Consider the following 55119-nt stretch of genomic DNA (forward strand, 5'->3'; position numbering starts at 1 on the left):
GCTCCGCGCGGCGCGCCTCAGGCGGGCGGACGGCGCGCGCGGGCGGCGGCGCTGTCGGACCCGGGGCCGCGGAGGCTGCGGGCCGTCCGGGGTCGGCGACCGGGGCAAAGCTGTTCAGGCTGAACAGCGCCGCCAGTTGTTCCGGATAATAGGCGTAGGAGCGCGTTTCGCCTTCGCCATGGGCCAAGGGCGCGGCCGGCGTGGCTGTCGGTTCCGGAGCGGGCGCGGGCGACGGCGCGAAGGAAAGGAGAAGGGGCGCGGCGAGCGCGGCGGCGCCCGCCAGCAGCAGCGTCCGAAGGGCAAAAGGATGAGCGCGGAGAAACATGGCGGCTCCGTGACGAAAGCGCCGAGATCAAGCACGAGCATTGCGGCGAAAGCGCGTCGGAAATAGGCTCTTCCCGAGAACGGGGGTTCATGCGTCGAGGACGGGGGGTTCACACGCCGTTCAGAGTTGCATGGCCAATGTGAGGCATGGGCGGAAAAGCGGCGTTAATTTGCGGATTTCTGCTCGGCGGCTTGCTTGCGCTGGCGGCCGGGCCCGCTTGCGCGCAGGGCGCCCGTTTTGGCGGCGGCGGTTTTCCCGGCTTCCATTTCGGCGGGCCGCGATTCGACGGGCCCCGCTTCGACGGCCCGCGCCTGCATGAACCGATCAACCGCGACGATCTTGCGCCGTTGACGCATCAACCGGATGGTCCGCCGCCGCCCCATGAGCCCGCGCCGCTCCATGAGCCCGCGCCGCGCCGCGAGCCGGCGTCGCCCATTGAACCGGCCGGTCCGCCGCCCGAACTCGCCAAGGCGCGCAAATGTTTCAGCCCGGCGGAATCCCGCGCGCGGGTCGCGCAGCTCAGCCTGCGTCCGCCCTTTGAAATGATGCGCCGCGCGGCGACCCTGGCCGAAGCCCAGGCGCTGGGGGGCAAACTCTGCCGCTGGGCGGACCTCGACATCTACGACATCAGTCTGTTGCGCCCCGACGGACGGGTGGTCCATGTGTTTCTCGACGCATCGACCGGCCGCGAGGTCAGCGCGCCGAAAATGCAGTGAAGGGATGCGACTTTGCGCCTGCTCGTGATCGAAGACGACAAGGATCTCAACCGGCAGATCGTCGCGGCGCTCGAAGCCGCCGGCTATGCCGTCGACGCCGCCCGCGATGGCGAGGAAGGCCATTTTCTCGGCGACACCGAGCCTTATGACGCCATCGTGCTCGACCTCGGCCTGCCCAAGCTCGACGGCATATCCGTCCTGTCGCGATGGCGCGGGGCCGGGCGCGCCATGCCGGTGCTGATCCTCACCGCCCGCGACGGCTGGACCGAAAAGGTCCAGGGTTTTGACGCCGGCGCCGACGATTACGTCGCCAAGCCGTTCCACATGGAGGAGCTTTTGGCGCGACTCCGAGCCCTTTTGAGGCGCTCGGCCGGCCACGCCACCAACGAGCTGGTGTGCGGCCCGGTGCGTCTCGACACCCGCGCCAGCCGCGTGCTGGTCGATGGCGCGCCCATAAAGCTGACCTCGCACGAATTCCGGCTGTTGTCCTATCTGATGCACCACACCGGCCGCGTCGTCTCGCGCACCGAGATCGTCGAGCATCTTTACGACCAGGATTTCGATCGCGACTCCAACACGATCGAGGTTTTCGTCGGCCGGCTCAGGAAAAAACTCGGCGCCGAAGTGCTGCACACGGTGCGCGGCCTCGGCTATGTGATGAACGCCCCCGGCGAGTCCGGCGGGCGCTGAGACAGGAGCGGCCTTGCGCGCGTTTTCCCGCTCCATCGCCGCCCGGCTGTTCTGGTCGGCGGTGATCGCCTGCGTGTTCGTCCTCACCCTCGCCGGCCTGGCGCTGACGGCGCTCTACCGGCAGACGGCGCAGGTCGCGCTCGACGAGCAGCTCAACATCTATCTGAGCGCGCTGGTCTCCGACCTTGTCAATCCGCGCGAGGACAACAACGAGCCCGGACAGCTCGGCGCGCCGCAATTCGAGCTCGCCCTGTCCGGCTGGTACTGGCAGATCACCAAGGTCGGAACCATGCCGCCGGAGATTCGCACCTCGCGGTCGCTGTTCGCCTCCTATCTCCCCCGTCTGCCCGATTCGGTCGAGCCGGATTCGGCGGGGCGGCGGCGGGGCGAGATCGCCGGACCGGAGAACAAGCCGCTGCGCATGCTGGAGCGCCAGATCGACGCCGGCGACCAGGGGCGCTATGTCGTGCAGGTCGCCGCGACCACGGCGAGCGTCGAGCGGCAGGTCAGCCAGTTCGACTGGGCGCTGGGCGTCACCTTCTTCACCCTCGCCCTGCTGCTGGTCGCGGCCATGGCGGCGCAGGCGCGCTATGGCCTGCGTCCGCTGCTGGCGCTGCGCAGCGACGTGATGGCGGTGCGGCGCGGACAGGCCGACCGGATCACCGGGGAATTCCCCACCGAAATCGCGCCGCTCGCCGCGGAGCTGAACCTGCTGATCGCCACCAACCGCGAGATCGTCGAGCGCGCCCGCACCCAGGTCGGCAATCTCGCCCATGCGCTCAAGACCCCGCTGTCGGTGATCGTCAACGAGGCCGAGGCGGAGACCAACCCCCTGGCGGAAAAAGTGGTCGAGCAGGCCCAGGTGATGCGCCATCAGGTCGCCTTCTACCTCGACCGCGCCCGGGCGGCGGCGCGCGCCGGGGCCATCGGCGTCGCCACGCCGGTCGCGCCGGCGCTCGCCGCCATGGCGCGCGCCTTCGCCAAGATCTACGCGCGCATCGACCTGTCGGTGGACTGCCCGCAGGATCTGCGCTTTCTCGGGGAAAAGCAGGATTTCGACGACATGCTCGGCAATCTCGTCGACAACGGCTGCAAATGGGCGTGCGGCGAAGTGCGGGTCGTGGTCGAGCCGCCCGTGGACGCGGGCGCGGAGCGGCTGTTCCTGCGGGCCATCATCGACGACGACGGACCGGGGCTCGCGCCTGACCGCCGCGCCGAGGCCTTGCGGCGGGGCGGCCGGCTCGACGAGAGCAAGCCCGGCTTTGGCCTCGGCCTGTCGATCGTCAAGGAGCTGGCCGAAGCCTACGGCGGCCGGCTGGAGCTGACGGACTCGCCGCTTGGCGGATTGCGGGCGGTGCTGCTGCTGCCGGCGGCGGCATGATCGCCAGCCATTTCGCGCCTCCAGGCTGGCGCGGGCGCCACGTCAGGGATTTTTCAATGCCTTTGGGGCAGACTTTTGCTTTCGCGGCGCGGCGCCCCTGTCTATATTGCGGCGCCGAAGCCGGGTTTGCCGGTTTTCAGGAGGTTCTATCGTGCATCGTCTGGCGCGCGCGGGTTTCGCGCTGACCGCTCTCATCTCGCTTGCCGCCTGCAATTCGGGGTCGTCCGAAGGGCCGGCGGTCGCCGCCGCTCCTCCTCCCGTTGCGCCCGCCGCGCCGCCGGCGCCGCCCCCCTATGTGGGCCTCGCCGACGGGTCGCTTGGGCAAAAGCTGGACGCCGCCAGCAGGTCCGCCGCGAACAAGGCGGAGGTCGCCGCGCTGTCCTCCGGCGAGCGCAAGACCTGGCGCGGCGAGAACGGCGCCTACGGCTATGTCGCGCCGGGCGCCGCCAATGGCGATTGTCGCGAGCTGACGCACACGATCTATGTCAACGGCCGGCCCAATGTCGCCAAGGGCACGGCCTGCAAGAGCGGCGAGGGCTGGAAGTTCAACGGCTGAATCCTGATGTGCGCCGCCGCTCGACGCGGCGGCGCGCGTCTGATCACCAGCCGGAGTAATAGTTGCTCGGGCAGGTGCAGCCGCCGCCGTAATAGCCGCTATAGGCGGCGGGCGCGTAGCCCCAGCCCCAATCCGAGGCCGCGGCCGCGGCCCCAAGTCCGACGCCCAGACCAGCCAATCCCAAGCCGACGCCGGGACCCCAGCCGCCGCCGCGCCAGCCCGCGCCGCGCCAGCCGCCATTCCAGCCGGGGCGGTTCCATCCGCCGCGGTTCCATCCGCCGCCGCCCCAGCCCGCGGTGCGGAACCCGCCGCCGTGGCCCCATCCGCCGCCGCGGAACCCGCCGCCATGGAAACCCGCGCCGCGGAAACCGCCGCCGCCGCCAAAGCCGCCGCCGTGGAAACCGCCTCCGTGGAACCCGCCGCCCCGGAAAGCGAGGGCCGGCTCATTGGCGACGAACGCGCCAGCGCCGGTCAGCGCCGCCGCGAACGCCAAGACTTTGATCGATGATTTTCCGCGCATGATTGTTCTCCCGAGGTTTATGCCTCGGGGCCGCAACGCGACGCCCGCCATGATGGTTCCTGATTCAGGCAGGCCGATCTACTGGAGTTGCGCACGAATCCTCAGCAACTCGGCCTTGCGCTGCTCGCTCACCTGCGGCCAGGACAGTTTGAGTTTTTCCATCGCGTCCAGGATGACTTGTGAAACGATCAGCCGCGCATTGAGCTTGTCGTCGGCGGGCACGATGAACCAGGGCGCGGCTTTCGTGCTGGTTTCGCTCAAAGCCCGTTCGTAGGCGCGGCGGTAGTCGCTCCAAAAACCACGTTCGACGAGGTCGGCCTGGGAGAATTTCCAGTTTTTCTCCGGCTCGTCGATGCGGGCGAGAAAGCGTTTGCGCTGCTCCTCCTTGGACAGGTGGAGGAAAAATTTCAGCACATGGATTTTGTTGGCGCCCAGGTGGCGCTCGAAGCCGCGGATCGAGCGGTAGCGCTCCTCCCAAAAGTCGTCGTCGGCCTTCGCGGGGTCGAACCCCTCGGCGGCGAGCAGTTCGGGGTGCACGCGGACGATGAGGACGTCCTCGTAATGCGAGCGGTTGAAAATGCCGATGCGGCCGCGCTCGGGCAGGGCGCGGCAGGCCCGCCACAAGAAGTCGTGTTCAAGTTCAGCGCCACCCGGGTGCTTGAAACTGGTGACCTCGCAGCCCTGCGGATTGACGCCCGACATCACGTTCTTGATGACCCCGTCCTTGCCGGCGGCGTCCATCGCCTGGAAGATGATGAGCAGGGCGTGGCGGTCGTCGGCGTAGAGTTTTTGCTGGTGGTCGCTCATTTGGGAAATGTGACGGGCGAGCTGCTCCTGATAATCCTCCTTCGACGCGTAATAATCGTCGACGCGCGTCGGCCATTTTTTCAGGTCGACGGCGTGGTCCGGTTTGACGCGAAAATCGTCGGAGTCGATGTCTTTCATGAAAGCCTCCAAAGCGGTTCAAGCGAAGCGGACGCCGGTTCGCGCGACGACAACGCGTCATGATGGAAATCCCTGAAGCGCGTCGGCGCGCTTCAGGGAATCAACACAGCGGCGCCCTCGAAGGCGCCGGCGCGTAAATCGGCGAGCGCGCGATTGGCGTCGCGAAGAGGGTAACGCGTGACCTGCGTTTGCAAGCCCAGTTCCGGCGCGAGGCGCAAAAATTCGACGCCGTCGCGGCGGGTGAGATTGGCCACGGAGACGAGCTGGCGCTCCTCCCACAGCAGAGCGTAGGGAAAACGCGGGATGTCGCTCATGTGGATGCCGGCGCAGACCACGGCGCCGGCTTTTCGAACCGTTTTGAGCGCCAGCGGGACCAGCGCGCCCACGGGAGCAAAAATGATGGCGGCGTCGAGTTTTTCGGGCGGCGTCTCGGACGCGCCGCCCGCCCAGACGGCGCCCAAGCTTTTGGCAAAATTTTGGGCGCGCGCATCGCCGTCCCGGGTGAAGGCGAACACGGCATGGCCCTGTTTCGTCGCCGCTTGCGCCAAAATATGGGCGGCGGCGCCGAAGCCGAAAAGGCCCAGATTTTGGACACGGCCGGCGCTGCGCACGGCGATCTTGAACGCCCGCCAGCCGATCAGCCCAGCGCAGAGCAATGGCGCCAGTTCCGCCGACTCCCCTTTTTCGCCGAGCGGGAAGGAAAAGCGCGCGTCGGCGACGCAATGGCTGGCGTAGCCGCCGTCGCGGGTGTGGCCGGTGAATTCGGGGGCGTCGCAGAGGTTTTCGTGGCCGGACAGGCAGGGGCCGCAGGCCTGGCAGGAATGGCCGAGCCAGGGGACGCCGACACGGTCGCCGATCGAGAGGCCGGAGACGCCGGGGCCCAAAAGATCGACGCGGCCGACGATTTCATGGCCGGGGATGATCGGCAGATGCGGATCGGGCAGTTCGCCGTCGTGGACGTGCAGGTCGGTGCGACAGACGCCGCAGGCCTCGACCTTCATTCGGATCTGGCCGGGGCCGGGCAGGGGATCGGGCCGCTGCTCTCCCTCCAGCGGTCCGCCAATCTTGTTGAGGACCATTGCGAACATGGTCGGTTTCCAAAAGAATTCCGGATTTCACTCCCGTCGCTTCAAACTGTCAAACCCGGCCGATGCGTCAGGCGAGGATCCAGCCGAACACGGCGCTGGCGGCGAGACCGATCACGACCAGGCCCCACTCCAGCCAGCCCCAGTCGCGCACCAGTTCGCGAGAGTCCGCCTGCGGCTGCGCCTGCGCCAGCAGGCGATTGTTGATGGGAACGACGATGAAATAGAAATATGGCCAGCTGGTCGCCGCGATCAGCGCGCCGACCAGCCAGCGGATGTCGCTGGCCTGGCCGAACGCCGCCAGGGCCGCCACCGCCGCCGCAAGCGCGAGGCCGCCGAGCAGGGCGAAGCCGCGCCGGTCGCTCGGCGCCCATTCCCGCATCATGGAGGTATCGTCCAGCGCCAGCCGCGCGGGCTGTTCGACCAGGGCGATGTAGAGGGCGGCGCCGGTGAAGGCGGCGGCGAAAGCGAAAGCGAGCAGTCCGGCGAGCATTTTGGGCTCCAGTGGGGCGTCGTTGGCGGCGGCGATGAACCTCTCCCGAGCGCGATGCGTTTCCGCGGAAACGCATCGCGCTCGGGAGTTTTTATGTGCGCATGATCTTTTCCGAAAACCGGCATCCAGTTTTCGGGATCATGCTCTAGCTCATAGCCCTTTTGCGCCGAAGACGAAAGCCTCGCGCATATCTCGCGCGGTATTAAGGAATCGTTAGCACTAACGCTGGCATGATTGGTGCTTGGAAGAAGCACCACATCCGCTGGTCCAGCCGGGCTGCGGAACAGCTGTCCGGCCGGCGCGTTCAACGTAACTGCAAGGAGTTGACGATGCCGCTTACCCGTTGTGTCTACTGCGCTCTGCCGACACGCATCCATTTCGCCTGGTGTCAGGAGAGCGGCGCCAGGGGCAACATGCCGCCCGAGGCCCTGCGTCCCGGCGCCATCGTCGTCGAGGCCCGGGAACTGCGATTCTGCAAGCCGGTGGCGTCGAGCAAGGGGCGGCGCTAGAGCCGACATTCTGCGAAGGCGCGCCTCGATGGGCCGCGCCTTGCTGGCGGTTCAGTTTTCGAAAAACGTCACGCCATTGTATGTGCAGCGGATGGAAATCCCCGGCTTTGTCCGCACGTTCCAGGCGCAATTCTCTTCAGCCTGCCGCCGCGTGTAACCGGGCGCGTCCGGTCCGGAGACTTTGCGGCCGTCGAAATAGAGCCGGTAGCCGGAATGGCCGCCGTAGCCGGGGGTGTAGCGGCTTTCGCCTCGGCACGCGCCGGGATGCAGGAATTCTCCAGTGTGCTGATCGAAGCAATCGACACGCGCTTCGCGGATCATGGCGCGATCAGGGGAATGACCCGGCGACGCCGGCAAGACGCCCGCTTGAGCGAAAGACGGTGTGAACACCATCGCGGCCCCCATCACCTGCTTCCACATTTCAGCCTCCCTAGAGCATGATCCCGAAAAGTGGAAACCGGTTTTCGGAAAAGATCATGCTTAAACAAGAACTTTAGAGCGTGATGCGTTTCCGTGGAATCGCATCACGCTCTAGGTCGAAAAACGCAGTATAATCTTGAACACGCCACCTGAAGTTGCGGCGTTCTGTCGCGCAGGGGCTCCGTCGCCAGGGCGTGCGATGTCCGCGCCCGTTGCATTGCGCGTAAAATTCGGCCAGTTAGGACTGCAATCCCCACAAATGGTCGAGCCGATGAAACGCGCCCTTTCCGTCACCCGCGAAGACAATTTCCCCGAATGGTACCAGGCGGTGGTCGATCAGGCCGATCTCGCGGAAACCTCGCCGGTGCGCGGCTGCATGATCATAAAGCCGTGGGGCTGGGGCGTGTGGGAGCTGGTGCAGCAGGCGCTGGACAAGCGCATCAAGGACACCGGACACGAGAATTGCTATTTCCCGCTGTTCATCCCTATGAGTTTCATCGCCCAGGAGGCGAGCCACGTCGAAGGTTTTGCTAAGGAAATGGCGGTGGTCACCCACCATCGCCTGAAGTCTGTCGACGGCAAGCTGGTGGTCGATCCTTCCTCCGAACTGGAGGAGCCGCTGGTGGTGCGCCCGACCTCCGAAACCATCATTGGCGACGCTTTCCGGCGCTGGATCGCCAGCTATCGCGACCTGCCGGTGCTGGTGAACCAGTGGGCGAACGTGGTGCGTTGGGAAATGCGCACCCGCCTGTTCCTGCGCACCGCCGAGTTTCTGTGGCAGGAGGGCCATACGGCGCACGCGAGCCGCGACGATGCGATGGAAGAGACGCTGAAGATGCTCGACATCTATCGCGAGCTGGCCGAAGAGGTTTTGGCCATGCCGGTGGTGGTGGGCGAAAAGCCCGAGAACGAGCGGTTTCCCGGCGCCGACGCCACCTATTCGATCGAAGCCATGATGCAGGACGGCAAGGCGCTTCAGGCCGGAACCTCGCATTACCTCGGCCAGAATTTCGCCAAGGCGCAGAACATCCGCTTCCAGTCCGCGACCGGCGAACTGGAATATGCGCACACCACCTCCTGGGGCGTTTCGACCCGGCTGATCGGCGGCGTGATCATGACGCATGGCGATGATGACGGTCTGCGCCTGCCGCCGCGCATCGCGCCGAAGCAGATCGTGATTGTCCCGATGTTGCGCGAAAAGCCCGAAGATGCGGACCTGCTGGCCTATTGCGAGACGCTGAAGGCTGAACTGGACGGGTTGTCCGCCTTTGGCCTGCCTTTGCGCGCGCATCTCGACAAAAAACCTGTGCGCTCCGCCAACAAGCGCTGGGACTGGCTGCGTCGGGGCGCGCCCATCCTGCTCGAAATCGGCCCCCGCGACATGGCCGGCGACAATGTCACGATGATTCGCCGCGACCGGCTGCGCGACGGCGACAAGGTGATATCCACAGGTCTTTCGCGGACGGATTTTTTGGCGCAGGCGCCGGGCCTGCTGGTCGAAATCCAGCAAAACCTGTTCGCGGAGGCCAAGGCGCGGCTCGACGGCAACATTCGCGCCGATTTGAAAACCTGGGACGAGATCGCCGCCTTTTTCGGTGCGGCTGCGGAAGATGACGCCAAATCAAGCTTCAAAGGCTGGGTGCGCGCGCCCTGGGCGCGGCCGACCGGCGCCGAACTGGAGGCGGTGGAGGCGCGTCTGAAGGCGCTCAAGCTGACCTTGCGCAATGTGCCCATGGGCCAGGGGCAACCCTCCGGCGCCTGCGTGTTCACCGGCAAGCCCGCGATCGAGGAGATCATCATCGCCCGCGCCTACTGAGGGTCATGTTTACAAATTGAACATGGCGTCCTAGGGGTTTGTCACAAAACCTTAATAATTAATCAATCGCGCGGAGGCGCCATGCTGGGCTGGATGAGGGCGCTGATGCCCAAGGAGGATCGATTCTTCGATCTGTTCGAGGCCCATTCCCGAATCGCCGTCGAGGCGGCCGAATGTTTTCGGCGCCTCCTCGACGGCGGCGATGGAGTGCCCGCCCTGTGCGAGCAGGTGACGCGGTTCGAACATGACGCCGACGATGTCGCGCGCGAGGTTTTGCTCGCCCTGCGCCGCAGCTTTATTACGCCGTTCGACCGCGGCGACATCCACGGCCTGATCAACGACCTCGACGACGCCGTCGACCAGATGCGCCAGACCACCAAGGCCATATCCCTGTTCGACATCAAGACGTTCACGCCCGATATGGCGCGCATCGGCGACCTGATCGTCGAGGCCTCGAAAATCGTGCGCGAAACCCTGCCGCTGCTGCGGTCGATGAACGCCAATTCCGCCACGATCAACGCCGCCGCCGAAAAGATCGTGAAGATCGAGGAGGAATCGGACCTGCTCTATCTCAATGGCCTCAAGGTGCTTTACCAGGCCAACAAGGACGGCCGCGCCATGGACTATATCGTCGGCGCGGAAATCTACTCGCATCTCGAAAAAAGCGTCGACTGTTTCGAGGCCGTGGCGCACCGGATGAGCGGCATCCTGCTCGAACATTTGTGAGTTGCCGATGGATGGCGTCTCCCTCGCCCTGATTGCGCTGATCGGCGTCGCCCTGCTGTTCGATTTTCTGAACGGTCTGCACGACGCCGCCAATTCCATCGCCACCATCGTCTCGACGCGGGTGCTGAGCCCGCAATATGCGGTCGCCTGGGCCGCTTTCTTCAATTTCATCGCCTTCTTCTTCTTTGGCCTGCATGTCGCCAACACGGTCGGGGCCGGCATCGTCGACCAGCACATTGTCGACGACCGGCTGATTTTCGCCGCCTTGTCGGGCGCGATCTTCTGGAACGTCCTGACCTGGACGCTCGGCATTCCCTCCTCGTCATCGCACGCTCTGATTGGCGGCCTGGTCGGCGCCGGCGTCGCCAAGGCCGGGACCGGCGCCATCGTCTGGGCCGGGCTGAACAAGACGGTCGCGGCCATTGTGTTGTCGCCGATGACCGGCTTCATCCTCGCGCTTCTGCTTGTGCTGCTGGTGTCGTGGATCTGCGTGCGCCGCACGCCGGTCGCGGTGGATTCGAGCTTTCGCTTGCTGCAATTCGTGTCGGCGTCGCTCTATTCGCTCGGTCACGGCGGCAATGACGCGCAAAAGACCATGGGCGTCATCGCCGTGCTGCTTTACGCCCATGGCCTCAGCGGCCCCACCTTCGCCGTGCCGTTCTGGGTCGTGCTCTCCTGCCAGACGGCGATGGCGCTCGGCACTTTCTTTGGCGGGTGGCGCATCGTCCACACCATGGGCTCGCGGATCACCCGGCTCACGCCCATGCAGGGGTTCTGCGCCGAAACCGGCGGCGCGATCACCCTGTTCGGCGCGACGGCGCTGGGCGTGCCGGTGTCCACCACCCACACCATCACCGGGGCCATTGTCGGCGTCGGCGCGGCGCGGCGCACCTCCGCCGTGCGCTGGAGCGTGGCGCAGAGCATTGTGGTCGCCTGGGTGTTGACCCTGCCGGCGGCGGGGACGACGGCGGCGCTGGTCTATTGGCTTGCGGGGGTGTTCGGATGACGATCGCCAAGCCGGGCAAGCCGAACAAGGCCAAGACGAAGTCCGGCGACGCGGTCGAGGAGAAGGCGCTGGTCCGGCAGGTGGCGGCGCTGCCGTGGCGGATCACGGAGCGGTTGGAGATCATGCTGGTGTCGTCGCGGCAGACGCGGCGCTGGATCATCCCCAAGGGCTGGCCGATGGCGGGCCGCAGCGCTTCGACCGCCGCCGCCATCGAGGCGCTGGAGGAGGCGGGCCTGCTCGGCGCCATTGACGAGGCTCCCTTCGGCCAATTCACCTATGCCAAGAAATTTTCTCGTGGCGAATCCGCGCTTTGCGAGGTGGACGTGTTTCCCCTGCGGGTCAACCGCCAGCGCGCGGATTGGCCGGAGAAGGACCAGCGCGAGACCCGCTGGTTCTCCCCGGAGGAGGCGGCGACATGCGCCTCCGATCCCGAACTCGGCGCGTTGATCGCCCGATTCGCCGCCGCCCGGTGAGGGGATTCGTTTTTGTTTTGACGCATATTCGTTAGAGCGTTTTCCAGCGAAGCGGATGCCGGTTCGCGTGAAGAAAACGCGTAAAAACAAAAAATTAGAGCCCGTATCCGCTTCGCTCGACCATGCGCGAGCAGGCCTGAGCGGTGCCCCCTTTGGTAAGGCAAGCTTAACCACAACGCTCAATTGCCTGGGGTTCTGGTAAGGTCCGGGTAACCATTGCCCCATTAACTGCGCCTCGACAGGCGTGACCTTGCGTTGCGCAGAAATGAATGCAGGCGCTGGTTCGTTTCGATTCCTGGACATGTGTGAGCGTCGAACTGGAGTGGATTCGCGTCGTGGCGCGAAATCCGCAAGCAAGATGAAGTAGAGACCACGATTTTGCAGCTGCATTGCCTCACTTGGCCTTTCGGCCGCCGCAATTCAGCCGCATTCAACCCGGGCGAAGCCCGAACTTGTTGCCGAACAGCCACAAATCCCCATCGAATACCCCAAAGCCTGACTTTTTGAGTTGCGGCAGAGGGAATCAGGGGACATGTTGCCGGCGCGTTTCGCAAAAACAAAACAAAGAGGCATCTATGCGTAATGTTCTGCTTTCCACCGTCGCCCTGATGGCGCTGACCGGCTCGGCCCTCGCCGCCGACCTGCCGTCGCGCAAGGCGGCGGCTCCGGTCTATGTCGCGCCGGTTCCGGCGTTCTCCTGGACCGGCTTCTACGTCGGTGTCGAAGGCGGCGCGAGCTTCCTGTCGACCAATGCTTCGGGCTTCGCCACGAACAACCAGACCGCCGGCCTGATCGGCGGCGTGGTCGGCTACAATTATGAGTTCCCGAACCGCTTCGTGCTCGGCCTCGAAGGCGACGCCGGCGGCGTGATCGGCGCCAAGAAGACCTACGCCAACCCGGTCTTCACCACCGACTCCTCCTACTTCGCCGACATCCGTGGCCGCATCGGCTACGCCATCGCCGACCGCGCGCTGCTCTTCGCCGCGGGCGGCGTCGCTTTCGGCGACACCACCTTCAACAGCGTCTCCCAGGGCCGCGTCGGCTGGACCGTCGGCGGCGGCGTCGACTACGCCTTCACCAACAACCTGATCGGCCGCGTCGAATACCGCTACACCGATCTCGGCCGTCAGACGGTCAACAACGTCAGCGTCCGCCAGGACTCCAACGCTGTGCTCGTCGGCCTGCTCTACAAGTTCGGCGCTCCGGACTATGCTCCGGTCGTCGCCAAGTACTGAGCTTTTTCACACTGAACTGGTCGCGCCGGCTGAATCCGGCGCGACTGCGAAACGCACTGCGCATCTGGGGTACGCCCGGATGCGCTTTTTTTTGCGGTTTTCGAAAACCGGTTTCCCCTTTTCCGGCTCATGCTCTAAACCCCCGGCATGACCGATCCCAAGCGCATTTCCTTCGTCTCGCTGGGCTGCCCGAAGGCCCTCGTCGATTCCGAGCGCATCCTCACGCGGCTGCGCGCCGAGGGCTATGCGATCTCGAAAAACCATCACGGGGCCGACGCCGTGATCGTCAACACCTGCGGCTTCCTCGACAGCGCCAAGGCCGAATCGCTCGCCGCCATCGGCGAGGCCCTGCGCGAGAACGGGCAAGTGATCGTCACGGGATGCATGGGCGCCGATCCCGGCCCGATCATAAAAGCCTATCCCAACATTTCCGCCATCACGGGTCCGCAGGACTATGAAAGCGTCATGGCGGCGGTGCACAAGGTCGCGCCGCCCTTGGCGAATCCGTTTGTCGATCTGCTGCCGGAGCAGGGCGTTAAGCTTACGCCGCGGCATTACGCTTACCTTAAGATTTCCGAGGGTTGCGCCAACTCCTGCACCTTCTGCATCATCCCGAAATTGCGCGGCGATCTGATGTCGCGCCCGGCGGCCGAGGTTTTGGTCGAGGCCGAAAAGCTGGTGAAGGCCGGGGTGAAGGAGCTGCTGGTCGTCTCGCAGGATACCTCCGCCTATGGGCAGGACCTGCGCTATGCCTCAAGCGTGTTTCATGACCGGGAGGTGCGCGCGCGCTTCTTCGATCTCGCCCGCGAACTCGGCGACCTCGGGGTGTGGACGCGGCTGCACTACGTCTATCCCTATCCCCATGTGGACGAGGTGATTCCGCTGATGGCGGAAGGCAAAGTGCTGCCTTATCTCGACATTCCCTTCCAGCACGCCGCGCCCAATGTGCTGCGCGCGATGAAGCGGCCCGGCAATGTCGAGAAGACGCTCGATCGCATCAAAGCGTGGCGCGAGGTTTGTCCTGACCTCGCCCTGCGCTCGACCTTTATCGTCGGTTTTCCCGGCGAGACCGATGCGGATTTCGAGCTTTTGCTCGACTGGCTCGACGAAGCCAAGCTCGACCGCGTCGGCGCCTTCAAATATGAGGCCGTCGCCGGCGCCGCCGCCAATGATTTGGGACTGCCCCCGGTCCCCGAAGAGGTGAAGCAGGTTCGCTGGAAGCGTTTTATGGAGCGGCAACAAAAAATTTCCGCGCGGCGGCAGCAGGCGAAAGTCGGAAAGCGCTTGCCGGTGATTGTGGATCGGATTTTCGCCGGGGGCGGGGAGGGGCGCACCAAGGCCGACGCGCCCGAAATCGACGGGACAGTGTTTTTGGCCTCCCGCCGTCCGCTGCGCGTTGGCGATATCGTCACCGCGAAAATCGAGCGGGCCGAGGCTTACGATCTGCACGGCGCGGTGGTCTGAACCCCTCATCCGTCTCGCCGCCTCTCGGCGGCGATCCACCTTCTCCCGCAAGGGGAGAAGGAGTCGCCGCCGCAGGATTCGTCAGGGAATCAGCACGGTCGCGCCGGTGGTCGCGCGTCCCTCCAGGGCGCGGTGGACCTCCGCCGCCTCCGCCAGCGGTTTTGACGCATGGACCGGGATTTTGACGGCGCCGGACGCGACCACTGCGAACAGCCGCGCCGCCATTTCGCGCAGCCGCGCCTCGTCGGCGATGAAGGCGAACAGCGAAGGGCGCGTGACGAACAGCGCTTTTGGCGAGAGCAGGCCGAGGTTGAACGGCGGCACGGGACCGGAGGCGTTGCCGAAACTGACAAACGTGCCGAAGGGCCGCAGGCAGTCCAGCGACCCCGGGAACGTGTCTTTTCCCACGCCGTCGTAAACCGCGTGGCACAGCGCCCCGCCGGTGATCTCCTTGACTCGCGAGGAAAAATCTTCCTGGCGGTAGAGGATGATGTCGTCCGCGCCGGCTTCGTGGGCGAGTTTTGCTTTGTCCTCGCTCCCCACCGTGCCGATGACCTTGGCCCCCAGCGCTTTCGCCCATTGGCAGAGAATCAGGCCGACGCCGCCGGCCGCCGCGTGCACGAGGATCGTGTCGCCCTTTTGAACCTTGTACGAGCGGAACAGCAGGTATTCGGCGGTCAAACCCTTGAGCATCATCGCCGCGGCGGTCTCGTAGGAAATTTCCGCCGGCAGGGGCGCCAAAAACTTGGTTTCGATGTTGCGCGCCTGGGCATAGGCGCCGATCGTGCCGGCATAGGCGACGCGATCGCCGATGCGAAAATCTTTGACGCCGGGGCCGACGGCCACGATCTCGCCGGCGCCTTCGTTGCCGGGCGTGAACGGCAGGGGCGCGGGATAAAGGCCGGTTCGAAAATAGACGTCGATGAAATTCACGCCCACCGCGTGCTGGCGCACCTGCGCTTCGCCGGGGCCGGGCGCGGGCAGGTCCATGTCTTCATACCTCAAAACCTCGGGGCCGCCGGTTTCGTGAATGCGGATCGCCTTGACCATGTGCATCTCCTTTTCGCGCGAATCTAGAGCATTTTCAAGCGAAGTGGATGCCGGTTCGCGTGAAGAAAATGCGTCGAAAGAAGAATCTAGAGCTTTTTCACGTTTCCATGAAACGTGAAAAAGCTCTAGCGCGGCGGCGGGCGCGGGCAATGCGGGCGCGCTGCAAGCTTGGGTTTGCGCCGGTCTTGGTGTGAGCGGCGTGGCGAAAGGGGATAGACTGGCGCCGCGACTCAAAGGACGATTCATGCCTCGCCACATCTATCTCGCCGGTCCCGAAGTGTTTCTCCCCGACGCCGTGGACGTCGGCCTGCGCAAAAAAGCCTTGTGCGCGGAATTCGGCTTTGTCGGGCTCTATCCGCTCGACAACGCGATCGCCGAAGGGGAAAATCGCGACGCGCGCATCTATGCCGCCAATCTCGCCTTGATCGAACAGGCCGACGCCGCGCTGTTCAACCTGTCGCCGTTTCGCGGCGTCGGGGCCGATCCGGGGACGGTGTTCGAGCTTGGGCTTTGTGTCGCGTTGGGAAAACCGGTTTTTGCCTACACGTGCGATCCCGTCGATTTCTGTGGCCGGGTCAGCGAAGCTCTTGGCGCGCATCACACGCCGGAGGGCGGGATCTGCGACGCACACGGGTTCGAGATCGAGAATTTCGGCAACGCCGACAACCTCATGCTCGATTGCGCGCTCAAAGCCCAGGGCCGCGCCGTGCTGCGCGCCGAAACGAAATTGCCGCTCGCCGACCTCACCCTGTTCACCGCCTGCCTGCGGCAGGTCGTCATGCACTTCGGACTTTGATCATGCGCACCCGCCCGCTCGGCCGCACCGGCCTCAACGTGTCCGAAATTTGTCTGGGCACCATGACTTATGGTCAGCAGACCGACCGCGCCGACGCCTTCGCCCAGATGGATTACGCCGTCGCCCATGGCGTGAATTTTTTCGACACCGCCGAACTCTATTCCATCCCGCCCCGCGCCGAGACCCATGGCGCGACGGAAACCATCATCGGCGAGTGGTTTCGCGCACGGGGAGGGCGCGAAAACATCGTGCTCGCCACCAAAATCGTGGGCCGCACCGCCATGCCCTGGTTTCGCGACGGCGAACTGGCTCGCCTGGATCGCAAGAACATTTTTTATGCCGTCGAGCGCTCGCTGAAGCGGTTGCAAACCGATTATATCGATCTCTATCAGTTGCACTGGCCCGACCGCCCCATGGTGCTGTTCGACGGGCTGTCGAACGCCTATGAGGATCGCGGCGGACCCGATGGCGTGACTTTCGAGGAGACCGCCGGCGCGCTCCAGGAGCTGGTCGCGCAGGGAAAGATTCGGCATTTTGGACTGTCCAACGAAACGCCGTGGGGTCTGTCGCAATTTTTACGCGTCGCGGAGCAGGGCGGTCCGCGCCCGGTGTCCATCCAGAACGCCTACCACCTGCTGAATCGCCAGTTCGAAATCGGCCTCGCCGAATTCGCCTGCCGCGAACAGGTGGGGTTGCTGGCCTATTCGCCGCTCGCCCAGGGGTTTCTCACCGGCAAATATTTGCATGGCGCCCGGCCGCCCGGCGCGCGCAGCACCTTGTTCGACCGGGGCCAGCGTTACGAAAAACCGGGCGTGGACGCCGCCATCGAGGATTATCTGGCTTTGGCGAAGGCATTCGGCCTTCATCCCGTGCATCTGGCGATTGCGTTCGTGACCTCGCGTCCGTTCGTCACCGCCAACATCATCGGCGCGACCAATCTGGAGCAATTGAAAATCATTCTGGATGCGCCGCGCGACCTGCCGCCGGAGGTTTTGCGCGACATCGACGCCATTCACCAGTTGCGCGGCAATCCCTCGCCGTGATCCCGGCGGCTTACGGCTTCAGCGATTCGATATAGGCGACGATATCGGCGATTTCCTGGCGCGTCAGGCTCATGTCGGGCATTTTCGGATGCGGGTCGATGAGAAAGATTTTCAATTGCTCGCCGCTCTTGCGCTGCGCGATGTCGCAAAAGCTCGGGACGTCGGCGCTCGCCTGGGTCTGCTGCTCGGGGGAGATGACATGGCAGGCGGCGCACCAGCGCTTGGCGATCTTCTTGCCTTCGATCATGTCGCTGGCGGCAAAAGCCGGGCTCGCCGCGGCCAGGGTCAACAAAACGGAAATCATCGCGCGAGCCATGTTCGCCTCCTCGAATCGGCGCAGTCCTAGAGCTTTTTCATAGAAACATGAAAAGCTCTAGATTCTTGTTTTGACGCATTTTCTTCACGCGAACCGGCATCCGCTTCGCTTGAAAATGCTCCAGGCGCGGATCATACCGCAATTTTCGTCGTGCGCCCGCAATTCGGCAGCGCCAGGGAGCCGGCTCCTGATACGGTTTCCGCAAGATCGCTTCGCGATCCGCGAAAACGAAATCGCGCGGAAATCCTTCAGGCGAAGGGCGGATTTCCGCGCGAGCGGAATAGGATTTCCGAACTGATCCTTCGGAAATCGTATGAAACGCCGGTCAGCCCCCTCGGGGCCGGTCCGTATGGACATGTCCAAACAAGAGGGCTTTCGCGGAAAGGCTTGCGACGACGTCGGGGATCGAAGAGGTCCAGTCCGGTTCCAGGCGGATCGGCGCGAAGACTATGCGCGCCATTCATCGTTGCCAACAAGGTCTGGATTTCTTGACGCTTGATGAATATCATTGCGATATAAAAATGAGAGTCCATTGAGTTGCCCCAGCGTGAGGGAAAATGGCTAATCCAGACGAGCCAAGTTGTCAGCCAAGAAATTCGTTCGCAATCGAGCTGCCAGAGCCATATTTGTTTGAAATTTATGTCAAAAAAAATTCGGATTTAGCTTCGTTTTCGGAGAGCAGGGCGCTCACGCATTATAAATCCTGCGGTCGCAAGGAGGGCCGCGTTTGCAGTCAAATCGACAGCAAGGCGGCATTTAAGGCTCTTGTGCCAAAATCGATTTCCATCTTGGAAATTGGCCCCTATATCAGGCCTGCGTTTAAAAAGGACGCCTATAACGTTGAATATTTGGATGCGTTTTCAACGAGTGAACTTCGGGAAAAAGCGCGCGCGGCGCCGGGTGAAAACCCTGCAAATGCGCCTGACATTGATTATGTGTGGAAGGGTGAGCCTTACTCTCAATTGGTGAAAAAAACGTTTGGATGTGTGTATTCCAGCCATGCGATCGAGCATCAGCCGTGCCTTGTTTACCATTTGAACCAGGTTTCCTCGGTCCTGGAAGAGAACGGATATTATTTCATCGCTGTGCCGGATAAACGTTATTGCTTTGATCGGTTTTTTCCGGAATCGACACTGGCGGATATTCTGGACGCGTATTTGCTTGATCGCCGTGCGCACTCTCCACGAACGCTCCTGCGAAGCCGCCTTTTGACGACCCATAACGATCCTGCCAGGCATTGGTCGGGCGAAGCCACGGTCGACCCCTTGAAACAACCTGTCACCAAGGCTTACGGGAAGCGCATAAAGGATACATTGGCGTTGTGGCGACAAAGAACCGGCTATGTTGACGGTCACGCTTGGCAATTCACGCCAGATAATTTCGAGCATTTAATTCAGTGTATTTATGAGGCGGAGTTGAGCAGCATGAAATTGGAAGTGGTATATCCAACAATAAAGAACAGGTTCGAATTTTTTGCTGTTTTAAGAAAAGCGTCCCATGGCTAACGCTGGGCGCCGCCCAGCCTTTGACGTTGCCAATTCGCAGGGGGAATGTTACCGTTTTGTGCAGTGCGATATTTGAGGCCACCCATGTTTTCCGGCGCGCCCATCGACATCAAATATCCCTGGGGGCGCCTCGCCTGCTTTTTCGTTCTCTGGTTGATCATTGCGGGCTGGTCGGTCCAGGAGCTGCCCCTGGCCGCCGCCGCTGGCGCGGGGGCGCTCTGGGTCAGCCTTAAAACCCTGCCTCGGGGGAGGCTCCGCGTTTCCGCAGGGCGGATCTTGGTGCTCGTCGGGCGCTTGCTTTATGGCTCGTTCGCCGCTGGCCTCGACGTCGCCCGGCGCGCGCTGGCGCGGCGTCCCGATCTTCGGCCGGGCTTCGTTTCCTGCCCGCTCACCGCGCCCGAGGGCGAGGCGCGCAATCTGTTCTGCCTGCTCCAGAGCCTGATGCCGGGAACGCTGCCGACCGGCGCGGAGGACGGGACGGCCTTCGTTCACGCCCTCGACATATCGCAGCCGATCGCGGAAGAGTTTTCCGCGCAGGAGCGTCTCTATACAAGGGCGATTGGCGATGGATGAATTTCTGCTCTCGGCGGCCGGCGTGATCATCGCGACGGTCGCCGTCGGTCTCGTCCGCATCCTGCGCGGCCCCGACGATGTCGATCGCCTGATGGCCGTTCAACTGCTGGGCACCGGCGGCATCGCTGCGCTGCTGCTCACTGCTTATGCGACACGGGTTCCCGGCGTGGACGATGTCGCGCTCGGCCTCGCCTTGCTGGCCGCCTTCGCCACCATGGCCTTCCTCAATCATCTCGACGCGGGCCAGGGGGATGCGAGCCAAGGGGGCTCGGAGCCATGAGCGCCCTGATCGATCTCTTCAGCGTCGCCGCAATCGGCGCCGGGCTGTTCTTCTTTTTCGCCGGCACGGTCGGACTGTTGCGCTTTCCCGATTCGCTCACCCGCCTTCACGCCTTGTCCAAGGCGGACAATCTCGGGCTTGGGTTGGTCGTCCTGGGGCTCATTCCCCGGGCGGAAAATCCTCTCGCCGCGCTCAAGCTGCTCGTGGTCTGGGCGCTGGTGCTGCTGTCGGGCGCTTCGACCGCCCAGCTCATCGGCCGCGCCCTGCGCCGGGGGCGCAAATGAGCGTCCTGCCGGCGCTCGATGTCGGTCTCGCCCTTCTCGTCGTCGGCGTCGCGGCCTGGACCATCGCGGCGCGCAACCTGTTCGCCTCCGTGGTCGGCTATGTCGCTTACGGGCTTCTGCTGGCGCTGGTCTGGGTCCGGCTTTACGCCCCGGATGTCGCCTTGACCGAGGCCGCGGTCGGCGGCGGCGTCACCGGCGTGTTGCTGGTCACGGCGGGCAAAAGGCTTGACGCGCTCGCGTCGGCGGAAGTCGGCGTCCCGCCCGGACGCGCGTTAAAAATCCTTGCCGGGGCGCTGGCGGCGCTCGTCGCCGGGGCGCTCGCCTGGGTCGTGCTGACCCTGCCTTCGCCCGCGCCCAGTCTGGCGCCGGCCGCCGCCGAAGCGGCGGCGGGTCCCGGCGCGGGCCTCGGCAATCCGATCACCGCCGTGCTCATCTCCTATCGCTCCTTCGACACCATGCTCGAAAAGGTGGTGTTGATTCTCGCCGTGCTCGGCGTCTGGTCGGTCGGCGCCGACGCGGCCTGGGGCGCGGCGCCGGCGCCCTTGCGAAAAGTGCGTCCGGACGGCGCGATGATCCTGCTGGCCCAATTTCTCGCGCCTGTCGGACTGCTGATCGGCGTTCACATTTTTTGGGTGGGGGCCGACGCGCCCGGCGGCGCCTTTCAGGGCGGCGCCCTGCTCGCGGCCATGGGGATGGTCGCCATGATGGCGCGCCTGGCGGAGCCGCCGCGCATCGACTCGCGCAAGCTGCGGCTGGCGCTTGTCGCCGGCCCCGCGGTCTTCCTGATCGTCGGCGTCGCGGGGCTGGCGCTGGCGGACAATCTGTTCGCCTACCCGCAAAATTTCGCCAAGCCGCTCATTCTGTTCATCGAGGCCTTCATGGTTCTGTCGATCGCGGTCGCCCTGCCGATGCTGGTCTGCGGACCGCCGAACGGGAGCCCGAAATGACCCCGCCCATCCTTGCAGGTTTGGTCGGCGCCGCTCTGGTCGGGTTCGGGCTCTACGGCCTGATTTGCGACCCGCATCCGCTGCGAAAACTGCTCGCCTTCAATCTCGTGGGCAGCGGGGTTTTTCTCGTGTTCGGCATTGTCGCGCGGCGCGGCGCGGCGGCGGGCTTCGCCTTCGATCCGGTTCCGCAGGCCATGGTCATCACCGGCATTGTCGTCGCTTTCGCCGCGAGCGCGCTGGCCGTCGCCCTCATCCTGCGCCTTGCCGCCGCCAGCGGCAAGGTCACGCTCGATCCGCGGGCCTGGACCAAGCGGGACGACGGAGGCGCCAGATGACGGCGTCGCCGGGTGGCGCGCTGCTCGTTTTCGCCGTCCTGACGCCGGTCGCGGGTATCCTGCTCTCGTTCGCGCTCGGGGGTCGCGCCGCCGAAAGGATCACGCTCGCCCTGGCGCCGATCGGCCTCGCCCTGGCCGGGTTCATCGCCTTTCTCGTCGCCCGCAGCGGGGCGCCTTTGGTCTATGTGATCGGCGGCCTGCCGCCGCCGCTCGGAATCGCGCTGCGCGCCGACGGCGCTTCGGCGACGATGATGGTGGCGGCGGCCCTGATCGTCCCCGCCGCCGCCTTTTACGCCCGCGCCAAATTCGCCACGCCCGACGGCGTCGCGGAAAGCCGGGGCGCGCTGACCTTCTGGATCATGTTGCAGGCGATCTGGGCGGCGCTGAACCTCATCTTTCTCGGCGCGGATCTGTTTAATCTCTATGTCGCGCTGGAGCTTTTGACCTTCGCCGCCGTGCCGCTGGTTTGCATCGACGGCCGCCCGGAAACGCTGGCCGCCGCCTTGCGCTACCTGTTGTTCGCGCTGTTCGGCTCGATTTCCTATCTGCTCGGCGTGGCGCTGCTCTATGGCGGCTACGGGACGCTCGACATCGTCCTGCTGGGCGAACGAATCGCGGCGACGCCGCTGGTGTGGACGGCCGCCGCCTTGATGACCGCTGGCCTGCTCGCCAAGACGGCCCTGTTCCCGCTGCACATCTGGCTGCCGCCGGCGCACGCCAACGCCCCCGCGGCGGCGAGCGCGGTGCTCTCGGGCCTCGTCGTCAAGGGCTCGTTTTTCCTCACGCTGCGGCTTTGGTTCTATGTCCTGCCGGCGCTGCCGATGGCGGCGCCGGCCGCCATTCTCGGAACGCTCGGCGGCTGCGCCGCGCTGTTCGGCAGCATTTTGGCATTGCGGCAGCCTCGGCTGAAATTGCTGGTCGCTTATTCGACCGTCGCCCAAATCGGTTATTTGTTTCTGGTGTTTCCGCTGGCGTCCGCCCCTGCGGGCGGCGCGCTCGGCTGGAGCGGCGGTTTTGTCCAGGTGCTCGCCCACGCCTTCGCCAAGGCGGCGATGTTTTTGTCCGCCGGCGTGCTCGCGGAGGCGCTCGGCCATGACCGGATCGCGCATTTTTCTGGCGCGGCGCGGGCGCTGCCGCTGACTTTTCTGACGCTGGGGCTCGGCGGATTGTCGCTGATGGGCCTGCCGCCGAGCGGCGGCTTCGAGGCCAAATGGCTGATGCTGCGGGCCTGCGCCGCCTCCGGCCAATGGATCTGGGCCGTGCCGATCCTCGGCGGCGGTCTGCTCGCGGGCGGCTATGTCTATCGCATCCTGGCGCCGGCGCTCGCCGACGGGGTGGTCGAGGTCAAGGCGAGGCCGCAGCTTTCCAGGGAACTGGTCGCGCTCGGCCTCGTGGGGGTTGCGCTGGCGCTGGCCTTCGCGCCCGAGGGTTTCTTCGAATTCATCCAGATTGGCCGCCCCTTGGCGGGGGGAGGGGCGTCGTGAAGGACGTTTTGCTCGTCGCGACCCTCGCCGCGCCGCTGGCGTTTTTGGCGGCCTGTTTCGTCCGGGCGTGGCGGCCGCGTGCGCTTGGCTTGCAATTTCTCGCGCCGGCGCCGGGTCTCGCCGCCGGGCTTCTGGGTCTGAGCGGGACGCCTGTCTCCGTTTCAGGTTTGGGTTTTGCGTTGCGCCTCGATCCGCCGGGGGCGCTGCTGCTCAGCTTTTCGGCTCTGCTGTGGATCGTGGCGAGCGCCGCGCTTTGGCGCGAAAAGGCGCCCGATGCGCGTTTCGGCGTCTGCTGGCTGCTGACCATGATCGGCAGTCTCGGGGTGTTCGTCGCCGGCGATCTCGTCTCGTTCTATCTGCTTTATGCGCTGGTCAGCCTGCCCGCCTATGGGCTGTTCGCCTTTTCCGACGACCCCGAGAAAAAACGCGCCGGGGCGGTCTATCTGGCTTTTGCGCTGGCCGGCGAGGCCGTGTTGCTGGCGGCTTTCGCGCTGCTCGCGGCGGGCGCGCCGCAGGGGGTGGGGATCGCCGAGGTCATGGCCGCGCTGCCCGCGTCGCCGTATCGCGGCGCCGTCCTTGTGCTGGTTGTCGCCGGTTTCGGCATGAAAATGGGCCTCGTTCCCTTCAACGGCTGGATGCCGCTTAATTATCGCGCCGCGCCGATTCCCGTCGCCGCCGTGCTGAGCGGCGCGGGCGTCAAAGCCGGGGTGATCGGGCTGCTGCGCTTCCTGCCACTTGGCGCGTCGATGGCGGAGGCGGGCGAGGCGCTCGCCATTTTGGGGTTTGTCACGGCCTTTTATGGCTTGGCCGTCGGCCTGACACAGCGGGAGTCCAAGAGCATTCTCGCCTATTCCAGCATCAGCCAGATGGGGGTGATCGCCGCAGCGCTCGGGCTCGGGCTGGCGGCGGCCGACAGTGGGGCGGCGGGCGACATGGCGTTTTACGCCGCCAATCATCTGCTGGTGAAAGCGGCTCTGTTCGTGACGATTGGCGCGCTCGCCGCGCGGCAGCCATTGTGGGCGTTGGCGCTGGCGGGCGCGCTGGCCTTGAGCCTCGCCGGCCTGCCGCTGACCGGCGGCGCCCTGGCCAAGCTCGCGTCAAAAGCGCAATTCGATGCGGGCTGGCCGAAAAATCTGGCGACGCTTTCGTCGATCGGCAGCGCCATGCTGATGACCCATTTTTTCACACGGCTTGTGTCGGGAGACGCGGCGAAAGACGCCGCTACGGAAACACCCGCCGCGCTGGCGCGTCTGTGGCCGGCGGTCGCGCTCGGCGCGTTGCTTTTGCCCTGGCTGTTCGCCGACAATCCCGGCGAAGCGCTGAAGCTCGACGCGCTCTGGGACGGTTTGTGGCCGGTTGCGACCGGCGTGGCGCTCGCGCTGGTCTGGCGGCGCTTGTCGGTCCCGCAAATTCCGGCAGGGGACAGCATCGTTCTTTACGAACGCGGTTTTGCGCGGCTGATGGCGCTCGGCCCGGCTTTCGAGCGGGCGGACGCCAACCTGCGGCAATGGCCGGCGGCGGGCGTCTCGTTGCTGCTGATCGTGCTCGCTTTGCTGGCGGCGGGTTTAGAGCAGGCTGCTGAAAAAGTCCCGTTCCGATAGCCATGGTTCGAGACGGCTGCTTCGCAGCCTCCTCACCATGAGGGATTTTCTCTATATAAAATAATCGAGTAGCCCTCACCCTGAGGAGCCCGCCTTGGCGGGCGTCTCGAAGGGCGGGGGCGGCCCACGGGTTTTTCAGCTGCAGCCTGTTCTAAGCTGAAACCGGCTCCTTGACGCGGAAGAAGATCACGTAGAGCGCGGGCAGGACCAGCAGGGTCAGGATCGTGGCCACGAACAGGCCGCCCATGATGGCGAAGGCCATTGGGCCCCAGAAAACCGTCGGCGCGATCGGGATGAAGCCGAGCACGGTCGAGATCGCCGTCAGCATGATCGGCCGGAAGCGCGACATCGCGCCCTCGACGATCGCGTCCCACATCGCCAGACCCTGCTTGCGCTCGGCCTCGATCTGCTCGATCAGGATCACGGCGTTGCGCGCGATCATGCCCATCAGCGCCAATATGCCGAGAATGGCGACAAAACCGAGCGGCCGTCCGGACAGCAGCAGCGCCAGGACGATGCCGATCAGGCCCATCGGCACCAGGCTCAGCACCATGGCGAGTCTGCTAAAGCTGTGAAGCTGCGCCATCAGGAACAGCAGCATCAGGAACAGCATCAACGGGATCATGGCGAAGACCGAGGCTTGCGACTTGGCGCTCTCCTCGACCGTGCCGGCGACCGCTATGTTGTATCCCTTGGGCAGGCTGGCGTTGAGGCTGTCGACCGCCGGCGTCAGCGCGGCCACGACCGCCTCGGGCGTGGCGCCGGCGACGACATCGGCCTGCACCGTCAGCGTCGGCGTGCGGTCGCGCCGCCACACCAGTGGATATTCCTGCTCGAATTCGAACCGCGCGATCTGGCTCAGCGGCGCGGTGCGTCCGCTCGGCAGCGGAATTTGGAGGGATTGCAGCGTGTCCAGCGACACCCGCTGCTCGTCCTGGGCGCGGGCGACCACGTCCACCAGATAGATGTCGTCGCGCACTTGCGTGATCGGCGTCCCGATCATCACCGTGTTGAGATAGGAGGACAGGGCCTGCGAACTTAAGCCCAGCAGCCGCGCCTGATCCTGGTCGATCACCACCCGCGCCTTGCGTGCGGGCGCCATCCAGTCGTAGTTCACGCGGCGCAGATCGGTGTTGGCGCCGAGCACCGCGCCGAGACGCAGGGCGATGTCGCGGGTCTGGCTCAGGTCCGGGCCGCTGACGCGATATTGCACCGGCCAGCCCACCGGCGGCCCCAGCTCCAGCGGCGAAACGCGGGCGACGACGCCCGGGAGTTTCTCGGCAAGCGCCGTCTCCAGCTTGGCGTGCAACCGCTCCCGCGCGGAAACGTCCTTGGCGATGACCACCGCCTGGGCGAAGAAATCATTGGCGAGCTGCACGTTGAGCGGGAGATAGAAGCGGATCGCGCCGCGCCCGACATAGGCGCTCCAGCTGGCGACGTCGGGATCGTCCTTGAGCAGGGCGTCGAGGTCTTGCGCCGCGCGGTCGGTGGCGAAGATCGAGGCGTTTTGCGGCAGGGTCAGATCGACCACCAGTTCCGGCCGGTCGGAGGCCGGGAAGAACTGGCGCGGGACCAGTTGCAGCGCCAGCAGCGAGGCGACGAAACAGGCGATCGTGACCGCGACGGTCAGCCAACGCCGGCGCATCGCCCCGAGAAGGACAAACTTGAAGGCGCCCATGATGCGGCTGGGCTTGGCGTCCGGTTTGACTTTCGGCGCCTTGAGCAGCCAGACGCCGAGCAGGGGCGCGAACAGCACCGCGACGAACCAGGAGACGATCAGCGCGATCGAGACCACGGCGAAGATGGAGAATGTGTATTCGCCGGCCGAGGATTTGGCGAAGCCGATCGGCACGAAGCCGGCCGCCGTGATGAAGGAGCCGGTGAGCATGGGAAAGGCCAGCGATTCATAGGCGACGGTCGCCGCCTTTTCCTTGCTGTCGCCCGCCGCCATGCGCGAAATCATCACATCGACCGTGGTCATGGCGTCGTCGACCAGCAGGCCGAGCGCGATGATCAGCGCGCCCAGCGAAATGCGCTGCAGGTCGATGCCGAAATATTGCATGATCGGAAAAATAATCGCGACCGTCAGCGGGATCGACAGCGCCACCACCGCGCCCGGTCGGAAGCCGAGGCTGACGATGCTCACCGCCATGATGATGGCGATGGCCTGCCACAGCGATTCCATGAATTCGCCGATGGCGTGATCGACCACCACGGGCTGGTCGGAAACGAGAGTCACGTCGATGCCGAGCGGCAGGTCGGCGGTCGCCGCGTCGAGCGATTTTTTCACATTGCGCCCGAGCGCCAGAATGTCGCCGCCGTCCGCCATGGCGATGGCGAGGCCGATCGCCGGCTTGCCGTTGACGCGGAACATCGGTTGCGGCGGATCGATGGGGGCGCGGCGGATCGAGCCGATGTCGCGCAGGCGGATCAGCCGGCCGTTGGAGGAGAAATTGACGTCGAGGAGGTCGTTTTCGGACTGGAACGCGCCCGTCACCCGGATCGAAATCTTTTCGTCGCCGGTCTGGATGGCGCCCGCCGGGATCACCGCGTTCTGGGCCTGGATGGCGGCGATCAGGGCGGCGCGGTCGATGCCTAATCCCGCGAGTTCGCGGGTCGAGAATTCGAAATAGATCTGTTCGTCCTGGGCGCCGAGAATTTCGATTTTCGAAACATCGGGCACATGCAGAAGCTTTGACCTGATGTCCTCGACATGGTCGCGCAATTCGCGGGAGCTAAAGCCGTTGTCGGCCGTAAAACCGTAGATCAGGCCGTAGGTGTCGCCGAAATCGTCGTTGAAGAACGGGCCGACCACGCCCTGCGGCAGGGTGCGCCGGATGTCCCCAATATTCTTGCGCACCTGATACCAGATGTCGGGCACGTCCCTGGGCGGGGTCGAGCCCTTGAGGGTCACAAAAATCGTGGTCCGTCCGGGGGTGGTGTAGGAGCGCAGGAAGTCGATGCCTTTCGTCTCCTGCAATTTGCGTTCGAGACGCTCGGTGACCTGATCGAGCGTGTCGTCGAGGGTCGCGCCCGGCCAGCCCGCCTGCACCACCATGGCGCGGAAGGTGAACGCCGGATCCTCGTTGCGCCCGAGCCGGACATAGGACATCAGTCCGGCGACGACGATGGCGATCATCGCGAAGATGACGAACGATCGATGTTTTAAGGCCCAGTCGGAGAGATTGGGGCCGGTCATGAGCGCTCTCCGACCAGCCGCACCTGCTGTCCCGGATGAAGCGCCTGGACGCCCGCCGTGACCACGATCTCGCCGGGCTCAAGGCCGCTGGACAGGACCACGGTTCCGGGATCGAAGCGCAGGACTTCGACGGGTTTGAGCGTCACGGACAGGGTTTGGGGATCGACCACCCACACCGCCGGACTGGCGCCGGACGCGGTGAGCGCGCTGGCGGGGATCGACAGGCCGTGTCCCTGATCGACATCAACCCGGCCCGTCACCGTCGCGCCGAGGCGCATGGCGGGCGGCGGATCGTTGACCGCGACCCGGACCTTGAAGGTGCGGGTGACCGGATCGGCCTGGGGATCGACCTGGCGCACCCGGCCCTTGGCGGTCACCGAGGGATCGTCGGTCAGGGCGATGGTGACGTCGACGTCCGAGGGCGCCGTGCGCAGAACCTGCGCCGGGACGTCGAAGACGGCGTCCCAGCCGTGGTCGCGCGCGACCGTGAACACCATCTGTCCCGGCTGGACAACCTCGCCCGATTCCGCGCCGCGGCGGGTCACCGTGCCCTCCACACCGACCTTGAGCTCGGTGAAGCCAACGCGATCCTCCGCGATTTCGACTTGCGCCTTGGCGTCGTCCACGCCGGCCTGGGCGGAGCGCAGGGCTTGCTGCGCCTTGTCGAAATTGGCGCGTGTGGTCCAGCCCTGCCGCAGCAGGGTCTGCTGGCGGTCGAAATGATTCGAATCCTGCTCCAGCCTTCCCTTGGCGGCGGACAGCGCGGCGCGCGCCGAGCGCAGGGCGTTGATTTCGTTCTGGGGATCGAGCCGGGCGACGATCTGGTCCGGCGTCACGCGGTCGCCGGCGTCGGCCTTGCGCTCGATGATCCGGCCACCGATGCGGAAGGCCAGCGCGACCTCCTTTTCCGCCTGGAGCTGGCCGGTCAGCGAAATGGCCTGCCCGAGGCTCGCCTTTTCCACGGTGATGGTCCGCACCGGGCGCGGCGGCGGCGCCTCTTGCGCGGTCTCCTGCTTGCAGCCGGCAAACACCAGCAGGGATGCAGCGAGCAGCAGGCGCGCATGCGGGCGGATCAGGGGCATGGTTCCAACTCCGGATTGGCGACTTTTCTTTTTAGAAGGACCCGACCGTCGAGCCGAGCACGATGACCGCGACCAGGGCGACGATCGCCCCGAGAATGGCGACCATGAAAATGTCCTTGTAACTCGCGCTGTGGTTGGAGCCGCAGACCGCCAGCAAGGTCACCACCGCGCCATTGTGCGGCAGGCTGTCGAGCGTGCCGGCTCCGATCACCGCGACGCGATGCAGCAGGGCGGGGTCCATGCCGATGGCCGCCGCGCGCTGAAGATAGGTGGCGCCGAGCGCGTCGAGGGCGATGGTCAGGCCGCCCGAGGCCGAGCCGGTGAGCGCGGCAAGGGTGTTGGTCGCCACCGCCAGCGACACCAGCGGCCCCCCGCCAATGCCGAGCACCGCCTCGCGCACCATGGCGAAGGCCGGCAGCGCCGCGACCACGGCGCCGAAGCCGACGAGGCTCGCCACGCTGATCGCCGGCAGGGCGGAGGCGTTGACGCCGGCGTCCATGGTGGCGCGCAGATTGGGCAGGCGGCGCCCGTTCAGCGCCAGCGTGGTCAGGATCGCCAGGGTGAGGGCGGTGAGCACCGACCACACGCCGGTGACGGCGGACGGCTGTATCGAGCCCCATTCCGGCTTGGCCAAAAAGCTGAGGTCGAGTCGCGGCAGGACGACCAGCGACAGGACCAGATTCGCGAGGATGACGACGACGATCGGCGCCGCCGCCTTCCAGAACGGCGGATTGGCGGTCGCGACCGCGCCATGGGCGATTTCGGCGGGATCGAATTCATGCGAGGCGGTGGCGCGCTCGCGAAGGGTTTCGTCGCCGGCGAGCTCGCCCGCCGATCTCAGTTCGGCTTCGTCGCCGAACCCCTCGCCCCGGGCGTGCGCCGCCGCCTCCGCGCGCGCCAGCCACCACAGGCCGAAGCCGAGCATGATGGCGGAGGCGATCAGGCCGAGGCCCGGCGCGGCGAAGGGCGTGGTGCCGAAGAACGGCATCGGAATGGTGTTTTGGATCGAGGGCGCGCCGGGCATGGCCGACATGGTGAAGGTGGACGTGCCCAGCATGATCGCCGCCGGCATCAGCCGCCGCGGAATTTTGGCGGCGCGGAACAGGCCCATGGCCATGGGCGCGATCACAAAAAAGGCGACGAACAGGCTGACGCCGCCATAGGTGACGACGGCGCCGCCAAGGACGACGGCGAGAATCGCCCGCTTCGTCCCGAGTTTTTCTGTCATGGCGTCGGCGATAGAAGCGACGGAGCCCGAATCCTCCATCAGCTTGCCGAACAGGGCGCCAAGCAAAAAAATCGGAAAGAATTGCGCCAGAAACACCGAAGCGCTGCGCATAAAAGTCTGGGTCCAGTGCGCCAGCAGCGGCTCGCTGGACAAAAGCGCCGCGACCATGGTCGCGATCGGCGCCAGCAGCAGCACGCTCCAGCCCCGGAACGCGAGCCAGATCAGCAGGCTCAGGCCCAGGAGAATGCCCAGGAGGCCGATCAGATCGGAACCGCTCATGATCAGCACTCCTCCAGCAGGACGTCGAGATCGGCGGTCGATTTTTTGCCGAGGTCGTCGCCATGGGCGGTCAAGAATGCGTCGGCGGCCTTGCGGCCCTCCTCCTTGAGCAGGCTGAGGAAGGCCCCCTCGGCGTTGAGCTTGGACGAGGCGCCGAAATCCGCGAGCTTGTCGGTGAGGATGCGATGGGTGCGCATTTCCGCCCAGCGGCACGCCTCGCCCGTGCCCGGATCGACCGCCTGTCGCAGCAGCGCGATCATGCGCAATTCCTTCATCAGCGGCGAATTGAACGAGATCTCATTGAGCCGGTCGAGAATTTCGCTCGCCGTGCGCGGAGTCGTCCGGCGCTCGCGCGGATTGATCTGCACCAGGATGACGTCGTGGGCGTCGCTCTCGCGCACCAGCGGCGTGATCGTCGGATTGCCGGCGTAGCCGCCGTCCCAATAGGGCTCGCCGTCGATTTCGATGGCCTGGAACATGGTCGGCAGGCAGGCCGAGGCGAGCAGGACGTCCGGCGTGATCTCCTTGTTGCGGAACACGCGGCCTCGCCCGGTGTGGACATTGGTCGCCGTGATGAACAGCTTGATTCCCGCCTCGTTGAGATGGGCGAAATCGATGCTGTCCTCAAGCAGCGACCGCAGCGGATTATGGCCGAACGGATTGAGGTTGTAGGGTGAGACGACCCGGCTCAGCAGGTCCAACATGATATAGCCGGGAGAGGCGTCGAGCGACCAGCGGTTCATCAGCCGGTCGAGCGGCGAGCGCTGGATCGGGCTGAAGCGGGCGGCCTCCGCGACCCGACCCCAGTAGGCGTCGAGCGCCTGCCGCGCGCCGGGCGCGCCGCCCTGCATATAGCCGCTGACGAGAACGGCGGCGTTCATCGCCCCCGCCGACGTGCCGGAAATGGCCTCGATCCTCAGCCAGGGCTCTTCGAGCAGACGATCCAGCACGCCCCAGGCGAAGGCGCCATGCGAGCCGCCGCCTTGCAAGGCGAGATCGACGAGGACGTTTTCGCGGGGCGCCTGGGCCGTCTCAACCGGTGTGCCTGTCATCGAGTCTCGCTGAAATTGCTTGATAGATCAGAGGCTTAATCGAATCTTTGCGTCAGCCCTGACCGAGAGGGTGCGGCTATTCTTCGCAGTTGCGATGCAGACCGTCAACCGGGAGCGCGGTCCGATTTGTGGGCGACGCCTCGCTCGGAAGGCGCCGGAGCTGGAATTTTGCGCGCTACAACAGCCGTTGGCGAGGGGCTTGGCGCTGCGCCCGGCGCCCTGGAAGGGGTTGCTTCGTGGATATTGCATTGCAAAAAATAGTTATCGCAATGCAACAATAAAGGCCCCGCCACGCGCAATAAATCGCGCCGCTCTTGATCCGCTCTATTTGTGTTCGCGCCTTGACAAGGATCAATCCGCAGCTGCATCTTGCCTCGCGAATGGAACGAATTGTTTGTGAAAAATGAATAAATCTAGGAGAGCCGAATGACCGCCGCGTCGGGGAACAAGCTGTCGTTATTCTCGCTCTCCGCTTTGGTCATCGGCTCGATGATCGGGGCGGGCATTTTCTCCCTGCCGCGCACCTTCGCCATGGCCACGGGGCCGTTCGGCGCCTTGATCGCCTGGCTGATCGCGGCCGGCGGCATGTACATGCTGGCGCGCGTGTTCCAGTCGCTCGCCGAGCGCAAGCCCGACATGGACGCCGGCGTCTATGCCTATGCCCGCGCCGGCTTCGGCGACTATCCCGGCTTCCTCTCGGCCTTCGGCTACTGGATCAGCACCTGCATCGGCAACGTGTCCTATTGGGTGCTGATCAAATCGACGCTGGGCGCCTTCTTTCCCATATTCGGCGACGGCAACACGCCGATCGCCATCCTCGTCGCCTCGCTCGGAATCTGGGCTTTCCATTTCACCATCCTGCGCGGCGTGCAGCAGGCCGCCTTCATCAACCAGGTCGTCACCATCGCCAAGGTCGTGCCGATCCTGATCTTCATCGTGGTCATGGCCTTCTCCTTCAAGGGCGACCTGTTCTCGGTGAATTTCTGGGGCGGCGCCGACATGCCGGAGGCCAGCCTGTTCGAGCAGGTGCGCCAGACCATGCTGGTCACGGTGTTCGTCTTCATCGGCATCGAGGGCGCGAGCGTCTATTCGCGCTACGCGAAAAAACGCTCCGACGTCGGCGCGGCGACGATCATCGGCTTTGTCGCGGTCACCGCGGTCATGGTGCTGGTGACCCTGCTGCCTTACAGCGTCATGGCGCGCGCCGATATCGCCGGAATGCGCCAGCCGTCGATGGCCACCGTGCTGGAGGCGGTGGTCGGCCATTGGGGCGCGATCTTCATCAGTCTCGGCCTGCTGGTCTCGGTGCTCGGCGCCTATCTCGCCTGGTCGCTGATCTGCGCCGAGGTTCTGTTCACCGCCGCCAAGACCAAGGACATGCCGCGCGTGTTTGCGCGCGAAAACGCCAACAAGGCGCCCTCCGCCGCCTTGTGGCTGACCAATATCGTGGTGCAGCTGTTCGTCATCAGCACCTATTTCTCGCGCGACGCCTTCTCGCTGATGCTCAACCTCACCAGCTCGATGTCGCTGATCCCCTATGCCTTCGTCGCGGCCTACGCCATTCTCCTGGCGCGGCGCGGCGAAACCTATGACCTGCGGCCGCAGGAGCGTTCTCGCGACCTGACCTTCGCCGCGATCGCGGCCGTCTATACGGTGTTCATGCTGATCGCCGGCGGCGTCCGCTATCTCCTGCTCGCCGCGATCCTCTATGCCCCCGGCACCGCCCTCTACATCTGGTCGCGCCGCGAACAGGGCCGCACCCTGTTCACGCCGATCGAACTCGGCATCTTCATCGCGCTCGTCGTCGCCGCGCTCTACGGCGTCTATTCGCTTGCGACCGGCGCCATCGCCCTCTGAGCTTTCCACAGGAGCATTTCACAATGACCGAGAACGTGAATTTCGGCGTCCATTCGGAAGTCGGTCAGCTCAGGCTGGTGATGGTCTGCGCGCCGGGCCGCGCGCATCAGCGGCTGACGCCGAGCAATTGCGACCAGCTGCTGTTCGATGACGTGCTCTGGGTCGAGAACGCCAAGCGCGACCATTTCGACTTCATTTCAAAAATGCGCGACCGCGGCATCGAGGTCGTCGAAATGCACAACATGCTCGCCGAGACCGTCGCCATTCCCGAAGCGAAGAAATGGATTCTCGACAATCAGGTCACGCCCAACCAGGTCGGCGTCGGCCTCGTCGACGAGGTGCGCTCCTATCTCGAAGGGCTTTCCGCACGCGACCTTGCGGAGACCCTGATCGGCGGTCTTTCGACCCACGAATTTCCCGATCATGTCGGCGGCGAAATGCTGGAGCTGGTGCGCGACGCCGCCGGCGTCGCCGAATATCTGCTACCGCCGCTGCCGAACACGCTCTACACCCGCGACACCACCTGCTGGATCTATGGCGGGGTCACGCTTAACCCCCTCTATTGGCCCGCGCGCCATGAGGAGACCATCCTCACCACGTCGATCTACAAGTTCCATCCGCGCTTCGCCGGCAAGGTCAATGTCTGGTGGGGCGATCCGACCCAGGACTGGGGGCTGGCGACGCTCGAAGGCGGCGACGTCATGCCGATCGGCAAGGGCAACGTCTTGATTGGCATGAGCGAGCGAACCTCGCGTCAGGCGATCAGCCAGCTCGCCGCGACCCTGTTCGAGAAGAAGGGCGCCGATCGCGTCATCGTCGCCGCCATGCCGAAACTGCGGGCGGCCATGCATCTCGACACGGTCTTCACCTTCGCCGACCGGGATTGCGTGCTGTATTATCCCGACATCGTCGACAAGATCGAATGTTTTTCCTATCGGCCCGGCTCGAAGCCCGGAACCGTGGACCTGCGCAAGGACGAGGGCGGCTTGGTCGAAACCGTGCGCGGCGCCCTGGGGCTGAAGCAGATGCGCGTCGTCGAAACCGGCGGCACCGCCTATATGCGCGAGCGCACGCAATGGGACAGCGGCGCCAATCTGGTCTGCGCGGCGCCCGGCGTGGTCTATGCCTATGACCGCAACACCTATACCAATTCGCTGCTGCGGAAAGCGGGAATCGAGGTCATCTCCATCGTCGGCGCCGAACTCGGACGCGGGCGCGGCGGCGGTCATTGCATGACCTGTCCGATCATCCGCGACCCCGTCGATTTCTGACCCGGCCGGACTCGCGGGAGTTTTTCGATGCGCATCGCTCTTGGACTTAAAACCCGCGCCGGCGCGCTGGCTCTGCTGTGTGGCGCCGGCTCTTGCGGCGGCGCGTGGGCGCAGGCGAGGCTCGATTCGCTCAGCGACGCGCAGGATGCGATGAACGATGCGCTCTATGCGACTCCCAACAGGCAGACCCCGGCGCCGCTGACCAACCTCTATGCGACGGCGCCCGATCTCGAAGCGCAGATCCCCGCGCCGCAGTTCCGCGCCAACGCGCTGCTGCCGCTCGGATGGAACTCCAACGCCAACGAAATCAGCCCGGGCGGCATTCCGTCCGGGCAGTGGCGCCCGGTCGGAACCCTGTCCTGGGCGGCGCCAGTCGGCGATCTGCCGCTGCGCGCGACCGTGACCGGCTTCGCCGAAACCGACCGATATTTCCGGGCCTCGCAGGTCAATCTCGACAAGAGCGGCGGGTCGGCGCGGCTGCAATATGTCGATCCCGGCAACGATCAGGCGTTCTCGCCCTATTTCGCCTTCGCGCCGCGCTGGGACTTTTCGCCAACCTTCAGCAACCAGCTTTCGGCGCGGCAGGATTTCAATCTCGGCTTCAACAAGAGAGTCAATTTCGACGGCGATTTCCGTCAGGTCGGCATCGCCGGCAATACGTCCGCGGCGACCGTCCTGTCGTTCGGCCTGACCGCTTTCGTGCAGCAGCGCCTGCGCGAGCCGCAGACCTCCTCCCAGGCGGCCTTCATCATTCCCTCGATGAGCTACGTCATCACGCCCGACTGGAACGCCAGCCTCGCGGTCGAATTTTTGGGGCGCTGGTTTGACCGCAACAGTTTGGGCGCTTCCAGCCACGCTTACGAAATCCAGCCGATCGGCACGGTGGAATATGTCGTGCCCGCCTCCGTGTTTGGCGGCGAGCGCACGGCGGAGCTGTTCGGCCACCCCGCCTTCGATCTCCAGGGCTCCTATCTGAAGGTCTGGTCCAGCGCGCCCGGCGGCGGCTACGGGCAGTTCCAGGCGATCGCCGCGGTCAAACTGGGCTGGCGTTTCTGAACGAAAAACCGGCGCAATCGTTTGATTTAGCGCCGGTTTCGATCGGAGTGGTTTACGCGCGCGTGTCGTAAATCCTAGAGCTAGAAGTGGTAGTTCACGCCGCCGCGCAGCACGTTCAGGTTGAGGCCGCCGGAAATGCTGGCGGGCGAGCCGCCGAAATACGTGTTGTTGCCCATGGAGGCGTAGAGATACTCGCCCTTCAGCGAGAAGTGCGGCGTGATCGCATATTCCACGCCGGCGCCCAGGGTCCAGCCATTGGCGATGCTGGATTGGTCGAGCGCCAGGACCGGGTTCGAGAAGGGCGACGAGATCATGGCGCGGATGTCCGCGCCGGCATAGCCGCCCGTGGCGTAGATGAGGGCGCGGTCGACAATGGCGTAGCCGACGCGCGCCCGGGCGGTGAAGAAATCGCGCGCGACGCCCGTCGACGAGCCGCCCATCGGCGGCGTGGCGGAGTCGCCGACATGGCCGAAGGCGAAATCGGCCTCGCCGCCGACGACCAGTTTGCCCTGCTGGTAATTGTAGCCGGCGGTGAAGCCATAGAGGCCGCCGATTGGGCTGGTGCCGAAATATTGCTCGGCGCCGGTGAAGCCGCCGAACCCGATCCCGGCGGTGGCGCCCGCGTAAAAGCCGGTCCAGCTGAAGGCCGGCGCGTAATCGTAAGCCGCGGGCGCGTCCTTGCGGTAGGGCAGATCGGCGGCCTGAGCCAGAGAGGCGAACGCCATCGCCCCGGCGGCGGCGATCAAGACCTTTTTCATCACACTCACTCCATTTTCCAGCCGCGCAGGCCGAGTTGGAGCGATTTAGAGCTGTAAAGGTTGTTGTGGCGTAAAAATAAATGGTGAATGGAGATTAGTGAGTGTGTTCGAGAGAGAGTCAAAAATGTGTTTCCAAAATACAATCGTATTTATCGCAGTTTTAGATGTTAATTGTAGGCGCAGGTCCGAAGACAGCTCCGGGAGCCTTAAGCATACATACTGAATATGCTGGTTAATAAAGCGTTGGCGCTGGCGAAAGCATGGGCTGCGCGCGCCGGGACGCGATCTCACGTCATTGCTCAGGGTCCGCCGGACGACGCGGAGGATGGCCGCCGCGCCGTTTCATCCGGTTTCCGCAAGATCGCTTCGCGATCCGCGAAAACGAAATCGCGCGGAAATCCTCCAGGCGAAGGGCGGATTTCCGCGCGAATGGAAATCGTATCAGTAGCCGGTCATCTCCAGATAGCCCTTTCCCGCATGCGAGCCTTGGAGGGTGATCGGGCCTTCCCAATAAGGGATGCTGGTCGCCATGAAGCTCGCGGCGTTGACCGGCGCGGTCTCGATGTCGAGGCCGCGACTTTTCACCTGAAGCCGCCAGCGCGTGGGAAGGGTGCGGCCGGCGACCTTTGTTTCCGCCAGCGGCGTCAGCGCGATGTCGTCGCGCGCGAGTTTTTGTGGCGCGCCGTTGGCGGCGATCCAGGTTCCCGCGCGGAAATCGGGGGCGCTCGCGTCGCGCATGCGGAACAGCATCAGTTTCTCGCCGGTGGACAAATGCAGCGAGAACCAGTCCCAGCCTTTCTGGCTCGCGGCCAGATATTGGGTGCTCCATTCCCGGTCCATCCAGGCGAGGCCCTTCAGCTTGATCTCTTTTCCGCGCAGCGTGAGGACGCCTTCGATCCGGTAAAAAGGCTGGCTGAAATAATAGGAGGCGCGGCCGTCGTCGGATTTCAGGCTGAACCCGTTGTCGCCTTGCGCCACGAGCGGGCCATCGTCCCGGAGATTGAAGGCGTAGCGAAAGTCCGGTCCGCTGGCGACAAGTTTGGCGCCATCGAAAACCCAGTCGTCGATCCAGGCGCGGAACGGGGTGGTCGTGACCCCGGCCTGCCCGATCCCGCCGCGCGCAAAAATTTCGGCGAACAGGTGGTCGGTCGCCGTTGTCACCGCCGCATGGCCCATCCAGACATTTGGGTTCGCCCAGCCCGGCCGCTCGTCGCCCGGCGCGCTCGCCTGTCGGAACAGGGTCCACTGCACGCCGTAGGCGGCGCCGGCCTCGTCGGTGAGGTTGGCCGTGACGTACCACCATTCCGTGCGAAAGTTTTGATGCGCGCCCAAATCTTGCGGGAAGACCAGCTTTTTGCCGGGAACCGGCTTTTCGAAGCCCGTGGTGTCGCTCCCGAGGCCTGCGAAACCTTGAGCGAGCGCGGGCGTGACGAAAAACAGAGCGGCGGCGATCGAGCAGCTCAAGAGGGACGAACCCCTCATCCGGCCCCTCCACCTTCTCCCGCAAGGGGAGAAGGGAGCGCCCCCGATCGTTTCGCGGCGGTGGCTAGCGCTCATTAGCAAAGATCCTCGCGAGTTGCGCCGGCGTGGTCCGCAGGAATCGCAGCAGCGGCGGCAGGGCGGCGAGTGCGGCGGTGAGCAGGGCTAGCGCCAGAATCTCCGCCCATTGCCACGGAAACATTTGGTAGGGCAGCCGCCAGCCGAACGCCTGCACATTGACCACCGCGACCAGACACCAGGCCAGGGTGAGGCCGAGCGGCAGCGCGACAATGGCCGTCGCGGCGGTGAGCATGAGGATGCGCAAGACTTCGAGTTGCGCCAATTGGCGACGCGACACGCCGCTGGCCCAGACCGGCGCGACCTGGGTGAGGCGCATGTCGCCCAGCGTCGTCAGGCTCGCCAGCAGGGCGATCGCCGAAACGACCAGGGTCAACGTGTTGAGCGCGGCGGTGACCGCAAACGTGTGCTCGAAAATGCGGGTCGAGATTCGTCTGATATTGGCCTGATCGGTGATGCGGGCGATTTGCGCGCCGAATTGGGCCTGGAGCGCCGCGATCACGCGCGGGGCCTGCTCCGGCGCGACACGCAGGCCAAAGCTTGTCCGCGGCGCGTCCGGCCAATGGTTGGTCAGCGCGTCAATGTCGATGCGCGCCTGTCCCTTGGGGTTGCCGTAATCGGGAAACACGCCGACGATTTTGACGGGCCAGTTTCCGCGCGGCGTCGGAATGTCGAGCGTCGCGCCGAGCGAAAAATTCAGGCGGCGGGCGAGTTGTTCGCTGACCAGCGCGCCCGCGCCGCGCTTCATCTCGTCCCAGGCGTCCGGCGTTTGCTCCAGCATTGGGAAATGGTCGCGAAACGTTTTTTCGTGCGCGGCCATGCCGATCACGCCGGTCGGCCAGCCCGACAGCCGCACCGTCGCGCTCGCCCCCGGCAGCACCGCTTGCACATCGGGGCGCGTCGACAGCCAGTTTTCTATGCGTTTCGCTTCTTCGGACCCTGCCGCCTCCAGATAAACCTCCGCCGCCAGCCGGCCGTCGAGCCAGCCGACAAAAGTGTTTCGAAAACCTTCGACCATGCCGCCGACGCCGACATTGGTGGCGAAGGCCAGCAGCAGGGCGGTCAGGGCGAGCGAAAGGGCGGGGAGTTGCTGGCGGCTGTCGGCCCAGAACCAGTTTTGCAGCGGACCGCCCGCGCTGGCTTCGCCCAGGCGAAGCGCGCCCGCGAGCAGAACCGGCAGCAGCAGCGCGCCGCCGAGCAGCAGGCCGGCGAGGACGACAAAACCCGAATAAAGGCTTTGGCCCCAGGCATAGGCGGCAAGCGCAGCGCCAAAGGCGGCGAGCGCCAGCAAGGCGCGTCGCCAAAGGAAGCGCTGCTGGGCTTCTCGCCAGGCGAAGGGCTGCGCCGTGGCCAGCACGGGCAGGCGCAGCGCCTTGGTCAGGCCGCCCGCCGCCGCGACCAGCGCGCCGACCAGCGCAATGGCGAGCCCCGACGCGACCCAGGCCGGGTCGAGCGTCAGGCCGCCCGCCACCCGCGCGCCGTAGAGCGCGTCGAGGCTGGCGGCGACATTGGGCAACAGGGCGGCGGCGAGCCGAAAGCCGCCAAAAACGCCGACGCCGCCGGCGAACAGGGCGAGCAGGACGACTTCACTGAGCAGCGCGGCGGCCAGCGTGCGCGTGGACACACCGACCGCGCGCAGGGTTCGCACCATGCCCAAGCGCTGCTCGAAGGCCAGTCCAAAGGCGGCGTGGACGATGAACAGCCCGACGAGAAAGGCCAACAGGCCGAAGGCGGTGAGGTTGAGATGAAAGCTTTCGGTGAGACGCTTGAGGTCGGCCTCCTCCTCGCCCGGCGGCACGAGGCGCAGGGCGGCGCCCACGACCGATTCGAGCGACGGCGCGCCCGGGCCGGGCGGCTTTTCCAGGATCAGCCGCGAAATCTGTCCGTTGCGGCCGAGCAGGTCTTGCGCCACGCCGATGTCCACCGTCAGCGTCCCGGCGGGCGCGTCCGGGTTCGCCTGGATCGGCGGCAGGGTTTTGTTGCCATAGTCAAGGGCGATTTTTTCGCCTTCGGCCGCGCCGAGATCGCGCAAAACCTCTGGCGACGCGAGCGCTTGTCCGGGCGGCGTCAGGAAGGCGCCGAGGCCGGTTGCGGCCGCCGGCCCGCCCACCGCGACGCCGCGCGGAAGGGTCAGCGGTTCAATGCCCAGGAGTTGATAGGGAACGCCGCGAATGAGAATTGTGGCTTCGAGGACTGGCGAGACTTTCCAGCCGGCGCGCCGCAGTTTGACAAAAACGTCCTGCGCGATCGCGCCGCCGCTGGTGGGCGCGAGAATTTGGGCGCCGCCGCCGGAGAAGGCGGACGCGGCGCGGTCATAGGACTTGCGCGCCTGGGCGTTGAGCGCCTGCACGCCCGTCCACAAGGCGGTGGCGATGGCCAGCCCGACGAAAAGCGCCAAGAAATTGCCGGGGCGGCGGCGCCAGTGGCTGAGCAGGGCGGCGAGAGTCCAAAGAACTTGCTTCACGGCGTCTCGATCACTCCCGCGCTGAGTCGCACCCTGCGCTGAAGTTTTGACGCCAGCCTTTCGCTGTGCGTCACCATCAGGAAGGCGCAGCCGGTCGCCGCGACCACGTCGAGGGCCAGCGCCATGAATTCATCCGCCGTGGCCTCGTCGAGATTGCCGGTGGGCTCGTCGGCCAGCAGCAGGCGCGGCCGCACCGCCAGCGCCCGGCCGATCGCCGCGCGCTGCTGCTGGCCGCCGGAGAGTTGCTCGGGATAGCGCTCCAGCAGGGTTTTGAGGCCGAGGCGGCGGATCAGCTCGTCGTTCCAGGCGGCGTCAAAACGTCCGGAGAGCCGCGCCTGGAAGGCGACGTTGGCGCGCACGGTGAGGCTCGGAATCAGGTTGAACTGCTGGAACACCACGGCGAGGGTTTCGCGGCGCAGCGCCGCCCGCCCGGCGTCTGAAAGTTCTGTCACCTCGACGCCGTCAACCAAAATCTCGCCGGAATCGGCGGCGTCGAGGCCGCCGACGAGATGCAGCAGCGTGCTCTTGCCGCTGCCGGATTCGCCCATCAGCGCCATGCTCTCGCCGCGCGCCAGCGTGAGATCGACGCCCTTGAGCACGGGAACGCGGCCCTGCGGCGTCTCGTAGTTTTTTGTCAGGTGGGAGACCCGCAGCAGTTTTTGGGCGGCGGGCGGCGACTCGGGCGCCTGGACGGCCGGCGCGGCGACGGTCAACGATCCACCCCGCTGTTTTCAGACACGATTTTTGCGATGGTGGACCCGCCCACGGTGTCGCTGGCCGCGGCTTCAGCCGGGGGGGCGGCCTTGTCGGCGCTCCGGTTCCAGACCGTGACCTCGTGACCGGCAGCGCCCGGATGGCCGACGATGGCGCCGCCCCTGTCGCCCAGCCCGATGAAACCGATTGTCATTCGAAAACCTCGAATAATCCGGCCGGCCCGACCCGGCGGTCTCCTCTATGTGTGGGAGCGGACGCGTGCGCGCCAGTCCCGCGCGCGGATTTACCGGGAAAGCTGCGCGGCGAGCCGCCGCAGGAACGCCAGCCCGGCTTCGAGCTGCGCGATTTCGATGAATTCGTCGGGCTGGTGCGCCTGGTCGATGCTGCCGGGACCGCAGATCACCGAGGGCAGGCCGCCCTTCTGGAATTGCCCGGCTTCGGTGGCGTAGGGCACGGCGATCGTGTGATTCGATTGGGCCAGCGCCAGGGCGAGCGTCGCGGCGGCGGACTCCGGCTCCGCGCACAGGCCCGGCGCGATCGTGTCGACAAAAGTCTCGATTTTCGCCGCGGGAAAGCCGCTCATGCGGCGGGCCTTGACCTCTTCGCAGACGATTTCAAATTTTTTCAGCGCCCTGTCATACGGGACTTCCGGCAGGCCGCGGAATTCCCAGGCGAATTCGCAATGGCGCGCCATGATGTTGCGCGCGGTGCCGCCAGAAATCTGGCCGACATGGATGGTGGAATAGGCGGGCTCGAACCGGCCGAGCGGATCGACCTCCGTGCGCAGATCCTCGCCGATCCGTTCGAGCGCGCCGACCAGTTCGCAGGCGACGTGCACAGCGCTCACGCCGAGCCAGGGTTTTGACGAATGGGCCTCGTGGCCGGTGACCACGGTGCGGTAGGTGACGACGCTCTTGTGGGCGTCGGCCACCTGCATCAGCGTGGGCTCGCCGATGATGGCCAGCGCCGGGCGGGGCAGGTCATGGCCGAGCCGGGCGATGGAATCGAGGCAGCCGGCGCAGGTGGTCTCCTCGTCATAGCTGAGCAGGATGTGGATCGGCTTTTTCAGCGCCGCCGTCGAAAACTCCGGGGCCATGGCGAGGCACAGCGCGTCAAAACCCTTCATGTCGCAGGTTCCGCGTCCATAAAGCCGCGCGCCGTCGCGGCGCAGCACGAAGGGCGGCGAGCTCCAGGGCTGGTCCTTCACCGGCACCACGTCGGTGTGGCCCGACAGCACCACGCCGCCGTCGGCGTCGGGGCCGAAGGTGGCGAACAGCGCCGCCTTGTCGCCCGCCGCATTGGGAATGCGGGTGAAACGGGCGCCGAGCGACAAAAGATAGTCCTCAACAAAATCGATCAGGGCGAGATTGCTGCGCGCGCTCTCCGTGTCGAAGGAGACGAGACGGTCGAGCAGGGCGATGGCGCGGTCGAGCGCGGGGTCGGCGCCGGTCATCAGTTGATCACCCGCTTCTCGGCCGGACTGTCGAGCGAGAAGGCGGGGATTTCCGCGTCGAAGGCGTGGCCGTTGGCGTCCACCATGCGATAGACGCCGAACATGATGCCGGACGCCGTGTTCAGCGCGCAGCCGGAGGTGTAGCGAAACGTGGCGCCGGGATCGAGAATCGGCATTTCCCCGACCACGCCGGGGCCGCGCACGATTTCCACGCGCCCGGCGGCGTCGGTGATGGTCCAGCAGCGCTCGACCAGCTGAACCTGGATCAGACCGTGGTTGACGATCTCGATCGTATAGGTCCAGAACCAGCGCCCTTCCTCGGGCGCGCTGCGCTCCGGGGCGTAGAGGGGGATGGCGACCACTTCGACATTCTGGGTGACGGCGCTGTACATGAGGGAAATTTGCCTCAGGACTCGCGCGCCGTCGAGCCTCAAATTCAGACTTCGCCGCCGAATCAGGCGGCGCGCAGGCTTTGCAGGCGGCGGGCGGTGGAGGCGCCCACCAGCACGACGATGCCGCCGGCCTCGTTGGTGACGCGGATGTGGCGCCCTTCCGCGTCGCGCGCGCCGGCCAGCGCGGCGATTTGCGCCCACACGGCGTCGATGTTGGGCAGGCGCAGGGATTGCGCCTCCCGCCGGCCGCCATCGGCGTCGATAATGTGGAAGTGATAGAGCGTCACGACAACTTTCACCATGAAGGTCTTGGGAACGCCGAGGCTATATCCGAACAATGTGACGGTAACGCGCCGCCGCCAATAAAAATACATGCCGCCGGCGCGGCGCGATTTAACGGAAAATTCAGCCTCGCGTGTGTCGCGACGGTTTCAGGGCAGATAGTATTGGGTTCCCGAGGTGCAATTGTTGGAGACGGTGGCGGTCGAGGTCCCGCTATTGCTCCAGAGAATCGCCTGAGTCTGCTGAACGCCGCCGTCCAGAGTGTTGGGCTGAGCCAGCGAGCCGCCGAAGCGGGGCGACATGTAGGTCGTCCGACTGATCGTGTAGGTCGCGCCGGCGCCTCCCCAGGAGAACAGTTTGAAATCGTATCCTGGCCGGTATGTGTAGGTCACGTCGGCGACGATCACGTAATAATCGGTGGCGTTGGTGGTGCTGTTGTTCAGGACCGAATTGTTGTGGGTGACGTCGCCGGCGCCGGTGGGATAATTGCCGTAGGGCATGACCGAGGCGCCGTTCGTCCCGTTGGCGACCGGCGTCAGACCGTTCACACTGCAACTCCGCACCGGCGGATTCGTCCCGAAGCCGACGCTCCAGACGACGCGCGCCTGACAGCAGCGTTTGTCGGTCTTGCTGACATTGTCGAAAACGATCTCGCTGATCGCCGCGCTCATCACGGTGGCGCCCGATGGGAACGGCGTCATCACCAGTTGCGCGGCGGCGTAGAAATCGGAGAGTTCGACATTGGACACGCAGGGGATCGCGGTGTGGGTTGAGCAGCTGGCGCTCGCCGTTCCGCCGCTCACCACCGGCAATTGTTGGGTCGTAAGATCCGCCAGCGTGCGCGAGGCCAACTGCGCCTTGCGGCTGATCTCGAGACCCTGGCCGAGCAGGGCGATGCCGAAATAGAGCACCAGCATCATCGGCATGATGAAGGCGAACTCGACGGCGGCGATGCCGGCGCGGGCGCGCCAGAACCGGCGCAGGGCGCGCGCGGCGCGCGGGACCAGGCTGCCAATCATTGCGGTTCGTTCCTGAACACCATGACGGAATAGATGTCGTGCACCAGGCCGGAGCCGGTGATCGGGTTCGTCCTGACCGTGTTCGAGCTCTGGCCGTAGAGGTTGGCCGCCTGGTTGCCGTTCGCGCCCCTCGCCAGCAGGACCGAGAGATAGATCGGCATGGGATAATAGGCCTGGAACACGACGATCGATCCCGGCGCCGGAACGGTGATGTTCGCCGACGGGTTGGTGATGAAGCTGTTGGTGACCGTTCCGTTCAGCGATCCGAACAGGTCGTTGGTCGGCGTGGATATGTTCAGGATGACCTTGTCGCAATCGAAGTAGCTGGGCAGCGCGCCGCACAGGCTGTAGCCGTTGGCGCCGGTCGTCGTCTTGAAGTCGGACGCGGTTTGCGCCGTCGTTGAATATTGGCCCACGAGAATCTGCCGCGCCACATTGATGACGGCGTTGTCGAAGACTTCGTGGTTGTAATAGACGAAGGCGGTTTCGAAGATCGCGCAGAGCAGGCCGAGGAAGGGAATGGAGACCATGCCGAACTCGAGGGCGGCGATGCCGCGGCGGTCTTTGGCGAAGCGCGCCAGCAGGCCTCGGCGGGCCGAGGCGGGTCTGGCGGTTTCGAGGGGGGCTTCCACGCGTTCAATCCTCGCCACATCTTCAACGCAAGGGGCGACGCCATCCGGCCTCGCTATTTGCGGAAGTGAGTGTGACGCGTAGCCCTTTCCCTTTGGTTACCTTGCCCAATCAAATTCCGTGCGTCAGCATCATTTTCCCGCGGAGAAGCCCATATGCGCGGTGACGGCGGCGGCGCGGTCGGTGGCGATCGTCTTGCTGTCCGACAGTTCGACGGTGGGCAGGCAGTCCGGCGCGCAAATGTAGCTCTCGCGATTCAATCCGTTCTGCACCAGCAGGTCCGCCCTGTCGGCGCCGACCCGGATGATCCATTCGCCGAGCATGTTGCCTTCGCCGTCGAGCGCGATCAGGTTGGTCTCGCCGAAACTCTTGCCGGTGATCACGCCCATGCCGCTGTTCTTGAGCATGGTGACGTCGGCGATGCCGGGCTGTCCGATGACCAGCGTCTGGGTCTTCTCGGGGATCCGCGCGATGCGGGCGCGATCGACCGTCACCACCACCAGGTCGCGCGACCCCGCGGTGGCCGGGCAGGGGGTCAACATGAGAAGAGCGGGGAGGCCTGCGAGGATCGCCGCCTTGCCGAACACCCGCACCGCCGCGTCAAAACGCATCTCGATCTCCCACCCGCTGGAACGCCTCTTCCCCCCAGTAAAGCCGAATTTGGTGAATGAAGACTAAATAGAGGACGCCGTCGTCCTGAAACGTCAGGGGCTGGCGGGGGAGGTGTTTCGCGCGCCGACCGGGGGCGGCGGCCGGCGGTTTTCCAATAAATATCCGCAATGCAAGTACAGTCTTGGTAACCTTGTGGAGAAGGGCTCCGGATTTGTTTCCCGCGTTAACGCAACGGCAATGGCTTGGCTCCTACCTTGCCGAGGTCAGCGCCGGTCCCGAGCAGTTCCAGGGGCTGACGTTCGTAAAACCAGGAGTTTTGACATGAAGTCGCTGTTCGCCCGTTTCGCCAAGGATGAGTCCGGCGCGACCGCCATCGAATATGGCCTGATCGCCGCCCTCATCTCGGTGGTCGCCATCACCACCCTCACCACGGTCGGCACCCGCCTCAACGCCAAGTTCACCGCCATTTCCAACGGCCTGAACTGACCAAGGCCGGCCGCTCTCGCGGCTGGGACGCGCGGCCTCCGGTTCGCCGGAGGCCGCTTTTTTTTCGTCCGGCCTCCCGCCGGCGCACAGTGGCGCGCGCCGTTCGGCGTCGCCGCGCCCGGACGATCCGAGGACTGTCTGCAAACGCCGGACTGCGCGAACCGATCTCCCCGAGCCGCCCGATCGGCCGCTCCGGCGGTTCGCCCCGGAGCCGGTGATGCGATTTCCGAACGATCAGTTCGGAAACCATTTTTCGCGCGATTTCGTTTTCGCCGATCGCGAAGCGATCACGCGGAACCCTTATGACGCCGCGCCGGCGGTTGGGCCGCGCGTTGCTCCGGCGGGACTCGACCCCATTCATTCCATCGCTGTCCGCCTTTAATGGCGTCTGAGCGTATAGTGACGAAACGTAATGTGTATTACGCTCGTAATCAGATATGAATACAGGGGCAAGCTCTGTTGGTCGCCACGTTTATCTTAACTTGATTGAAACAGTCGGGAGATATGTTTCGCCCGGTCGGCGCGGAGTCTTCGAGGCTTTGCGCGACGACACAGTTCCAGTTTGGAGTTCGCCATGAAGTCGCTGCTTATCCGTTTCACCAAGGATCAGTCCGGCGCCACCGCCATTGAATATGGCCTGATCGCCGCCCTGATTTCCGTCGTCGCCATCACCACGCTGACCACGGTCGGCACCAGGCTGAACGCCAAGTTCACCGCCATTTCCAACGGCCTGAACTGAGCGCGGCTGTCACCCCGTGCGCGCGCGAAAGCCATGGGACGCCCATGCCCTTCGCGCGCCACGACCGCGCCGCCGCCCGTGCGCCCGGTTCGGGCGCTCCGGCGGTGGATCGTCGCCCGAATTCCCGCAGGAGTTAACCATCGGTTCACTCCGCCCGGCGATCATGTCCGCGCCGATTTCAATCCGGACCCGCCATGCTCGATTTACCCGTTCTCGTCGTTTTTCCCGCGCTGATGGCCTATGCGGCCTTCTCCGACCTGTTCACCATGACCATCGCGAACTGGATCTCGATCGCGCTGGTCGCGGCCTTTGTCGCCATGGCGCTGCTCGTGGGCCTGCCGGCCACCACCATTCTCCTGCATCTGGCCTGCGGCCTCAGCGTGCTGGCGATCACCTTCGTCCTGTTCGCCTTCGGCCAGGTCGGCGGCGGCGACGCGAAATTCGCCGCGACCACCGCCGTCTGGCTGGGCTTCGAACATCTCGCCGAATTTGGCCTGATCGCCTCGCTGCTCGGGGGCGTTCTCACCCTGGGCCTGCTCGGCTTCCGCAAGCTGCCGCTCCCCGCCTGGGCGCGCGGCCGCGAATGGATCGACCGGCTGCATGACCACAAGGTCGGCGCGCCCTACGGCATCGCCCTCGCCATCACCGGCGTCCTGCTCTACCCGGATTCGCTGCTGTTCATGAAGACCCTGGGGGCCTGAGCGTCCCTGGAGCGCATCCTAGCGGCAAGAGGGCCGGTCAGCGATGACCGGCCCTTTTCCATGCCGCGCCGGCGCGACGGTCGCGGCGCGCTCTGACGATGGGTAAATTTCGACACGATCCATTAACCTTAATTTGACGTTTCGCTGCTTGAATTGTCCTAGGCGCTCCATCCGGAGCGCAAGCGCGGATTGTTGAAAAGCCATGAAGAAAGCCCGGCTTATCTCCCTGGGATTTGTAGCGGTTTGCGGTCTGGCCGCGATCTATCTGGTGCTGGACAAGCCCGAGCCGCCGGCGCCCGCGCCGATGGCCGCCGCGCCGCCGCCGGTCGCCAAGGACCAGATCCTCGTCGCCACCCACGACCTGAACTTCGGCTATGTGATCCAGCCGACCGACATGGCCTGGCAGGACTGGCCGAAGGATTCGCCGATCCAGGGCGTCATCCGCAAGTCCGAGCGCCCCAACGCCATCGAGGACATCAAGGATTCCGTCATTCGCGGCTCCTTCTCCGTCGGCGAGCCGCTGCGCCCGGACCGGCTGTTCAAGGGAACCTCCTCCGGCTTTCTCTCCGCCGTGCTCGCGCCCGGCTATCGCGCCGTCGCCATCAACATCGAAGGCAGCGGCGCCACCACCGCCGGCAATTTCATCCTGCCCAACGACCGCGTCGACGTGATCCACATCTACCGCGACGAAGACGCCGCCAAGACCGGCGCCGGCGACGCCTTCGTCTCCGAGACGCTGGTCACCAACGTGCGCGTGCTCGCCATCGGACAGAACGCCAACGACAAGGCCGGTCCGCCCACCGCCGGCGGCGCCACCGCCACGCTCGAACTCGATCCGCACCAGGCCGAGACCATCATCCTGGCGCAGCGCATCGGCCAGCTGTCGCTGGTGCTGCGCTCCATGCAGGACAGCGCCAAGCAGGTGGGCGGTTCGGTTTCGGCGGCCCAGCAGATCCGCGATCGCGGCGTCACCATCGTGCGCGCCGGCGTCGCCACCCAGTCGCGCGGCAAATGACCCGCCCGCTCGCGTCCTTTCGCGCGCGCTGCGCCGCGAGCCTTGCCTTTTGGAGTTGAGGAAAATGCACATGACGCGCCCCTGGCTTGTTGGCGGACTGTCGGTTCTTCTGGGCTTGAGCGCTCTGGCGTTGACGCCGGCCCGCGCCGCCGGCGACGGCGAAGTCCTCCGCTTCGCCGGAGAGAACGCGACGCGGCGCATCACCATGGGCGTCGGCAAATCGCTCATCCTCGACCTGTCGGCGGACGCCGGCGAAATCTTCGTCGGCAATCCGGCCGTGGCCAATGCGGTGGTGCGCACCGCGCGCAAAATCTACGTGATCGGCCAGGCGACGGGGCAGACCACCATCTTCGCCATGGACAAGCAGGGGCGGCGCATCGCCACGCTCGAACTGTCGATCGGCCGCGACATCGGCGAACTCAACAGCATCGTCCGGACGGCCATCCCCAACGCCCGGATCACCGCCCGCACGGTCAACGATTCCATCATCCTCACCGGCGACGTCGAATCCGCCTCGGACATGCAGACGGCGCTCGACATCGCCAAGGGCTTCGTCGATTCGGCCGCCAGGTCGGGCGGAACCGCCGCGGGCATGGTCGTGAACGCCATGACCATCCGCGGCCGCGACCAGGTGATGATCAAGGTGACCATCGCCGAGGTCCAGCGCGCCATCACCAAGCAGCTCGGCATCACCGCGTCGACGCTCGCGGGCAACTGGGGCAAGTTCATCCAGGACAATCCCTTCGCCCTCAACGGCCAGGCGTTCAGCTCGGGCAAGCTCAACACCATCAGCAATTTCGGCGGCGGCAACACGCTGAACCAGACCTTGCAGGCGTTTGAACGCAACGGCGTCGCCCGCATCATGGCCGAGCCGACCGTCACCGCCGTGTCGGGGGAAAGCGCCAAGTTCACGGTCGGCGGCGAAGTGCCGGTCTCCTCGGGAACCAATTGCACCGGCACCGGAACGAGCAGCATGTGCACCGTCGGCGTCACCTACAAGACCTATGGCGTGACGCTCAACTTCACGCCGGTCGTGCTGGCCGCCGGGCGCATTTCGCTGCGCCTGGCCACCGAGGTCGCCGATATCGATCCCGCCACCAGCGTTTCCACCCAGACCTATTCGGCGCCCGGTTTCCGCACCCGCCGGCATGAGACCACGGTCGAGCTGCCGACCGGCGGCTCCATCGCCACCGCCGGCCTGATCCAGGCCAACTCGAACCAGGCGATCAACGGCGTCCCCGGGCTGATGAACCTGCCGATCCTCGGCTCGCTGTTCCGCTCGCGCGACTACCAGCGCCAGGAAACCGAGCTGATGATCATCGTCACCCCCTATATCGCCAAGTCCGTCTCGGCCAACGCCCTGGCCCGGCCCGACGACAATTACGCCGACTCCACCGATCCCCAGGGCTGGCTGCTCGGACGGGTCAACAAGCTCTACTCGACCGCCGACAATCCCGCGGCCGCCAGGCATCTCAACGGCCGCGTCGGCTTCATCCACGACTGAGCCGGACCAGCGCAAGACACTGAAACGATGGACATGACCATGCCGCATCTCCGCCTGATCAAGACCTCGGAACACGCCAGCCTGAAACGCCTGGCGCGGGCGGCGGCCCTGCTCGTCGCGGTTCCGCTCGCCGCCTGCTCGAGCGGCGGCGCCGACCGGATCGTCGCCACCTCGATCCCGAGCGAGGACTTCCACGCCCGTCACCCGATCGAACTGGCCAGCAGCCGCGCGACTCTCGACGTGATCCCTTACGTTCATGCCGGCGCGCTCGACGCGCGCTCCAAGAGCCAGATCAAGCAGTTCGCGTCGGAATACGCGAAAACCGGCTCCGGAGAGATCGGATTGGCGGTGCCGCAGAGCGGACCCGGCGCGGCCGAGGCGCGCGCGGCCGTGCCCGCGGTGCGCGCCGCGCTCGCCGCCGGCGGCGCGCGCAGCTACGTGGCGATTTCCTCCTATCCGATCGCCGATCCGAGCGTCGCCGCGCCGATCCGCCTGTCCTACGCCACCGTGATCGCCCGGACCCGCACGCGCTGCGGCCAGTGGCCCAACGACCTCGCCTCCGGCTCGTCGACGGAAGGCTGGGAGAACAAGCCCTACTGGAACCTGGGCTGCGCGAACCAGCAGATGATCGCGGCCCAGACGGCCGATCCGCGCGACCTGCTGAGCCCGACGGCGACCACCCCGCCCGATCCGCAGATCGTTTCGCGCGGCATCGTCGCCGTGCGCCAGGGCAAGGATCCGAGCACGGCCTGGCAGGTCCAGAACACCAACATCGGCGGCGTAGGGAACTGATCCAAGGACTCTTTTCATGACGGATTCGATGCACGAACAGCTGGATTCCTCGCACTACGCGCAGATCGCGCCGGCGCCGCGCATATCGCTCCAGGCGTTCTGCGAGACGCCGGATCTGGCGCAGCTGATCGGCGAGGCCGCCATCGACCGGCGCATGGAGAAAGCCCATGTCAAGGTGAACATGGGCGGCGCCCAGGCGGCGATCGAGGCTTACCGCACCTCGCCGACGCCCAACGTCATCGTGCTCGAAACCTCGGCCGCCCGCGCCGAGCTGATCGAACACTTGGAGGCCCTCGCGGAATTCTGCGATTCCGGCACCAAGGTGATCGTGATCGGCCAGCTCAACGACATCACGCTCTATCGCGAGCTGATTTCGCGCGGCGTGTCCGACTATCTGGTCAAGCCGTTCGGCGTGATGGATTTCATCGCGGCCCTGTCGGCCCAATACCACCAGGAGTCCGCCGCGCCGCTCGGCCGCGTGATCGCGGTGACCGGCTGCAAGGGGGGCGTGGGCGCCTCCTGCGTCGCGCACAACCTCGCCTGGGCCATTTCCCGCGAACTCGACGCGTCCACGGTGATCGTCGACCTCGACCTGCCCTTCGGCACCGCCGGCCTCGACTTCAACCAGGACCCGCCGCAGGGCATAGCGGAAGCCGTGTTCGCGCCCGATCGCCTCGACGCCAACCTCGTCGACCGCCTGCTGTCGAAATGCAGCGACAAGCTGTCGATCCTGGCGGCGCCGGCCACGGTGGAGCGCAGCTACGATTTTCAGGAGACCACCTTCGACGCGCTGCTGGAGCTGTTGCGCGCGACGACGCCCTATATCGTTCTCGACGTGCCGCACATGTGGACGGGCTGGTCGCGGCGGATGATGGTGACCGCCGACGAGGCGCTGCTGGTTTCGGCGCCCGATCTCGCCGGCCTGCGCAACACCAAAAGCCTGCTCGACACGCTGCGCGCCGCCCGCAAGAACGATCCGGTCCCGCGTTTCGTCCTCAATGGCGTGGGCATGCCCAAGCGCCCGGAAATCGCCGTCGCCGATTTCGCCCGCGCCGTGGAGGCCCAGCCTCTGGCGGTGACGCCGTTCGACGCCAAACTGTTCGGCGCGGCCTCCAACAACGGACAGATGATCGCGGAGCTGGACGAGGGCGAAAAGGTCGCGCCCATCTTCGGCGACATCGCCCGCGCGGTCACCGGACGCGCGCCCATCAAGCGCGAGCGGAAGAGCTTTCTGGAGCCGCTGCTCGCGGTCCTGAAGGGCTGACGCGCAGACAAAAGGTTTTTTCCGGCATGAAACCGGATTCTCGAGAGGGACTGTAAACGGAGATGTTCGGAAAGCGTTCCGCCAACACCGCCGCGCCGCGCGCCAGCCAGGGTCCGTCGTCCACGGTCGTCGAGGCGATCGCCTCGCCTGTCGCGCTCACGCCGCAGCCGACGGTCGCCCCGCCGCCGGCGCCCCCGCCGGAGGTGCGGCGCTCCGACGAATATTACATGACGAAGAGCACGATTTTTGGCGCGCTGATCGAGGCGATCGACCTCTCTCAGCTGTCAAAACTCGACGCCGAGAGCGCGCGCGAGGAAATCCGCGACATCGTCAACGAGATCATCGCCATCAAGAATGTGGTGCTGTCGATCGCGGAGCAGGAGGACCTGCTCGAGGACATTTGCAATGACGTGCTCGGCTATGGCCCGCTCGAGCCGCTGCTGGCGCGCGACGACATCGCCGACATCATGGTGAACGGAAGCAACAGGACCTATATCGAGGTTCAAGGAAAAATTCAGCTCACCAGCGTGCGATTCCGCGACAACGCCCAGCTGATGAACATCTGCCAGCGCATCGTCAGCCAGGTCGGCCGCCGCGTCGACGAAGCGTCTCCCATCTGCGACGCGCGTCTGCTCGACGGCTCGCGCGTCAATGTGATCGGGCCGCCGCTCGCCATCGACGGGCCCGCGCTCACCATCCGCAAGTTCAAGAAGGACAAGCTGACGCTCGACCAGATCACCAGGTTTGGCGCCATTTCGCCCGAGGGCGCGGAGATCCTGAAGATCATCGGCAGGGTGCGCTGCAACGTGCTGATTTCGGGAGGCACGGGCTCGGGCAAGACCACCCTGCTCAACTGCCTCACCAACTACATCGAAGACGACGAGCGCGTCATCACCTGCGAGGACGCGGCGGAGCTGCAATTGCAGCAGCCGCATGTGGTGCGCCTCGAAACCCGCCCGCCCAATCTCGAAGGGCAGGGCGCCATCACCATGCGCGACCTCGTGAAGAACTGCCTGCGCATGCGTCCCGAACGCATCATCGTCGGCGAAGTGCGCGGACCCGAGGCCTTCGACCTGTTGCAGGCGATGAACACGGGTCACGACGGCTCGATGGGCACGCTGCACGCCAACTCGCCGCGCGAGGCGCTGAGCCGTCTCGAATCCATGATCACCATGGGCGGCTTCGCCCTGCCGCCGCGCACCATCCGCGAGATGATCGTCTCCTCGATCGACGTCATCATCCAGGCGGCGCGTCTGCGCGACGGCTCGCGCCGCATCACCCACATCACCGAGGTCATGGGCCTGGAAGGCGAAACCGTCATCACCCAGGACCTGTTCCTCTACGACATCATCGGCGAGGACGCCAACGGCAAGCTCAAGGGACGCCACCGCTCCACGGGAATCGGACGTCCGCGCTTCTGGGAGCGCGCCCGCTATTTCAACGAGGAAGGGCGCCTGGCGGCGGCGCTCGACGCCTCCGAACTGCGCGAATAGGAGTTTCTGCCTTGGAGTCCAGATCGCTGCTGATCATCGCTCTCGCGCTCGCAGCCGCCGGGGGCGCCGCCGGCCTGATCGTCCCCTATCTCAACGGCGACGTGAAAGGCGAAAAGCGCCAGGCGCAACTGCTCGCCAAGCGCTCGGGCGTGCCGCGCGAGCGTCAGGTCGACGCGACGGCGCGCCGCAAGCAGGTGGCCGACAGCCTGAAGGAGCTCGAGCAGCGCAACGCCAAGAAGGCGAAGCTGTCGCTGGAGACCCGCATCGCCCAGGCGGGCATGTCGCTGTCCAAGCAGATGTATTACATCGTGTCCGCATTCGCCGGCGGCTTCATCGCCCTGCTGCTGTACTCGTTCACCGGCAATCCGGCCTTCGGCGCCGCCGGGATGGTGATCGGCGGCCTCGGACTGCCGAGCATGTGGCTGTCGCGCATGACCAAGAGCCGGCTGAAGAAATTCACGCTGGAATTCCCCGGCGCCGTCGACGTGATCATTCGCGGCGTCAAGGCGGGCCTGCCGCTCGGCGATTGCCTGCGCATCATCGCCTCCGAGGCGCCCGAGCCCGTGCGCGGCGAATTCCGCCAGATCGTCGAGGCGCAGACCCTGGGCATGTCGGTGAGCGAGGCGGTGGAGCGCCTGCCCGAACGCATCCCGACCGCCGAAGCCAATTTCTTCGCCATCGTCATCTCCATCCAGCAGAAGGCGGGCGGCAATCTCGGCGAAGCCCTGAGCAATCTGTCGCGCGTGCTGCGCGAGCGGAAAAAAATGGCCGACAAGGTCAGGGCCATGTCGTCGGAGGCGCGCGCCTCCGCCTATATCATCGCCTCGCTGCCGCTCATCGTCGCCTTGCTCGTCTATCTCACCAGCCCGCAATATATCGAGCAGCTGTGGATCAAGGAGGCCGGGCGCGTCGTGCTGTTTTGCTGCGCCTGCCTGATGGGCGTGGGCGTCTTCGTCATGAACAAGATGATCAGCTTCGACATCTGAGGCCGGCATGCTCTCGCTTCTCTTCACCAAGCTCTCCGATCCCCGCTTCATCGTGGCGCTGGTCATCGGCGTCATTACCGTCGCGAGCCTGATCGTCATCGCCATGCCGTTTCTCCAGGGCGATTCGCTGGAGGAGCGGATGAAGTCGGTGGCGGTCGAGCGCGAGCGCATCCGCGCGCGCGAGCGTGAAAAACTGGCGGCCAGGGCCAACAACAAGCAGGGCCTGAGGCATTCGTCCAAGACCTACATGAAGGATGTGGTCGAGCGCTTCAGCCTGTCGAAATGGCTGGGGGCCGACGAGGCCAAGGGCAAGCTGGCCAGGGCCGGCTTTCGCGGCCCGCAGGCGGAGATCGGCTTTTTGTTCTTCCGCCTCGTGGCGCCGATCGGCCTGTCGGTGTTCGGCTCGCTCTACGCCTTCCTGGTGCTGAACCTGCAGATCGGACTGTTGCAGAAGCTGGCCGTGGTGGTCCTGCTGCTCTACATGGGCCTGAAACTGCCGGAAATCTATCTGAGCAACACCATCACCAAGCGCCAGTTGGAAATGCGTCGCGCCTTCCCTGACGCGCTCGACCTGCTGTTGATCTGCATCGAATCCGGCATGTCCATCGAACATGGGTTTCGCCGGGTGAGTCAGGAAATCGGCGTGCGCTCGCTGGCGCT

The 55119-nt window shown here is 65.3% G+C and carries 56 protein-coding genes and 1 pseudogene (1 of these 57 only partly in view); 34 read left to right on the forward strand and 23 right to left on the reverse strand.

Annotated features, from left to right (window positions below):
* Positions 1-325: pseudogene (locus tag GJ654_RS00005) on the reverse strand (GyrI-like domain-containing protein); the annotation flags it as partial.
* A gap of 146 nt (positions 326-471) precedes the next feature.
* On the opposite strand from GJ654_RS00005, the gene GJ654_RS00010 reads away from it, so the two are divergent.
* The 4 genes from GJ654_RS00010 to GJ654_RS00025 all read left to right on the forward strand — a co-directional run bounded on the left by GJ654_RS00010 (position 472) and on the right by GJ654_RS00025 (position 3668).
* Entirely contained in the window at positions 472-1041 is a 570-nt protein-coding gene (locus GJ654_RS00010) for a PepSY domain-containing protein (protein ID WP_155444046.1), read from the forward strand.
* A gap of 12 nt (positions 1042-1053) precedes the next feature.
* A complete protein-coding gene (locus GJ654_RS00015; protein WP_155444047.1) occupies positions 1054-1731 on the forward strand; it encodes a response regulator transcription factor in 678 nt (225 codons plus the stop codon).
* A 13-nt stretch (positions 1732-1744) separates the two neighbouring features.
* Complete coding sequence (locus GJ654_RS00020; protein WP_155444048.1) at positions 1745-3112, forward strand: ATP-binding protein; 1368 nt, start codon at positions 1745-1747, stop codon at positions 3110-3112.
* Between the two features lie 151 nt (positions 3113-3263).
* Positions 3264-3668: a hypothetical protein gene (locus tag GJ654_RS00025; protein WP_155444049.1), complete on the forward strand. Its 405-nt coding sequence runs from the start codon at positions 3264-3266 to the stop codon at positions 3666-3668.
* A gap of 43 nt (positions 3669-3711) precedes the next feature.
* Here GJ654_RS00025 and GJ654_RS00030 read toward each other — a convergent pair whose 3' ends face one another.
* The 4 genes from GJ654_RS00030 to GJ654_RS00045 form a co-directional block, all read right to left on the reverse strand.
* Positions 3712-4188 carry a hypothetical protein gene (locus GJ654_RS00030; protein WP_155444050.1) on the reverse strand — a complete coding sequence of 159 codons (477 nt, stop codon included), beginning with the start codon at positions 4186-4188 and terminating at the stop codon, positions 3712-3714.
* 78 nt (positions 4189-4266) lie between these two features.
* Positions 4267-5133 (reverse strand): ADP-polyphosphate phosphotransferase, encoded by an 867-nt coding sequence (locus tag GJ654_RS00035; protein WP_155444051.1) that lies wholly within the window; start codon positions 5131-5133, stop codon positions 4267-4269.
* A gap of 92 nt (positions 5134-5225) precedes the next feature.
* Positions 5226-6221: a zinc-dependent alcohol dehydrogenase family protein gene (locus GJ654_RS00040; RefSeq protein WP_155444052.1), complete on the reverse strand. Its 996-nt coding sequence runs from the start codon at positions 6219-6221 to the stop codon at positions 5226-5228.
* Between the two features lie 67 nt (positions 6222-6288).
* Complete coding sequence (locus GJ654_RS00045; protein ID WP_155444053.1) at positions 6289-6711, reverse strand: anthrone oxygenase family protein; 423 nt, start codon at positions 6709-6711, stop codon at positions 6289-6291.
* 329 nt (positions 6712-7040) lie between these two features.
* On the opposite strand from GJ654_RS00045, the gene GJ654_RS00050 reads away from it, so the two are divergent.
* Entirely contained in the window at positions 7041-7220 is a 180-nt protein-coding gene (locus GJ654_RS00050; RefSeq protein WP_155444054.1) for a hypothetical protein, read from the forward strand.
* Between the two features lie 51 nt (positions 7221-7271).
* Here GJ654_RS00050 and GJ654_RS00055 read toward each other — a convergent pair whose 3' ends face one another.
* Positions 7272-7640 carry a hypothetical protein gene (locus GJ654_RS00055; RefSeq protein ID WP_155444055.1) on the reverse strand — a complete coding sequence of 123 codons (369 nt, stop codon included), beginning with the start codon at positions 7638-7640 and terminating at the stop codon, positions 7272-7274.
* A 271-nt stretch (positions 7641-7911) separates the two neighbouring features.
* Here GJ654_RS00055 and proS point away from each other — a divergent pair, with 271 nt between their 5' ends.
* From proS to rimO, 6 genes are all read left to right on the forward strand, one after another.
* Positions 7912-9456 (forward strand): proline--tRNA ligase, encoded by a 1545-nt coding sequence (proS, locus tag GJ654_RS00060; RefSeq protein ID WP_155444056.1) that lies wholly within the window; start codon positions 7912-7914, stop codon positions 9454-9456.
* Between the two features lie 81 nt (positions 9457-9537).
* Complete coding sequence (locus GJ654_RS00065; RefSeq protein WP_155444057.1) at positions 9538-10182, forward strand: DUF47 domain-containing protein; 645 nt, start codon at positions 9538-9540, stop codon at positions 10180-10182.
* 7 nt (positions 10183-10189) lie between these two features.
* A complete protein-coding gene (locus tag GJ654_RS00070) occupies positions 10190-11188 on the forward strand; it encodes an inorganic phosphate transporter (protein ID WP_155444058.1) in 999 nt (332 codons plus the stop codon).
* A complete protein-coding gene (locus GJ654_RS00075; RefSeq protein ID WP_196305381.1) occupies positions 11185-11661 on the forward strand; it encodes an NUDIX hydrolase in 477 nt (158 codons plus the stop codon). The genes GJ654_RS00070 and GJ654_RS00075 overlap by 4 nt, the downstream gene beginning before the upstream one ends.
* 575 nt (positions 11662-12236) lie before the next feature.
* On the forward strand, positions 12237-12896 hold the full coding sequence (locus GJ654_RS00080; RefSeq protein WP_155444059.1) for an outer membrane protein: 660 nt from the start codon (positions 12237-12239) through the stop codon (positions 12894-12896).
* Positions 12897-13043: 147 nt separating this feature from the next.
* Positions 13044-14360 carry a 30S ribosomal protein S12 methylthiotransferase RimO gene (rimO, locus tag GJ654_RS00085; RefSeq protein WP_155444060.1) on the forward strand — a complete coding sequence of 439 codons (1317 nt, stop codon included), beginning with the start codon at positions 13044-13046 and terminating at the stop codon, positions 14358-14360.
* 81 nt (positions 14361-14441) lie between these two features.
* Here the strand turns inward: rimO and GJ654_RS00090 are convergent, their stop codons facing one another.
* Entirely contained in the window at positions 14442-15410 is a 969-nt protein-coding gene (locus tag GJ654_RS00090; RefSeq protein WP_155444061.1) for a quinone oxidoreductase family protein, read from the reverse strand.
* Positions 15411-15654: 244 nt separating this feature from the next.
* Between GJ654_RS00090 and GJ654_RS00095 the strand changes: the two genes are divergently transcribed.
* Both GJ654_RS00095 and GJ654_RS00100 read left to right on the forward strand, forming a co-directional pair.
* Positions 15655-16206, forward strand: coding sequence for a nucleoside 2-deoxyribosyltransferase (locus GJ654_RS00095; RefSeq protein ID WP_155444062.1), 552 nt, complete (start codon positions 15655-15657; stop codon positions 16204-16206).
* 2 nt (positions 16207-16208) lie between these two features.
* Positions 16209-17249 (forward strand): aldo/keto reductase, encoded by a 1041-nt coding sequence (locus tag GJ654_RS00100; protein ID WP_155444063.1) that lies wholly within the window; start codon positions 16209-16211, stop codon positions 17247-17249.
* 10 nt (positions 17250-17259) lie between these two features.
* Here GJ654_RS00100 and GJ654_RS00105 read toward each other — a convergent pair whose 3' ends face one another.
* Positions 17260-17565, reverse strand: a complete 306-nt coding sequence (locus tag GJ654_RS00105; RefSeq protein ID WP_155444064.1) for a c-type cytochrome — start codon at positions 17563-17565, stop codon at positions 17260-17262.
* A gap of 557 nt (positions 17566-18122) precedes the next feature.
* Between GJ654_RS00105 and GJ654_RS00110 the strand changes: the two genes are divergently transcribed.
* The 8 genes from GJ654_RS00110 (at position 18123) to GJ654_RS00145 (ending at position 24574) form a co-directional block, all read left to right on the forward strand.
* On the forward strand, positions 18123-19070 hold the full coding sequence (locus GJ654_RS00110; RefSeq protein ID WP_155444065.1) for a hypothetical protein: 948 nt from the start codon (positions 18123-18125) through the stop codon (positions 19068-19070).
* A gap of 84 nt (positions 19071-19154) precedes the next feature.
* Positions 19155-19643: a Na+/H+ antiporter subunit E gene (locus tag GJ654_RS00115; RefSeq protein ID WP_196305382.1), complete on the forward strand. Its 489-nt coding sequence runs from the start codon at positions 19155-19157 to the stop codon at positions 19641-19643.
* Positions 19636-19923: a monovalent cation/H+ antiporter complex subunit F gene (locus GJ654_RS00120; protein WP_155444067.1), complete on the forward strand. Its 288-nt coding sequence runs from the start codon at positions 19636-19638 to the stop codon at positions 19921-19923. Before GJ654_RS00115 ends, GJ654_RS00120 begins: the two co-directional genes overlap by 8 nt.
* Positions 19920-20207 (forward strand): monovalent cation/H(+) antiporter subunit G, encoded by a 288-nt coding sequence (locus GJ654_RS00125; RefSeq protein WP_155444068.1) that lies wholly within the window; start codon positions 19920-19922, stop codon positions 20205-20207. Before GJ654_RS00120 ends, GJ654_RS00125 begins: the two co-directional genes overlap by 4 nt.
* Positions 20204-21154 (forward strand): hydrogenase subunit MbhD domain-containing protein, encoded by a 951-nt coding sequence (locus GJ654_RS00130; RefSeq protein WP_155444069.1) that lies wholly within the window; start codon positions 20204-20206, stop codon positions 21152-21154. The genes GJ654_RS00125 and GJ654_RS00130 overlap by 4 nt, the downstream gene beginning before the upstream one ends.
* Positions 21151-21489, forward strand: coding sequence for an NADH-quinone oxidoreductase subunit K (locus tag GJ654_RS00135; RefSeq protein ID WP_155444070.1), 339 nt, complete (start codon positions 21151-21153; stop codon positions 21487-21489). Before GJ654_RS00130 ends, GJ654_RS00135 begins: the two co-directional genes overlap by 4 nt.
* Positions 21486-22973 carry a complex I subunit 5 family protein gene (locus tag GJ654_RS00140; protein ID WP_155444071.1) on the forward strand — a complete coding sequence of 496 codons (1488 nt, stop codon included), beginning with the start codon at positions 21486-21488 and terminating at the stop codon, positions 22971-22973. Before GJ654_RS00135 ends, GJ654_RS00140 begins: the two co-directional genes overlap by 4 nt.
* Positions 22970-24574 carry a complex I subunit 5 family protein gene (locus tag GJ654_RS00145; RefSeq protein ID WP_155444072.1) on the forward strand — a complete coding sequence of 535 codons (1605 nt, stop codon included), beginning with the start codon at positions 22970-22972 and terminating at the stop codon, positions 24572-24574. Before GJ654_RS00140 ends, GJ654_RS00145 begins: the two co-directional genes overlap by 4 nt.
* Positions 24575-24725: 151 nt before the next feature.
* Here GJ654_RS00145 and GJ654_RS00150 read toward each other — a convergent pair whose 3' ends face one another.
* The 4 genes from GJ654_RS00150 to GJ654_RS00165 are packed head-to-tail and all read right to left on the reverse strand — an operon-like array spanning position 24726 to position 31414.
* Positions 24726-27773, reverse strand: coding sequence for an efflux RND transporter permease subunit (locus tag GJ654_RS00150; protein ID WP_155444073.1), 3048 nt, complete (start codon positions 27771-27773; stop codon positions 24726-24728).
* Complete coding sequence (locus GJ654_RS00155; RefSeq protein ID WP_155444074.1) at positions 27770-28855, reverse strand: efflux RND transporter periplasmic adaptor subunit; 1086 nt, start codon at positions 28853-28855, stop codon at positions 27770-27772. Before GJ654_RS00155 ends, GJ654_RS00150 begins: the two co-directional genes overlap by 4 nt.
* A 31-nt stretch (positions 28856-28886) precedes the next feature.
* Positions 28887-30344 (reverse strand): GntP family permease, encoded by a 1458-nt coding sequence (locus GJ654_RS00160; protein WP_264586090.1) that lies wholly within the window; start codon positions 30342-30344, stop codon positions 28887-28889.
* Between the two features lie 20 nt (positions 30345-30364).
* Complete coding sequence (locus GJ654_RS00165) at positions 30365-31414, reverse strand: patatin-like phospholipase family protein (protein ID WP_155444076.1); 1050 nt, start codon at positions 31412-31414, stop codon at positions 30365-30367.
* 426 nt (positions 31415-31840) lie between these two features.
* On the opposite strand from GJ654_RS00165, the gene GJ654_RS00170 reads away from it, so the two are divergent.
* Genes GJ654_RS00170 through GJ654_RS00180 form a run of 3 tightly spaced genes read left to right on the forward strand, consistent with a single transcriptional unit; the run spans position 31841 to position 35598 of the window.
* A complete protein-coding gene (locus GJ654_RS00170) occupies positions 31841-33271 on the forward strand; it encodes a basic amino acid/polyamine antiporter (RefSeq protein WP_155444077.1) in 1431 nt (476 codons plus the stop codon).
* Positions 33272-33294: 23 nt separating this feature from the next.
* Positions 33295-34542, forward strand: a complete 1248-nt coding sequence (locus GJ654_RS00175) for an arginine deiminase (RefSeq protein ID WP_155444078.1) — start codon at positions 33295-33297, stop codon at positions 34540-34542.
* A gap of 27 nt (positions 34543-34569) precedes the next feature.
* Positions 34570-35598, forward strand: coding sequence for a hypothetical protein (locus GJ654_RS00180; protein WP_155444079.1), 1029 nt, complete (start codon positions 34570-34572; stop codon positions 35596-35598).
* A gap of 80 nt (positions 35599-35678) precedes the next feature.
* Here GJ654_RS00180 and GJ654_RS00185 read toward each other — a convergent pair whose 3' ends face one another.
* From GJ654_RS00185 to GJ654_RS00235, 11 genes are all read right to left on the reverse strand, one after another.
* The gene (locus tag GJ654_RS00185; RefSeq protein WP_155444080.1) at positions 35679-36356 is read right to left on the reverse strand and encodes an outer membrane protein; all 678 of its coding nucleotides are present in this window, start codon (positions 36354-36356) and stop codon (positions 35679-35681) included.
* A 441-nt stretch (positions 36357-36797) separates the two neighbouring features.
* A complete protein-coding gene (locus GJ654_RS00190; protein ID WP_155444081.1) occupies positions 36798-37838 on the reverse strand; it encodes a lipocalin-like domain-containing protein in 1041 nt (346 codons plus the stop codon).
* Positions 37839-37902: 64 nt separating this feature from the next.
* A complete protein-coding gene (locus GJ654_RS00195) occupies positions 37903-40377 on the reverse strand; it encodes an ABC transporter permease (protein WP_264586072.1) in 2475 nt (824 codons plus the stop codon).
* Complete coding sequence (locus GJ654_RS00200) at positions 40374-41033, reverse strand: ABC transporter ATP-binding protein (protein WP_155444485.1); 660 nt, start codon at positions 41031-41033, stop codon at positions 40374-40376. The genes GJ654_RS00195 and GJ654_RS00200 overlap by 4 nt, the downstream gene beginning before the upstream one ends.
* A gap of 53 nt (positions 41034-41086) precedes the next feature.
* Positions 41087-41284 (reverse strand): NAD(P)-binding domain-containing protein, encoded by a 198-nt coding sequence (locus GJ654_RS00205; protein WP_155444083.1) that lies wholly within the window; start codon positions 41282-41284, stop codon positions 41087-41089.
* A gap of 90 nt (positions 41285-41374) precedes the next feature.
* Positions 41375-42544 carry an acetylornithine deacetylase gene (argE, locus tag GJ654_RS00210; protein WP_155444084.1) on the reverse strand — a complete coding sequence of 390 codons (1170 nt, stop codon included), beginning with the start codon at positions 42542-42544 and terminating at the stop codon, positions 41375-41377.
* Positions 42544-42936: a Co2+/Mg2+ efflux protein ApaG gene (apaG, locus tag GJ654_RS00215; RefSeq protein WP_155444085.1), complete on the reverse strand. Its 393-nt coding sequence runs from the start codon at positions 42934-42936 to the stop codon at positions 42544-42546. Before apaG ends, argE begins: the two co-directional genes overlap by 1 nt.
* A gap of 62 nt (positions 42937-42998) precedes the next feature.
* On the reverse strand, positions 42999-43238 hold the full coding sequence (locus GJ654_RS00220; protein WP_155444086.1) for a hypothetical protein: 240 nt from the start codon (positions 43236-43238) through the stop codon (positions 42999-43001).
* Between the two features lie 129 nt (positions 43239-43367).
* A complete protein-coding gene (locus tag GJ654_RS00225; protein WP_155444087.1) occupies positions 43368-44237 on the reverse strand; it encodes a TadE/TadG family type IV pilus assembly protein in 870 nt (289 codons plus the stop codon).
* Positions 44234-44869: a TadE/TadG family type IV pilus assembly protein gene (locus GJ654_RS00230; protein WP_155444088.1), complete on the reverse strand. Its 636-nt coding sequence runs from the start codon at positions 44867-44869 to the stop codon at positions 44234-44236. Before GJ654_RS00230 ends, GJ654_RS00225 begins: the two co-directional genes overlap by 4 nt.
* Positions 44870-44998: 129 nt before the next feature.
* Entirely contained in the window at positions 44999-45478 is a 480-nt protein-coding gene (locus tag GJ654_RS00235; protein ID WP_155444089.1) for a pilus assembly protein N-terminal domain-containing protein, read from the reverse strand.
* 322 nt (positions 45479-45800) lie between these two features.
* Here GJ654_RS00235 and GJ654_RS00240 point away from each other — a divergent pair, with 322 nt between their 5' ends.
* From GJ654_RS00240 to GJ654_RS00285, 10 genes are all read left to right on the forward strand, one after another.
* On the forward strand, positions 45801-45965 hold the full coding sequence (locus GJ654_RS00240) for a Flp family type IVb pilin (protein WP_155444090.1): 165 nt from the start codon (positions 45801-45803) through the stop codon (positions 45963-45965).
* A 574-nt stretch (positions 45966-46539) separates the two neighbouring features.
* Positions 46540-46704 (forward strand): Flp family type IVb pilin, encoded by a 165-nt coding sequence (locus GJ654_RS00245; protein ID WP_155444091.1) that lies wholly within the window; start codon positions 46540-46542, stop codon positions 46702-46704.
* Between the two features lie 194 nt (positions 46705-46898).
* Positions 46899-47405 carry an A24 family peptidase gene (locus GJ654_RS00250; protein ID WP_155444092.1) on the forward strand — a complete coding sequence of 169 codons (507 nt, stop codon included), beginning with the start codon at positions 46899-46901 and terminating at the stop codon, positions 47403-47405.
* 202 nt (positions 47406-47607) lie between these two features.
* A complete protein-coding gene (cpaB, locus tag GJ654_RS00255) occupies positions 47608-48420 on the forward strand; it encodes a Flp pilus assembly protein CpaB (RefSeq protein ID WP_155444093.1) in 813 nt (270 codons plus the stop codon).
* A gap of 70 nt (positions 48421-48490) precedes the next feature.
* Complete coding sequence (locus GJ654_RS00260; protein WP_155444094.1) at positions 48491-49924, forward strand: type II and III secretion system protein family protein; 1434 nt, start codon at positions 48491-48493, stop codon at positions 49922-49924.
* Positions 49925-49963: 39 nt separating this feature from the next.
* Complete coding sequence (locus GJ654_RS00265) at positions 49964-50716, forward strand: CpaD family pilus assembly protein (protein WP_196305383.1); 753 nt, start codon at positions 49964-49966, stop codon at positions 50714-50716.
* A 16-nt stretch (positions 50717-50732) separates the two neighbouring features.
* Positions 50733-51980, forward strand: a complete 1248-nt coding sequence (locus GJ654_RS00270) for an AAA family ATPase (RefSeq protein ID WP_246664514.1) — start codon at positions 50733-50735, stop codon at positions 51978-51980.
* A 62-nt stretch (positions 51981-52042) separates the two neighbouring features.
* Complete coding sequence (locus GJ654_RS00275; protein ID WP_155444096.1) at positions 52043-53473, forward strand: CpaF family protein; 1431 nt, start codon at positions 52043-52045, stop codon at positions 53471-53473.
* Between the two features lie 11 nt (positions 53474-53484).
* Positions 53485-54459 (forward strand): type II secretion system F family protein, encoded by a 975-nt coding sequence (locus GJ654_RS00280; protein WP_155444097.1) that lies wholly within the window; start codon positions 53485-53487, stop codon positions 54457-54459.
* 7 nt (positions 54460-54466) lie between these two features.
* Positions 54467-55119 carry the 5' portion of a type II secretion system F family protein gene (locus GJ654_RS00285; RefSeq protein WP_155444098.1) on the forward strand. The gene runs 328 nt beyond the window's last position, so the window shows 653 of its 981 coding nt (coding positions 1-653); its start codon is at positions 54467-54469; its stop codon lies off the right edge, out of view.

It is taken from the genome of Rhodoblastus acidophilus (genome assembly GCF_009720655.1).
GTDB classification, from domain to species: domain Bacteria; phylum Pseudomonadota; class Alphaproteobacteria; order Rhizobiales; family Beijerinckiaceae; genus Rhodoblastus; species Rhodoblastus acidophilus_A.

Bases quoted from the DNA above. Each gene is read 5' to 3' on its own strand.
- GJ654_RS00050 (WP_155444054.1), top strand. From the start codon at position 7,041: ATGCCGCTTACCCGTTGTGTCTACTGCGCTCTGCCGACACGCATCCAT.
- GJ654_RS00240 (WP_155444090.1), top strand. From the start codon at position 45,801: ATGAAGTCGCTGTTCGCCCGTTTCGCCAAGGATGAGTCCGGCGCGACC.
- GJ654_RS00055 (WP_155444055.1), bottom strand. From the start codon at position 7,640: ATGTGGAAGCAGGTGATGGGGGCCGCGATGGTGTTCACACCGTCTTTC.
- GJ654_RS00270 (WP_246664514.1), top strand. From the start codon at position 50,733: ATGACGGATTCGATGCACGAACAGCTGGATTCCTCGCACTACGCGCAG.
- GJ654_RS00260 (WP_155444094.1), top strand. From the start codon at position 48,491: ATGACGCGCCCCTGGCTTGTTGGCGGACTGTCGGTTCTTCTGGGCTTG.
- GJ654_RS00190 (WP_155444081.1), bottom strand. From the start codon at position 37,838: ATGAGGGGTTCGTCCCTCTTGAGCTGCTCGATCGCCGCCGCTCTGTTT.
- GJ654_RS00075 (WP_196305381.1), top strand. From the start codon at position 11,185: ATGACGATCGCCAAGCCGGGCAAGCCGAACAAGGCCAAGACGAAGTCC.
- GJ654_RS00275 (WP_155444096.1), top strand. From the start codon at position 52,043: ATGTTCGGAAAGCGTTCCGCCAACACCGCCGCGCCGCGCGCCAGCCAG.
- GJ654_RS00105 (WP_155444064.1), bottom strand. From the start codon at position 17,565: ATGGCTCGCGCGATGATTTCCGTTTTGTTGACCCTGGCCGCGGCGAGC.
- GJ654_RS00235 (WP_155444089.1), bottom strand. From the start codon at position 45,478: ATGCGTTTTGACGCGGCGGTGCGGGTGTTCGGCAAGGCGGCGATCCTC.
- GJ654_RS00170 (WP_155444077.1), top strand. From the start codon at position 31,841: ATGACCGCCGCGTCGGGGAACAAGCTGTCGTTATTCTCGCTCTCCGCT.
- GJ654_RS00110 (WP_155444065.1), top strand. From the start codon at position 18,123: ATGGCTAATCCAGACGAGCCAAGTTGTCAGCCAAGAAATTCGTTCGCA.
- GJ654_RS00205 (WP_155444083.1), bottom strand. From the start codon at position 41,284: ATGACAATCGGTTTCATCGGGCTGGGCGACAGGGGCGGCGCCATCGTC.
- GJ654_RS00155 (WP_155444074.1), bottom strand. From the start codon at position 28,855: ATGCCCCTGATCCGCCCGCATGCGCGCCTGCTGCTCGCTGCATCCCTG.
- GJ654_RS00090 (WP_155444061.1), bottom strand. From the start codon at position 15,410: ATGGTCAAGGCGATCCGCATTCACGAAACCGGCGGCCCCGAGGTTTTG.
- GJ654_RS00040 (WP_155444052.1), bottom strand. From the start codon at position 6,221: ATGTTCGCAATGGTCCTCAACAAGATTGGCGGACCGCTGGAGGGAGAG.
- GJ654_RS00165 (WP_155444076.1), bottom strand. From the start codon at position 31,414: ATGACAGGCACACCGGTTGAGACGGCCCAGGCGCCCCGCGAAAACGTC.
- GJ654_RS00250 (WP_155444092.1), top strand. From the start codon at position 46,899: ATGCTCGATTTACCCGTTCTCGTCGTTTTTCCCGCGCTGATGGCCTAT.
- GJ654_RS00065 (WP_155444057.1), top strand. From the start codon at position 9,538: ATGCTGGGCTGGATGAGGGCGCTGATGCCCAAGGAGGATCGATTCTTC.
- GJ654_RS00080 (WP_155444059.1), top strand. From the start codon at position 12,237: ATGCGTAATGTTCTGCTTTCCACCGTCGCCCTGATGGCGCTGACCGGC.
- cpaB (WP_155444093.1), top strand. From the start codon at position 47,608: ATGAAGAAAGCCCGGCTTATCTCCCTGGGATTTGTAGCGGTTTGCGGT.
- GJ654_RS00010 (WP_155444046.1), top strand. From the start codon at position 472: ATGGGCGGAAAAGCGGCGTTAATTTGCGGATTTCTGCTCGGCGGCTTG.
- GJ654_RS00130 (WP_155444069.1), top strand. From the start codon at position 20,204: ATGAGCGTCCTGCCGGCGCTCGATGTCGGTCTCGCCCTTCTCGTCGTC.
- GJ654_RS00115 (WP_196305382.1), top strand. From the start codon at position 19,155: ATGTTTTCCGGCGCGCCCATCGACATCAAATATCCCTGGGGGCGCCTC.
- GJ654_RS00135 (WP_155444070.1), top strand. From the start codon at position 21,151: ATGACCCCGCCCATCCTTGCAGGTTTGGTCGGCGCCGCTCTGGTCGGG.
- GJ654_RS00220 (WP_155444086.1), bottom strand. From the start codon at position 43,238: ATGGTGAAAGTTGTCGTGACGCTCTATCACTTCCACATTATCGACGCC.
- GJ654_RS00030 (WP_155444050.1), bottom strand. From the start codon at position 4,188: ATGCGCGGAAAATCATCGATCAAAGTCTTGGCGTTCGCGGCGGCGCTG.
- rimO (WP_155444060.1), top strand. From the start codon at position 13,044: ATGACCGATCCCAAGCGCATTTCCTTCGTCTCGCTGGGCTGCCCGAAG.
- GJ654_RS00185 (WP_155444080.1), bottom strand. From the start codon at position 36,356: ATGAAAAAGGTCTTGATCGCCGCCGCCGGGGCGATGGCGTTCGCCTCT.
- GJ654_RS00035 (WP_155444051.1), bottom strand. From the start codon at position 5,133: ATGAAAGACATCGACTCCGACGATTTTCGCGTCAAACCGGACCACGCC.
- GJ654_RS00150 (WP_155444073.1), bottom strand. From the start codon at position 27,773: ATGACCGGCCCCAATCTCTCCGACTGGGCCTTAAAACATCGATCGTTC.
- GJ654_RS00125 (WP_155444068.1), top strand. From the start codon at position 19,920: ATGAGCGCCCTGATCGATCTCTTCAGCGTCGCCGCAATCGGCGCCGGG.
- GJ654_RS00140 (WP_155444071.1), top strand. From the start codon at position 21,486: ATGACGGCGTCGCCGGGTGGCGCGCTGCTCGTTTTCGCCGTCCTGACG.
- GJ654_RS00180 (WP_155444079.1), top strand. From the start codon at position 34,570: ATGCGCATCGCTCTTGGACTTAAAACCCGCGCCGGCGCGCTGGCTCTG.
- proS (WP_155444056.1), top strand. From the start codon at position 7,912: ATGAAACGCGCCCTTTCCGTCACCCGCGAAGACAATTTCCCCGAATGG.
- argE (WP_155444084.1), bottom strand. From the start codon at position 42,544: ATGACCGGCGCCGACCCCGCGCTCGACCGCGCCATCGCCCTGCTCGAC.
- GJ654_RS00175 (WP_155444078.1), top strand. From the start codon at position 33,295: ATGACCGAGAACGTGAATTTCGGCGTCCATTCGGAAGTCGGTCAGCTC.
- GJ654_RS00100 (WP_155444063.1), top strand. From the start codon at position 16,209: ATGCGCACCCGCCCGCTCGGCCGCACCGGCCTCAACGTGTCCGAAATT.
- GJ654_RS00225 (WP_155444087.1), bottom strand. From the start codon at position 44,237: ATGATTGGCAGCCTGGTCCCGCGCGCCGCGCGCGCCCTGCGCCGGTTC.
- apaG (WP_155444085.1), bottom strand. From the start codon at position 42,936: ATGTACAGCGCCGTCACCCAGAATGTCGAAGTGGTCGCCATCCCCCTC.
- GJ654_RS00120 (WP_155444067.1), top strand. From the start codon at position 19,636: ATGGATGAATTTCTGCTCTCGGCGGCCGGCGTGATCATCGCGACGGTC.
- GJ654_RS00070 (WP_155444058.1), top strand. From the start codon at position 10,190: ATGGATGGCGTCTCCCTCGCCCTGATTGCGCTGATCGGCGTCGCCCTG.
- GJ654_RS00095 (WP_155444062.1), top strand. From the start codon at position 15,655: ATGCCTCGCCACATCTATCTCGCCGGTCCCGAAGTGTTTCTCCCCGAC.
- GJ654_RS00265 (WP_196305383.1), top strand. From the start codon at position 49,964: ATGCCGCATCTCCGCCTGATCAAGACCTCGGAACACGCCAGCCTGAAA.
- GJ654_RS00045 (WP_155444053.1), bottom strand. From the start codon at position 6,711: ATGCTCGCCGGACTGCTCGCTTTCGCTTTCGCCGCCGCCTTCACCGGC.
- GJ654_RS00245 (WP_155444091.1), top strand. From the start codon at position 46,540: ATGAAGTCGCTGCTTATCCGTTTCACCAAGGATCAGTCCGGCGCCACC.